This is a genomic window from Desulfoplanes sp. (genome assembly GCF_054921335.1).
This window is the reverse complement of the sequence record NZ_JBUDSQ010000006.1, coordinates 1-57,671: the sequence shown is the minus strand read 5'-3', so window position 1 is coordinate 57,671 and position 57,671 is coordinate 1. Positions and strand designations below refer to the sequence as shown.

51 protein-coding genes and 2 pseudogenes (1 of these 53 running past the window's edge) are annotated in these 57,671 nt (G+C 57.5%); 32 read left to right on the top strand and 21 right to left on the bottom strand.

Features of this window, described 5'->3' with window-relative positions:
* From ACY692_RS02675 to ACY692_RS02655, 5 genes are all read right to left on the bottom strand, one after another.
* Window positions 1-1,408 carry the 5' portion of a VWA domain-containing protein gene (locus ACY692_RS02675; protein WP_462323786.1) on the bottom strand. It extends 491 nt beyond the left edge of the window, so the window shows 1,408 of its 1,899 coding nt (coding positions 1-1,408); it begins with the start codon at window positions 1,406-1,408; its stop codon lies beyond the left edge, outside the window.
* Window positions 1,405-2,403 carry a VWA domain-containing protein gene (locus ACY692_RS02670; protein WP_462323785.1) on the bottom strand — a complete coding sequence of 333 codons (999 nt, stop codon included), beginning with the start codon at window positions 2,401-2,403 and terminating at the stop codon, window positions 1,405-1,407. The genes ACY692_RS02675 and ACY692_RS02670 overlap by 4 nt, the downstream gene beginning before the upstream one ends.
* 77 nt (window positions 2,404-2,480) lie before the next feature.
* A complete protein-coding gene (locus ACY692_RS02665) occupies window positions 2,481-3,047 on the bottom strand; it encodes a hypothetical protein (protein WP_462323784.1) in 567 nt (188 codons plus the stop codon).
* Window positions 3,044-3,925, bottom strand: coding sequence for a DUF58 domain-containing protein (locus ACY692_RS02660; protein WP_462323783.1), 882 nt, complete (start codon window positions 3,923-3,925; stop codon window positions 3,044-3,046). Before ACY692_RS02660 ends, ACY692_RS02665 begins: the two co-directional genes overlap by 4 nt.
* 74 nt (window positions 3,926-3,999) lie before the next feature.
* Complete coding sequence (locus ACY692_RS02655) at window positions 4,000-4,980, bottom strand: AAA family ATPase (protein WP_462323782.1); 981 nt, start codon at window positions 4,978-4,980, stop codon at window positions 4,000-4,002.
* A gap of 247 nt (window positions 4,981-5,227) precedes the next feature.
* Between ACY692_RS02655 and pyk the strand changes: the two genes are divergently transcribed.
* From pyk to ACY692_RS02635, 4 genes are all read left to right on the top strand, one after another.
* The gene (pyk, locus tag ACY692_RS02650; protein WP_462323781.1) at window positions 5,228-6,649 is read left to right on the top strand and encodes a pyruvate kinase; all 1,422 of its coding nucleotides are present in this window, start codon (window positions 5,228-5,230) and stop codon (window positions 6,647-6,649) included.
* 230 nt (window positions 6,650-6,879) lie between these two features.
* Window positions 6,880-8,118, top strand: a complete 1,239-nt coding sequence (locus ACY692_RS02645) for an HDOD domain-containing protein (protein ID WP_462323780.1) — start codon at window positions 6,880-6,882, stop codon at window positions 8,116-8,118.
* A 10-nt stretch (window positions 8,119-8,128) separates the two neighbouring features.
* The gene (locus tag ACY692_RS02640) at window positions 8,129-9,403 is read left to right on the top strand and encodes an HD-GYP domain-containing protein (RefSeq protein WP_462323779.1); all 1,275 of its coding nucleotides are present in this window, start codon (window positions 8,129-8,131) and stop codon (window positions 9,401-9,403) included.
* 308 nt (window positions 9,404-9,711) lie between these two features.
* Window positions 9,712-10,236: a TrmO family methyltransferase domain-containing protein gene (locus ACY692_RS02635; protein ID WP_462323778.1), complete on the top strand. Its 525-nt coding sequence runs from the start codon at window positions 9,712-9,714 to the stop codon at window positions 10,234-10,236.
* 40 nt (window positions 10,237-10,276) lie between these two features.
* Here ACY692_RS02635 and ACY692_RS02630 read toward each other — a convergent pair whose 3' ends face one another.
* From ACY692_RS02630 to ACY692_RS02615, 4 genes and pseudogenes are all read right to left on the bottom strand, one after another.
* A complete protein-coding gene (locus ACY692_RS02630; protein ID WP_462323777.1) occupies window positions 10,277-12,253 on the bottom strand; it encodes an ATP-binding protein in 1,977 nt (658 codons plus the stop codon).
* Window positions 12,250-12,729: a YfiR family protein gene (locus tag ACY692_RS02625; protein ID WP_462323776.1), complete on the bottom strand. Its 480-nt coding sequence runs from the start codon at window positions 12,727-12,729 to the stop codon at window positions 12,250-12,252. The genes ACY692_RS02630 and ACY692_RS02625 overlap by 4 nt, the downstream gene beginning before the upstream one ends.
* A 171-nt stretch (window positions 12,730-12,900) precedes the next feature.
* Window positions 12,901-14,723: pseudogene (locus tag ACY692_RS02620) on the bottom strand (TonB-dependent receptor plug domain-containing protein).
* A 356-nt stretch (window positions 14,724-15,079) separates the two neighbouring features.
* Window positions 15,080-15,259, bottom strand: coding sequence for a hypothetical protein (locus tag ACY692_RS02615; protein ID WP_462323775.1), 180 nt, complete (start codon window positions 15,257-15,259; stop codon window positions 15,080-15,082).
* Between the two features lie 82 nt (window positions 15,260-15,341).
* Here ACY692_RS02615 and ACY692_RS02610 point away from each other — a divergent pair, with 82 nt between their 5' ends.
* Complete coding sequence (locus ACY692_RS02610) at window positions 15,342-16,517, top strand: MFS transporter (protein ID WP_462323774.1); 1,176 nt, start codon at window positions 15,342-15,344, stop codon at window positions 16,515-16,517.
* Between the two features lie 88 nt (window positions 16,518-16,605).
* Here ACY692_RS02610 and aroL read toward each other — a convergent pair whose 3' ends face one another.
* Window positions 16,606-17,223 (bottom strand): shikimate kinase AroL, encoded by a 618-nt coding sequence (gene aroL, locus ACY692_RS02605; RefSeq protein ID WP_462323773.1) that lies wholly within the window; start codon window positions 17,221-17,223, stop codon window positions 16,606-16,608.
* A 401-nt stretch (window positions 17,224-17,624) separates the two neighbouring features.
* On the opposite strand from aroL, the gene cfa reads away from it, so the two are divergent.
* Window positions 17,625-18,737 (top strand): cyclopropane fatty acyl phospholipid synthase, encoded by a 1,113-nt coding sequence (cfa, locus tag ACY692_RS02600; RefSeq protein ID WP_462323772.1) that lies wholly within the window; start codon window positions 17,625-17,627, stop codon window positions 18,735-18,737.
* Between the two features lie 112 nt (window positions 18,738-18,849).
* On the opposite strand, the gene ACY692_RS02595 is transcribed toward cfa, so the two are convergent.
* From ACY692_RS02595 to ACY692_RS02570, 6 genes are all read right to left on the bottom strand, one after another.
* Complete coding sequence (locus tag ACY692_RS02595) at window positions 18,850-19,782, bottom strand: MBL fold metallo-hydrolase (RefSeq protein WP_462323771.1); 933 nt, start codon at window positions 19,780-19,782, stop codon at window positions 18,850-18,852.
* Entirely contained in the window at window positions 19,779-21,728 is a 1,950-nt protein-coding gene (locus ACY692_RS02590) for an AsmA family protein (RefSeq protein ID WP_462323770.1), read from the bottom strand. The genes ACY692_RS02595 and ACY692_RS02590 overlap by 4 nt, the downstream gene beginning before the upstream one ends.
* A gap of 180 nt (window positions 21,729-21,908) precedes the next feature.
* Window positions 21,909-23,237, bottom strand: coding sequence for a putative hydroxymethylpyrimidine transporter CytX (gene cytX, locus ACY692_RS02585; protein WP_462323769.1), 1,329 nt, complete (start codon window positions 23,235-23,237; stop codon window positions 21,909-21,911).
* A gap of 28 nt (window positions 23,238-23,265) precedes the next feature.
* Window positions 23,266-23,415, bottom strand: coding sequence for a hypothetical protein (locus ACY692_RS02580; protein WP_462323768.1), 150 nt, complete (start codon window positions 23,413-23,415; stop codon window positions 23,266-23,268).
* A 177-nt stretch (window positions 23,416-23,592) separates the two neighbouring features.
* Entirely contained in the window at window positions 23,593-23,802 is a 210-nt protein-coding gene (locus ACY692_RS02575; RefSeq protein ID WP_462323767.1) for a hypothetical protein, read from the bottom strand.
* A gap of 137 nt (window positions 23,803-23,939) precedes the next feature.
* On the bottom strand, window positions 23,940-24,257 hold the full coding sequence (locus ACY692_RS02570; protein WP_462323766.1) for a hypothetical protein: 318 nt from the start codon (window positions 24,255-24,257) through the stop codon (window positions 23,940-23,942).
* Window positions 24,258-24,521: 264 nt separating this feature from the next.
* On the opposite strand from ACY692_RS02570, the gene der reads away from it, so the two are divergent.
* From der to ACY692_RS02470, 20 genes and pseudogenes are all read left to right on the top strand, one after another.
* Entirely contained in the window at window positions 24,522-25,847 is a 1,326-nt protein-coding gene (gene der, locus ACY692_RS02565) for a ribosome biogenesis GTPase Der (protein WP_462323765.1), read from the top strand.
* A 230-nt stretch (window positions 25,848-26,077) separates the two neighbouring features.
* Window positions 26,078-26,995 carry a branched-chain amino acid transaminase gene (locus tag ACY692_RS02560; protein ID WP_462323802.1) on the top strand — a complete coding sequence of 306 codons (918 nt, stop codon included), beginning with the start codon at window positions 26,078-26,080 and terminating at the stop codon, window positions 26,993-26,995.
* Between the two features lie 111 nt (window positions 26,996-27,106).
* Window positions 27,107-28,843 carry a DNA polymerase III subunit gamma/tau gene (dnaX, locus tag ACY692_RS02555; protein WP_462323764.1) on the top strand — a complete coding sequence of 579 codons (1,737 nt, stop codon included), beginning with the start codon at window positions 27,107-27,109 and terminating at the stop codon, window positions 28,841-28,843.
* Window positions 28,844-29,065: 222 nt separating this feature from the next.
* Window positions 29,066-29,368: a YbaB/EbfC family nucleoid-associated protein gene (locus tag ACY692_RS02550; RefSeq protein ID WP_462323801.1), complete on the top strand. Its 303-nt coding sequence runs from the start codon at window positions 29,066-29,068 to the stop codon at window positions 29,366-29,368.
* A 381-nt stretch (window positions 29,369-29,749) separates the two neighbouring features.
* Window positions 29,750-30,355, top strand: coding sequence for a recombination mediator RecR (recR, locus tag ACY692_RS02545; protein ID WP_462323763.1), 606 nt, complete (start codon window positions 29,750-29,752; stop codon window positions 30,353-30,355).
* A 15-nt stretch (window positions 30,356-30,370) separates the two neighbouring features.
* Window positions 30,371-32,563 carry an SF1B family DNA helicase RecD2 gene (recD2, locus tag ACY692_RS02540; protein WP_462323762.1) on the top strand — a complete coding sequence of 731 codons (2,193 nt, stop codon included), beginning with the start codon at window positions 30,371-30,373 and terminating at the stop codon, window positions 32,561-32,563.
* Between the two features lie 138 nt (window positions 32,564-32,701).
* Window positions 32,702-35,497 carry an ABC transporter substrate-binding protein gene (locus ACY692_RS02535; RefSeq protein ID WP_462323761.1) on the top strand — a complete coding sequence of 932 codons (2,796 nt, stop codon included), beginning with the start codon at window positions 32,702-32,704 and terminating at the stop codon, window positions 35,495-35,497.
* The gene (locus ACY692_RS02530) at window positions 35,497-36,726 is read left to right on the top strand and encodes an STAS domain-containing protein (protein WP_462323760.1); all 1,230 of its coding nucleotides are present in this window, start codon (window positions 35,497-35,499) and stop codon (window positions 36,724-36,726) included. Before ACY692_RS02535 ends, ACY692_RS02530 begins: the two co-directional genes overlap by 1 nt.
* Window positions 36,723-37,664, top strand: a complete 942-nt coding sequence (locus tag ACY692_RS02525) for an ABC transporter permease (RefSeq protein ID WP_462323759.1) — start codon at window positions 36,723-36,725, stop codon at window positions 37,662-37,664. The genes ACY692_RS02530 and ACY692_RS02525 overlap by 4 nt, the downstream gene beginning before the upstream one ends.
* Entirely contained in the window at window positions 37,657-38,469 is an 813-nt protein-coding gene (locus ACY692_RS02520; protein ID WP_462323758.1) for an ABC transporter ATP-binding protein, read from the top strand. Before ACY692_RS02525 ends, ACY692_RS02520 begins: the two co-directional genes overlap by 8 nt.
* A 72-nt stretch (window positions 38,470-38,541) precedes the next feature.
* The gene (locus tag ACY692_RS02515) at window positions 38,542-39,141 is read left to right on the top strand and encodes a class I SAM-dependent methyltransferase (protein WP_462323757.1); all 600 of its coding nucleotides are present in this window, start codon (window positions 38,542-38,544) and stop codon (window positions 39,139-39,141) included.
* Between the two features lie 179 nt (window positions 39,142-39,320).
* Window positions 39,321-39,992 (top strand): PEGA domain-containing protein, encoded by a 672-nt coding sequence (locus ACY692_RS02510; RefSeq protein WP_462323756.1) that lies wholly within the window; start codon window positions 39,321-39,323, stop codon window positions 39,990-39,992.
* Window positions 39,917-40,186: pseudogene (locus ACY692_RS02505) on the top strand (hypothetical protein); the annotation flags it as partial. The gene ACY692_RS02510 and the pseudogene ACY692_RS02505, both read left to right, overlap by 76 nt.
* 333 nt (window positions 40,187-40,519) lie before the next feature.
* Window positions 40,520-41,476: an Rpn family recombination-promoting nuclease/putative transposase gene (locus tag ACY692_RS02500; RefSeq protein ID WP_462323755.1), complete on the top strand. Its 957-nt coding sequence runs from the start codon at window positions 40,520-40,522 to the stop codon at window positions 41,474-41,476.
* A 304-nt stretch (window positions 41,477-41,780) separates the two neighbouring features.
* Window positions 41,781-42,686, top strand: coding sequence for a transporter substrate-binding domain-containing protein (locus ACY692_RS02495; protein ID WP_462323754.1), 906 nt, complete (start codon window positions 41,781-41,783; stop codon window positions 42,684-42,686).
* An 86-nt stretch (window positions 42,687-42,772) separates the two neighbouring features.
* The gene (locus ACY692_RS02490) at window positions 42,773-43,495 is read left to right on the top strand and encodes an amino acid ABC transporter permease (protein WP_462323753.1); all 723 of its coding nucleotides are present in this window, start codon (window positions 42,773-42,775) and stop codon (window positions 43,493-43,495) included.
* A gap of 1 nt (window position 43,496) precedes the next feature.
* Window positions 43,497-44,159, top strand: a complete 663-nt coding sequence (locus ACY692_RS02485) for an amino acid ABC transporter permease (protein WP_462323752.1) — start codon at window positions 43,497-43,499, stop codon at window positions 44,157-44,159.
* The gene (locus ACY692_RS02480; protein WP_462323751.1) at window positions 44,156-44,902 is read left to right on the top strand and encodes an amino acid ABC transporter ATP-binding protein; all 747 of its coding nucleotides are present in this window, start codon (window positions 44,156-44,158) and stop codon (window positions 44,900-44,902) included. The genes ACY692_RS02485 and ACY692_RS02480 overlap by 4 nt, the downstream gene beginning before the upstream one ends.
* A gap of 4 nt (window positions 44,903-44,906) precedes the next feature.
* Window positions 44,907-45,728 (top strand): MBL fold metallo-hydrolase, encoded by an 822-nt coding sequence (locus tag ACY692_RS02475; RefSeq protein ID WP_462323750.1) that lies wholly within the window; start codon window positions 44,907-44,909, stop codon window positions 45,726-45,728.
* Window positions 45,729-46,082: 354 nt separating this feature from the next.
* Window positions 46,083-47,051 carry an Rpn family recombination-promoting nuclease/putative transposase gene (locus tag ACY692_RS02470; protein ID WP_462323749.1) on the top strand — a complete coding sequence of 323 codons (969 nt, stop codon included), beginning with the start codon at window positions 46,083-46,085 and terminating at the stop codon, window positions 47,049-47,051.
* A gap of 273 nt (window positions 47,052-47,324) precedes the next feature.
* Here ACY692_RS02470 and ACY692_RS02465 read toward each other — a convergent pair whose 3' ends face one another.
* A complete protein-coding gene (locus ACY692_RS02465; protein WP_462323748.1) occupies window positions 47,325-47,675 on the bottom strand; it encodes an AEC family transporter in 351 nt (116 codons plus the stop codon).
* 46 nt (window positions 47,676-47,721) lie between these two features.
* Window positions 47,722-47,886, bottom strand: coding sequence for a hypothetical protein (locus ACY692_RS02460; RefSeq protein ID WP_462323747.1), 165 nt, complete (start codon window positions 47,884-47,886; stop codon window positions 47,722-47,724).
* Between the two features lie 474 nt (window positions 47,887-48,360).
* Between ACY692_RS02460 and ACY692_RS02455 the strand changes: the two genes are divergently transcribed.
* Complete coding sequence (locus ACY692_RS02455) at window positions 48,361-48,744, top strand: helicase-related protein (protein WP_462323746.1); 384 nt, start codon at window positions 48,361-48,363, stop codon at window positions 48,742-48,744.
* A gap of 378 nt (window positions 48,745-49,122) precedes the next feature.
* Here the strand turns inward: ACY692_RS02455 and ACY692_RS02450 are convergent, their stop codons facing one another.
* On the bottom strand, window positions 49,123-50,931 hold the full coding sequence (locus ACY692_RS02450; protein ID WP_462323745.1) for an oxygen-binding di-iron domain-containing protein: 1,809 nt from the start codon (window positions 50,929-50,931) through the stop codon (window positions 49,123-49,125).
* Window positions 50,932-51,523: 592 nt separating this feature from the next.
* Here ACY692_RS02450 and ACY692_RS02445 point away from each other — a divergent pair.
* The 5 genes from ACY692_RS02445 to ACY692_RS02425 all read left to right on the top strand — a co-directional run bounded on the left by ACY692_RS02445 (window position 51,524) and on the right by ACY692_RS02425 (window position 55,589).
* The gene (locus tag ACY692_RS02445; RefSeq protein ID WP_462323744.1) at window positions 51,524-51,655 is read left to right on the top strand and encodes a hypothetical protein; all 132 of its coding nucleotides are present in this window, start codon (window positions 51,524-51,526) and stop codon (window positions 51,653-51,655) included.
* 76 nt (window positions 51,656-51,731) lie between these two features.
* Window positions 51,732-53,036: a sodium-dependent transporter gene (locus tag ACY692_RS02440; RefSeq protein WP_462323743.1), complete on the top strand. Its 1,305-nt coding sequence runs from the start codon at window positions 51,732-51,734 to the stop codon at window positions 53,034-53,036.
* Window positions 53,037-53,903: a pantoate--beta-alanine ligase gene (panC, locus tag ACY692_RS02435; RefSeq protein ID WP_462323742.1), complete on the top strand. Its 867-nt coding sequence runs from the start codon at window positions 53,037-53,039 to the stop codon at window positions 53,901-53,903.
* Window positions 53,904-53,928: 25 nt separating this feature from the next.
* The gene (panB, locus tag ACY692_RS02430; RefSeq protein ID WP_462323741.1) at window positions 53,929-54,774 is read left to right on the top strand and encodes a 3-methyl-2-oxobutanoate hydroxymethyltransferase; all 846 of its coding nucleotides are present in this window, start codon (window positions 53,929-53,931) and stop codon (window positions 54,772-54,774) included.
* A gap of 5 nt (window positions 54,775-54,779) precedes the next feature.
* Window positions 54,780-55,589 (top strand): nitrilase-related carbon-nitrogen hydrolase, encoded by an 810-nt coding sequence (locus tag ACY692_RS02425; RefSeq protein ID WP_462323740.1) that lies wholly within the window; start codon window positions 54,780-54,782, stop codon window positions 55,587-55,589.
* 198 nt (window positions 55,590-55,787) lie between these two features.
* On the opposite strand, the gene ACY692_RS02420 is transcribed toward ACY692_RS02425, so the two are convergent.
* Both ACY692_RS02420 and ACY692_RS02415 read right to left on the bottom strand, forming a co-directional pair.
* Window positions 55,788-56,375 carry a cysteine hydrolase family protein gene (locus tag ACY692_RS02420; RefSeq protein ID WP_462323739.1) on the bottom strand — a complete coding sequence of 196 codons (588 nt, stop codon included), beginning with the start codon at window positions 56,373-56,375 and terminating at the stop codon, window positions 55,788-55,790.
* Window positions 56,376-56,395: 20 nt separating this feature from the next.
* Window positions 56,396-57,247 carry a damage-control phosphatase ARMT1 family protein gene (locus ACY692_RS02415; RefSeq protein ID WP_462323738.1) on the bottom strand — a complete coding sequence of 284 codons (852 nt, stop codon included), beginning with the start codon at window positions 57,245-57,247 and terminating at the stop codon, window positions 56,396-56,398.
* Between the last annotated feature and the right edge of the window lie 424 nt (window positions 57,248-57,671).

The window sequence follows — 57,671 nt, the reverse complement described above, 5'->3', positions numbered from 1 at the left end:
GAAGTTTTTTTACGAACGCGATATTCTCCCGAGTGTCCTGATCGTCGGGCGCGAGTTTGGCGGCCTGTCCGTAGGATGTAAGGGCCTCTTTGTGCTTGTTCAAGCGGAACAGGGCGTTGCCCCGGTTGTAGAGGGCCTTGTGGCGCAGATCCGGATCATCGGTTCCGGCTGCTGTGGCATAGAACGAGGCCGCGTCTTCGTATTGTTCGGCCCGGAAGGCGGTGTTGCCCAGGTTGTAGGCCAGGGAAGGGTCTGCGGGGGTGTCCACCTGGGCCCCGAGGAAATGGGTGCGGGCCTGTTCATAGTTTTCATTGTCATAGGCGGTCATCCCCCTGCCCTCCTGGGTGACAAAGGGATTGTCCATGGCAAGAGCCGGTCGGACCGGGGTCAGGCCCAGGAGCAGACAGAGGCCGAAGAGCGCGTTTTTGGGACTCAGGATGAGGAGTTCCGTGAGCAGGGCTATGAGTCCCAGGCCGACGAGCCAGGGGTATCTGTCGATGGATGTCTTTTTTTTGCCGCCGGTCAGGGTGGAGGCCTCCATGCTGCCCAGGATCTCTTGGTTGTAGATGGTGTCCAGATCCATGTCCCCGGTGGTGGAACGCACATAGATTCCCCCGGTGAGGGAGGCTATGGATTGCAGGGTTGTTTCGTCCAGTCTGGACAGAAGAATCTGTCCCTGTTCGTCCTTGACGAATCCCTGGTCTTTGCCCGGGATGGGCGCGCCCTCGGGCCGGCCGATGCCGATACAGAAGATCTTGATGTTCTGGTCGGCGGCCTGCTGGGCCATCTCCAGGGGATCGCCCGTGGTTTTTTCCCCGTCCGTGATGAGGATGATCGCCTTTTCGGATGCTTCCTGGGGATCAAAGGCGTCCATGGCCGTCTTGATGGCCGCGCCCAGATCGGTGCCCCCCACGGGCATGGCCCCCGGGGTCAGGGCCTGGAGAAAGAGTTCGAATCCGGAATAGTCCAGGGTGACCGGGCATTGGACAAAGGCGGTCCCGGCAAAGGCGACCAGGCCGACCTTGTCCCCGTGGAGCATACCCAGAAGGTCCCGGATTTCCCATTTGGCCCGCTGGAGCCGGTCCGGCCTGGTGTCCCCGGCGAGCATGCTTCTGGAACAGTCCAGGGCCAGGACCAGGCTGACCCCCTTGCGCTCGATCCGTTCCCAGGTGTGGCCGCGCTGCAGACCCGCCAGTCCGATGGTCATGCAGACCATGGATGTGATGATCAGACCATGTTTGGCCCATGCAGCAAGGGGCCCCGGACGTCTGCTGATGGGGGTGAGGGTTCGGCCCCGGCCGAACCCGTCCATGTTCCGCGTGCGCCGTTTCCGGCCGTACACAAAGAGCAGGACAAGTCCGGGAATCAGCCAGAGAAGATAGAGAAGGTCGGGATGGGTAAAGGTCATGGCAGTCGGATGAGACGGGTTTGGGAAAGCAGGATCCACAGGGCCAGGAGGGTGAGAGCCGGGCCCACGAACCATGGATAGAGGTTTTTGTACCGGCCAAAGGTTTTGGTCTTGACCTTGTTTTTTTCCAGTTTGTCGATGGTCGCATAGATATTGGCCAGGGAATCCGTATCGTTGGCCCGGAAATACCTGCCGCTTGTGTCTTTGGCGATGGTTTGGAGCATGGGTTCGTCAATGTCCACCCGCTGATAGACCACCCGCTGCCCGAACAGGGGATCGCCGACAATGAACGGTGCCGGTTCGGTCCCGCCCACGCCGATGGTGTACACCTTGACCCCTTCCTGGGATGCTATGCGTGTGGCGTCCTCGGGCGACAGGGCTCCTGCATTGGAGCGCCCATCGGTGAGCAGGATGACGATGCCGGTCTTTCCCGGGATATCCTGGAGCCGTTTCAGGGAGATACCCAGTGCGTCACCCACTGCGGTCTGCTGCCCGGCCGATCCGATTTCCACACGTTCGAGGACCTTGGTGATGGTCGGGTAATCCGTGGTCAGGGGCACCTGGGTATAGGCCTCGCTGCCAAAGACCACCAGGCCGATGCGGTCCCCGTCCCGTTCCTGGATGAAGTCCCCGACGACATTCTTCACCGCCCGAAGCCGGTTGACCCGCTCGTCCCGTTCCGTGAAATCCAGGGCCGCCATGGACCCGCTCAGGTCCACGGCCAACACGATATTGATCCCCTCGGAGGTGCGCGTGGTCACGGTGTTCCCCCATTGGGGCCCGGCCAGGGCCAGGATGAGCAGGCCGGCCACCAGATAGCGGATGGCTGCGAACAAAGGGTACAGGCGGATGGTCCAGGGTTTGGGCAGGGCTGAAAAACTCGGTGCGTCGGCCACCCCCAGAACCGGCTCACGGCCCGCACGGGAGCGGTAGACAATGACCGCGGCCAGAAGAAGAAAGGTGAGGAGAAAAAGGGGGTGTTCGAAACGAAACATGGGGCGCAGGGGGTTGGTGTTTTTTCCTCTGCGCGATAAAAAAGAAAAAAGATTTGGACCGCGCAGCGCAAGACGTGTCAGGAATCTGGTCGGGGGGCGGGTTCTTCGGGCACCCGCTCACGTGTGGTGTCGACCAGTTCGCGTACCATGGTCAGGTCGTTGTGCCGTTTGTTCTCGTCCTGGCGGGAATCGGCGTATTTTACCAGGTCGCCCGTGGCACAAAAATTCTTCACACTCCGGATACCTTTCTGCTCCATGCCGGTCTTTTCCAACGCCGGGAGGAGTTCCTCGGTAGTCATTTCCAGGGCCCTGATTCCGAAGCGGGATTCAAGGTAGGTCCGCAAAATATGGCTCAGCCGGAAGTAATAGGGCTTGTCCCCGAGATCATCCATGGACGCCAGAAGATCCAGGTCCCTGCAGGCCTGCTCGTGGGCGGGCAGGGGAGGCGTGACAATTTCCTGGGTTGTTCGCTTCTTCCACCGCCTCCAGCACAGCCAGGCCAGGACGATGACGAGTACCACGGTTCCAGCCGTCATGCCCACCATACGCCAGTCGATGGAGGGCATGGACTGCAGCGGCTTGATATCCCGAATGTCGGTCATGGGGTGGGACAGGTGGGTGGCGTTGGTCAATGTCTGGTTCATGCCCGGGCCCTTTTTTCGCGTATCCTGAAGAACCGGTACAGGGCATCGGTGGGGGGCTTGTCCGTGCTGATCTCCATGCTGTCGATGCCTGCTCGCTTGAGGGCGGCCAGAACCGTTGCATAGGCTTTTTGTTGCATTTGGGTGAACCGAGACCGTGTCAGCCGGTCCGAGCAGTCCACATGGCCCATGGTCCCGGTTTCCAGATCCCGGATCCCCAGGATGCCCGCCTTGGGCAGGATGAAGTCCCCGGGATCGGTCACGGGCACGGCAATGATGTCGTGGCGTTTGCCCAACCGCTTCAGCGATGGGATCGGATCACTGCCCAGAAAATCCGAGATGAGAAAGGTGATTGTCTTTTTCCGACAGACCCGGCCCATGAAGTCCAGGGCCCGGGTCATGTCCGTGCCCCGGTAGTTCGGGGTGAAGGTCAGGATTTCCCGAATGACCCGCCAGACATGGGCGGCCCCGCGTTTGGGCGGGATATGGCGTTCAACGTCCCGGGTGAACAGGACCACCCCGACCCTGTCCTGGTTCTTGACCGCGTGGAAGGCCAGGATGGAGGCCAGCTCGGTGATGGTCTCCCGCTTGTTTTTCTCCTGCGTGCCAAAGAGCCCGGACCGGCTCATGTCCACCACGAGCATGATCACCTGCTCGCGTTCTTCACGGAACCGTTTGATGTACGGCCGTCCCATGCGGGCGGTGACCTTCCAGTCGATCGTCCGGATCTCGTCCCCGGGAACGTACTCCCGCACCTCCTCGAATTCCATGCCCGACCCCCTGAAGGCCGACCGGTAATGCCCGGCCATCATGGAGTCGACCACCTTGGACGAGGTGATGTGGATGCGGCGGATTTTTTTGAGCAGTTCGGGTGAGAGCATAGTGCGTTTTCGCGCTGGGACGCGGGATTTTTTTTGTTTTTTTTCGCGCAGGGGCGCAGAGCCCCGGAGAAAGACTATGGCACTTCGATGGAATCGAAGATGCGTCCTATTACCTGATCGGTGGTCATGTCTTCGGCCTCGGCCTCGTAGGTCAGGATGATCCGGTGGCGGAGTATGTCCGGGCCGATGGTTTTGATGTCCTGGGGGGTGACGAAGGCCCTCCCCTGGAGGAAGGCATGGGCCCGGGCCGCCATGGTCAGGTAGATGGTCGCCCTGGGCGAGGCCCCGAAGGCGATGAGATCCTGTACATCGCTCAGTCCGAATTTTTGCGGTTCCCGGGTGGCGAAGATCAGGGTGATGATGTATTCAAAGAGCTTGTCGTCCAGGAGCACGTCCTGGATCAGGGTTCTAATGTCTTCGAGATCTGCCGGGGTCATGACCGGTTCGGGGCCGGTGTCGTAGTCCCGGCCGAACCGTCTGGCGATCTCCCGCTCGTCCTCCCGGGTGGGATAGCCGATGTGCAGCTTGAGCATGAACCGGTCCACCTGGGCCTCGGGCAGGGGGTAGGTGCCTTCCTGCTCGATGGGGTTCTGGGTGGCCATGACCAGAAAGGGGTCCGGCAGGGAAAAGGTTTCGTCCCCGATGGTGATCTGGCGTTCCTGCATGGCCTCGAGCAGGGCGGACTGGACCTTGGACGGGGCCCGGTTGATCTCGTCGGCCAGGATGATGTTTTCGAAAAGCGGGCCCTTTTTGATGGAAAAGGTCCCGGTCCCCGGCTCGAAGATCTCCGTGCCCAGGATGTCTGCGGGGAGCAGGTCCGGGGTAAACTGGATCCGCTTGAATCCGGCACGGAGCGTTGCCGCCAGGGTCTTGACCAGGGTGGTCTTGGCCAGACCGGGGACGCCCTCGATGAGCACGTGGCCCTTGGTGAACAGCCCGATGAGCAGCCGGTCCACGAGATCCTGCTGGCCGACCACGACCTTGCCGATCTCCCGACGCAGCCCGTCCACGGCAGGAATGGTCGCATGGATGCGTTCTTGGATGTCTTGGATCATGATGATGGTTGGCAAAAAGTTGGTAGTATGCAAACGGTATGGAAACGTCATACGCTTGTGATTTTTCGTGGTGGAAAATCTAGAAATTTTAGTGGTATTGTCAAGGCTTGTTTACCTGGGCGACGAGAATGACGGGCAACCGGTGCCATGAATTTTTTCATCCCGGAGTGTGTATATTCCATGGACCATTGAAGGGTTATGCGATAACAGCCGGACAAAACGGAATTTTTTCTCCAAGGAGTTGGTCATGAAAACCAAGATAGTCGCCACATTAGGTCCTGCTTCTTCCGATCACAAAACCATGAAGGCCATGGTTCATGGCGGGGTCAGGATTTTTCGGCTCAATTTTTCCCATGCCGATGCCGCGTCTTTCGCGTCCACGGTGAAGATGATCCGAGAGGTCGAGAACGAGCTGGGCATTCCTCTCACCGCCATGGGGGATTTGTGCGGGCCCAAGATCCGTATCGGCGAGGTGGAAGGATCCCCCCTGGAGATAGAAAAGGGATGGTTCGTCTGCCTGGGGCTTCCCGAGCACAGGGACGAGGCCGGAAGGTATCCGTTTCTGCCCCTTGATTTTCCCGAACTTCTCAAGGGGCTCGGAGTGGGGATGCCGGTTTCCTTGAGCGACGGGCTGCTCACCTTTTCCATCACCCGAGTCGCCAAAAAAGATGGGTGTTTTTTTCTTCGGGCCCACAATGGGGGGCTGTTGACCTCGAACAAGGGAATCTGTTTTCCGGGCAAGGAGCACGCCATCTCGGCCATAACACCCAAGGATTGCAAGGACCTGGATGAGGGGTTGGGGATCGGCCTGGACGCCGTGGCCATCTCCTTTGTCCAGAGCGAGAACGATATTGCCGAAGCCCGGTCCATTATCGCCCGGCACGGGACGTGGATCCCGGTGGTCGCCAAGCTGGAACGCAAGAATGCCATGGACAACCTGGAGGCCATCGTGGATTCGGCCGATGCGATCATGGTTGCCAGGGGGGACCTGGGCCTCGAATGCCCCCTGGAATCGTTGCCCGTTCTCCAGAACAAGATCATTCGGGCCTGCCGTCATGCCCAGAAGGGGGTCATCGTGGCCACGCAGATGCTGTTGTCCATGGTCAAGAATCCTATCCCCACACGGGCCGAGGCCACCGATGTGGGCAACGCTATCATGGACGGGGCCGATTGCGTCATGCTTTCAGAGGAAACGGCCATTGGTGCCTATCCTGTGGAAGCGGTGAATATCATTCGGGATATTGCGGCCCAGTGCGAACCCTATTATCTGGAGCGGATCGAGGGCCCCTACGCGCCCAAGCCGGAGAAGAACCCGCCCAAGTATTTGGCCTATGCCGCGTGCCTGCTGGCGGACAACACCGATGCCGCGGCCATTGTCAGCCATTCCACCACCGGATCTACGGCCAGGTACCTTTCCAGCCGCAGGCCGGTCCAGGACATCGACGCCCTGACCTCTGACCCGGGGGTCATGCGGGCCATGAATTTTTTTTGGGGGGTCCACCCCCATCTCGTGGACAGCGCCATCAAGGCGCATGTGGAGCGGGCCGAGGGCTTTATCCAGAACTCGGATCTGTTCGCATCCGGGGACGATGTGGTCATCACTTCGGGCGAGGCCACACCTGGTCAGACAAAGATCCGGACCAATGAGATCAAGGTCTATGTGAAATGAAATCCGTCCGGCCCCTTATTACGATGGGGCCGGCCCGATTGACCCCGGAAGGGATAGGGGGCAAAAAAATGCGTTGTAGCGGGAAGATCGGCTGTGCGTGGAAAAGAGGTCCCTTGCGACCGGAATCTTTGGTCCGGAAACCAGCATGTGCGGCCTGCTGCCGATGGGATGGATGACACGCGTGGACTGCCCGGTGTAGGGGAAAGACACAGGAACATTTGGGAGAAAAAATGGCTGGGGCACAAAAATTTCGTATACTCTTTGTCGATGACGAACAAAAGGTCCTGGACGGACTCAAACGCCCCCTGCGCTCGATGCGTAGGGAGTGGGAGATGCATTTTGCCACCAGTGGCCGCCAGGGACTGGATATCCTCGCCGAAAGGGAGGTGGATCTGGTCGTCTCGGACATGTATATGCCTGGGATGGATGGTGCCGAGTTCTTGCGTCTGGTCAGGAAGCAATACCCCCAGACTATCAGGACCATCCTTTCCGGCCACTCGGATACCTCGCTCATTCTAAAGACCCTCAAGCCGGCCCACAAGTTTCTGCACAAGCCCTGCCACCCCGATACACTCGTGTCGTGGGTCAACAGCATTCTCTTTTTCCGCAGGATCCTTCCGAAACAGGAATTACAAAGACATCTCAACGGGATAGGGGCCCTGCCCAGCCAGCCCCTCTTTTTTGCCCTGCTCTTCGAGGCCATTGCCCATGCCAATCCGCAAGAGGTCGGCGAGATCATTCCCTATGACGTGAATATGGCCGCCAACCTGCTCAAGGTTACCCTGAACGCGTTTTTTTCCCAGGCACAAGGGCTGCCGACCCTGAGCGACGCGGCAAAGATGATCGGTATGGATCTCCTCTACAAGATCATCTCGTCAAAGGATATCTTTGCCGAGTACAATGATATCATTTTCAACAATTTCTCAACGGATGGCTTATGGCGGCATTGTCTCCGCACTGCAGGGTACGCCGCCCTGATCGGATCCCAGGAATGTTCCGATCCCGGTTTTATCAATAGTTGTTATTTGGCGGGCCTTCTCCATGATCTGGGAAAATTTTTGCTCATCAACATCTACCCGGACGCCTATCTAAAGATCCTGGAAGGTTTTCCCGGGAAGAACGAATCCCTTAGAAAACAGGAAATAGCCACGCTGGGGTGCTGCCATGGAATGGCCGGCGCCTATCTTTTGGGCATCTGGGGGGTTCCGCTGGAGATCATCGAGGCCGTCGCCTTCCACGAGCATCCGTCGGCCATGAAAAAATATGAGATCTCACCGTTGTGTATCGTCCATGTGGCCAATGTATTCGACCACATGTTCCTCCGGTTTACCAAAAATGACCCCACCCGCGAGTTGGATCTCGCGTTCTTGCACAAGACGATTTCCAAGGAGAAACTGCAGAGCTGGCAAGTGGTGTGCAAAAAATCTTTCAACAAGACCATGGACGGATTGTCCATGCTTGCGTGGTAGGCCCCCCATAATGGATACCAGAAACGACGAACATACCCTGTCCGTGGACCAGCTCCAGACCGGCATATTCATCTGTTTGGAGGAGCATTGGCTCAAGCATCCGTTCTTGTTAAATAATTTTAAGATAAAGAATGGAAAGCAGCTGGAGATTCTCAGGCAATTGGGGATCGACGAGTTCCGCTACGACCCGGACAAGAGCGATCGTCCGCCCTTGCCGGTTCAGGAGGAAAGCGAGGTCCCGCCCACCTCCCCCAAAAAGCAGCCCGTGTTGGACGGTGAGTTCGTCCATAAACAGCAACGGAAGCAAGAGCTCCAAAATATCAGGAAAAGGATCGTCAAGACCGCAAAAAAATTCAACCAGACCGCGGAAAAGGTTCCCAACCTGATGAGTAACCTCATGTCCGGTTCCGAGGGAAGCCTGGCGGAGGTGCACGAGGTAGTCCGGGAGATGGTCGAAACCTTTGTCTCGGTGTCCGATACGGTCATGCATCTCATGGATGCCGAGGACAAGGACCAGGAGCTGACCTACCATTTTTTGAATGTCTCGGTCCTTGCCATGATGCTTGGCAGCGCCCTGGAGCTGGACGCCGAACAGCTCCAGACACTGGGCATGGGGGCGTTGATGCATGATCTGGGCAAGATGCGTATCGAGAAAAAGCATTGGCGCAAGCCCCGGGAAGCGATGAACAAGCACGAACAAGAACTCCTCCGGCTCCATCCTAGATATGGGGTGGAGATGGCGGCCAAGGCCGGGGTATCAGACAAGAATGTCCTGGCCACCATCATGCACCATCATGAACGTAGTGATGGTTTTGGGTATCCGAACGGGCTCAAGGGCAGAGAGATAGCCCTGCCGGGCAAGATCACGACCATCGCCAATATCTTTGATACCCTGTGCAACCATTACGATCCCTCCCAGCGTCTTTCCCCCTATGCGACCCTGCAGCTCATGTTCAAGAGGTACGACACGATCATCGACATGTCCCTGTTCGCTTTTTTCGTCAAACGTCTCGGTGTCTATCCGCCGGGGACCATTGTCACCCTGACCTCCGGTGCCAAGGCCAAGGTTATGGCCGTGAATCCCAGTCATCCACTCAAGCCGATGGTCATGCCCTATGTGAGCGGTATCTCCTCCAAGGATGCCCTGGTCCTGGATCTGACGGAAGAGGACCAGAACATCACGAAGGCGGTCGACATGGACGACCTTTCGTCTTCCGAGCTCAGATATCTCAAGCCCCAGGCGCGGATTTCTTATTTTATGGAGGAACTGGATGCCGAATCCTAGACCAGACGACGGCACCGCTGGGCAGGGATGGAAAAGGGGGGCCGAGGGGATTTTTCGGATCCGGCCCTGGAGATCCCGCCGTCCTATTTGGCCGCAGCCAGTGCGTAGGAAGTTACTAAACCAGAACCATGTTGAAACACGGAGTTTTTACCATGGATTTTGGATGTACTTTCAAGGCAACCCAATCCAGGCAATGTTTCAGATGTGGGTTCACTCACCAAAGGGGCACCCGTAAGGGGTGCCCCTACGGATCGTCGCTTGGACCAGAGGTTCGATAAAAACCCAACATTCCAAAATGGTCTTGGTTTATGAAGAAAAATGGAGCGATCTGTTCGCAGTGTGGGCGATCATGCCCGGCTGGGGAGTGCTCGGAAGTCGATGGAGAGTGTGTCTGTCGGGAATGTTTGTTCGGAGAGACCGTTCCCCTGTGTTTCCATCCCATCGGTGCGGTCCTCAACGACCAGCACATGGAGGGGCTTTTCGGGGTGGATAAAAAAGGGGTGTCCCAGCTCGTACTCCATCCCGGCATGGCGAGGTTCATGAGCGGAGTGGAAGAGGAGTCCCATCTGACCGTTGTCTGGTATGTGCACCGACCAGGTCCCCTGGTGACCGGATTCCAAAGACGGTGGGACGGCAAGCGTGTGGGCCCCTTTGCCGCAAGGACTCCCAACCGGCCCAACGGTATCGCCATCACCGAGGTGGAGGTCCTCGGACGGAAGGACAATGTTCTTTTTGTCCAGGGATTGGACGCCATCGACGGTACGCCGATTTTGGACATCAAGGCGAGTATGGAAAGTCTGCGCAGGACTCCGAAGAAACCGCTCCGGGATTGAAGAATGCGGGATAGGAGATAGAGGATGTGTCCTTTCCATTTCATCCCGTCTCCTGCAACCGCCCGGTCCACTTTCCGATACACGCCTCTAACGTATCCAGGGAAAAGGGTTTGCTCTGGTAGTCGTCCATCCCTGCATCGAAGCAGGCCTGTCTGTCTTTGTTCTGGGTCAGTGCCGTCATGGCCACGATGGGGACGTTGGCAAGGTCCGGGTCGTCAAGGGCTCGAATGCGTCGTGTGGCTTCGAATCCGTCCATGACCGGCATCTGGCAGTCCATGAGGATCATGTCGAACCGTTGTCTGGATGCCAGGTAGACGGCTTTTTTTCCATCCATGGCCAGGGTCACGGAGCAGTCCATGAATTCCAGAACGTCAACCAGAACCTCCTGGTTGACTTCGTTGTCCTCGGCGATGAGGAGCTTGACCGCATCCTCTGTATGATTCCTAGCTGATTGCACAGAATGACGAGCCGGTTCCAGAGCGGGAGCCGGTCGGGAAAAGGTAACCGGAAATCCCGGGGTGCCTTTTTTTATGCCAAGAGGAAGGGAAAGCCGGAAGATCGATCCCCTGTTCGGTTTGCTGGACAGTTGGATATCCCCGTGCATCATGGACACCAGTTGTTTGGTCACGGCCAGGCCCAACCCCGTGCCTCCGAAGTTTCGGGTTGCCGAACTGTCGGCCTGGACAAAGCTTTCGAAGATACTCCCCTGCAGTTCTTCCGGGATGCCGATGCCCGTATCCCGTATCTCGATTCCCAGTCTGATTCCGTAATCCGAGGATTCTTCTGGCACGACATTGATCATGACATGCCCGGTATTGGTGAATTTGATGGCGTTGCCCACCAGATTGACGACTATCTGGCGGATGCGGTCGGTATCTCCCTCAAACGTAATGGGAATATCCGTGCACATGATGGTGGACAGAACCAGATTTTTGTCTTTAGCCTGCACGCTCATCATTTCGTGGAGTTCCCTGAAAAGGGTATATGGGTCGAAATCCTTGAGGACCAAATCCATTTTGCCGGCCTCGATTTTGGAAAAATCGAGCAGATCGTTGATCAGGGAAAGCAGATTCTCTCCTGAAATACGGATCAGTTCCGAACACTTGTACTGTTGGTCCGTGAGTTCCGTCTTTTGCAATACCTGGATCATGCCCAGAACTCCGTTCATGGGGGTGCGGATCTCGTGACTCATGTTGGCCAGGAAACGGGATTTGGATTCGTTGGCCTCTTGGGCCTGTTGCTTTGCCCCGGTTGCAGCTTTGAGGGCCTTGTTCAGCGTACTATTATGCTGTTCGATAATCCCGAGCATGCTGTTGAAGCCATCCATGACCTTGCCCAGATCGTCGGTTGATCGCAGAGGCACTCGTAATCCGTAGTTCTTGGTTTGGGAAACGGTCTTGACGACTTGGGCCAATTCTCTGATGGGGCGTAAAATTTTTTTTAGTATTTTTTTGTTCAAATAAAAGGCAATCAAAGAAACCAGGGCGGCGACTGCTAGGGTGATGACGACGAATGTGCGAACGTTCGAGAAGATTCCCTGCATACTCGCAATAACGAACAAACTACCCAATTTTCTGCCTCCCATAAGGATGGGTTTGGCGAACCGCACTGTTCTGTCCATGAATAGGTACGTTCCTCCCTGCGTAGGAATCCCCTTGGCCCCGAGGAATGCAATCTGTGTTTTTATCTCAGGGGATTTTGCGTTCGGCTTGGTATAGCTAGCAAAAATCTTGCCATTTGTATCCAAGATGTGGGCTTGTTCGACAATATCGAAAGCGTTGAAACTGTCGAGGATCTCTTCGGCCGTGTTGTGGTCGTTGAACAATAATGCCGCAGAGACATTGTTGGAAACCATTTCCAAACCCATTCCTACCGTGTTCAGGAGGTCCTTTTTGTACTCCATGATTCGTTGGGTGCAGAAGAAGACGCTTATCACGAAAAGAACGAACACGCATACACAACCGGCGAAAAGGTTGAGCTTGGCCTGCAGAGGAAGTTTTTCAAAAAAGTGTTTCACTGACGTACCTCCGGGAGGGGTGCGATGTGGGTCGCGATCTTGAGAAGTTTGGCGCTGAGTCTGATATGCGCTCGCTCAATGGCCTGAAGGTTGACGTATATTTTGAGGGTGGACTCTATGCGGACGAAGGCGACCATGCCCCCCTGGCGGAGACATTCCATGTCGTTGCCGGTAATCAGGGTCTGGCTGTCCTTGGTCTGGGCCAGAATATCTCCTATTCTGGAGTCGAAGTCCCGAGGAATATGGATGATTCTGTAGTCGGCAAGGGAAAGCACCGGCGTATCCGTCACAACAAGGGGATGGTCCAGAAAGGATTCTCCCCGGGTCAGTTTTTTGATGTCTGAAGCCATGGGAGCATCTCCCATGACCAGGATGTTGAAGGGGGATTGAGAAGGACCAAGGTCGTGTTGGTCCCAGTCGACAAACCAGATCAGGTTGTACAGATAGGTAGCCCTGACCTTGTTCGCATCGGCCATGGATGGCTGGGCAAGGGCTTGGGATGGGTGTCCCGAAAATATGAGGAATAAAGCCGTGAGTGCAAGAATGAGCGGGTATGCCCTCGAAAGACACCACCGTTCTGTCGGGAGTGGCAATGAGGTGTCGTAAAGACGGGAACAGAGGTTTATGCGCTGTATGTTCATGGTCGGTTAGAACGTAAACGTCATGGTTGCATGGACGCTGCGTTGGACTGTTGTCGGAACCACCTGCAGGGCCTGGGGAAAGAATTCCTGGTGTTCATCCTCAAGGAGGTCCCGGCCGACCAGGGAGAACTCCACTCCCGGACGGGGACGCCAGGCCAGCCGGATGTCAAGGCCTACATAAGAGGGGATGCGTTCCTCTGAGGAAATGTGCAGGCTGTCCACATATCTGGTAGCCATATCCAATTGGACCTCTTTGCTCAGATCCAGCAGGGATCTGATAACGATTTGATTTTTGGGCGAATCCCCCTCGTTATCCATGGCAGGCCTGTCTGTGGGTTGGCCGTCTATTTCAAGCTCCATCACGAGCAGCGCGTAGGAGGCCTGCATCCTCCACTGTTCGAACGGGTGCCAGTCGAGCACCGCTTCTCCTCCATAGGCATGGCCGGTCATCTTGTTGGTCAAGCCGACGTCCAGTACCCCCGATGCCATGGTGGAGATGTCCACGGAGGCCGTGCGTAAGTCGTCGTACCGATTGTCAAAATATGCGATATCAAACGAGATCTCATGGCATGGGGAAATTCTGTATCCCAACTCAAAGGCTGTGAGACGTTCCTTGCCGAACTCCTTGCCCCCACTGAAGGAGATCGCACGGCATGTGAGACCGATCCCCAGAGTGTATGCATCTCGTTGGGACTGAAGACGAGACGGATTGTCGGTTCTAGAGCATCACCCCAGTCTTCGTCATATTCGTATCGGGTTCCCAGCGTGCAGTGCAGGATCTGTTCGTACAGATCGATTTTGTCCTGGATGAAACCCGAGTACAGCGTCCTCGTCGATGTGGGATCCGAGAAGGTGACAATGTCGGTGTTTTCGAATCCGGTCCGGGTCATCTTGATGGCCATGCCCATGACAAGTTCGTGTCCCTGTAAAGGATTGCAGGCGTGCTGGAGGTAGCCTTTGACCACACCGCTGGTATATCGGGTGACGGTTTCGTCGTGGAGAAGTCGGTCGTAGTACAATTGGAATCGGGTCGTTGATGAATGGGAATGGTGTCGAGCGTAGCGGAAATTGAGATTGCCCCCATTTTTTCGAATCGATTCCTCCTTGTTATCCCAGGAGGATGGAACGGCTGTTTCCGGCAGGGCAATGGTCTGGTCAAAGGAACCCGCGTAGACGTCTCCCTGGAATGAGGCCTCGTTTCTGCCCAGCGGCTCCCAGTCCATGCGGAAACCGCCCCGAGCATCCTTCGAGCCGTCATGAGAGGCGACGGATGTATTTCCACCCGAATCGCCATTGCGCCCCTTGACATGAACGCGGTAGAAGGTATTCGGTCCTGTCCTGCCTCCGATACGGCCCTCCAAGCTTTGCTCTTCATTCCCTACAAGTGAGGATATATGTCCCCCTTGGGTCCCGGAGGCCTTTTTGGTGATGATGTTGATCACCCCGTTGACCGCATTGGTCCCCCAGAGTGATGCCCCCGGTCCCCGAACGATTTCGATCCTTTCGATATCTTTGAGGATGATACCGTGCCTGCTCCACAGAACTCCGGAAAATCCGCTGGTGTAGAGTTCCCTGCCATCCATGAGCACCTTGAGTTTGTTGGAGAATCTGCCGTTGAATCCGCGGCAGGAAATGGCCCATTTGTTGGCGTCGAGTCGGGCCACCTGGATGCCCGGAACCAGGCGGAGCAGGTCCGGAAGATTCGTCGCCCCTGAACGTCGGATGGATCCGCTGGTCATGACATACACGGCCGCGCCTGCCTGGAACTGTGATTCCGGACATTTGGAGACCGAGGTCACGGGGTGGGTGAGGAGATCTTCCAGCTCCATGCGTTTGAGTTTGTTGAGTTCTTGGTCCTCATAGGCACAACAGTATGGTGGATACAAATACCCAAATGGAATGTAGAGCAGTGTAGCAAAGACAATTGAATGTAAGACAAAATACGATTTCATTATAATACCCAAGATCTTTTTTTCGAAGATGATGCCATTTTAGCGACTAGGGCAATGGTAAGGCAAAACCGATAGACAGTATCGGTATCTTTTTGTGCCGTTACAATAATGAAATTGATTATGCAATACAAAATCCTTTTTTTGCATGATTGACAGCAATTCTTGGCGACAATAGTCAAAAATACAATTATTTTGGAAAGATCTGTAACGTTCCGTTCACGGGCAGATGTTTTTCAGTCCAGAAACGAATTTGTCACCCAGGAAGACGAATTGCCGTTGACGACCGTCATCCCGGCGGAGGACGGGCTCTTGGGGTTCATGCAACGCTCCAGGAACAAAGGGAATGCAAGAACAAGGAGATCCCGGATCAGGTCCAGGGTGATTTTTTTGCGTGCTCCCGTGGAGCGCAGCATGGATCGGAATGTCCCGGTATTGCGCAGGATCGTGACCTGTCGTCATATGATCTCCCACACCTTTTGAACGAGGAATAACTCCATGGCCCTGTATCCGGAACCCCCTTCTTCCAAACGTGTCATGACCGTAGCCGGCGGGCATTTTGTCCATGACGTGTATTCGAGTTTTCTGGCCCCGTTTCTGCCGTTGATCATTGAGCGTTCCGCCATTTCCATGACCCTGGCCGGACTTCTGACCGTATTTTTCAGGTCCAGTTCATTGGCCAATCCCTTTTTGGGGATCCTGGCGGACAGGCATGACTTGAGGGTCGTATTTGCTGCAGCCCCCGCAGTCACGGCCATGCTCATGTCCTGTCTCGGGTTGGCCACGAGTTATCCGGTTCTCTGCCTCATGCTGCTTATGGCAGGGGTGAGCGCGTCCATGTACCACGTGCTCGGCCCCGTGTTCATCGCCCGTTTTTCCGGAGAACGGGTCGGTCGGGGGATGAGCGTATGGATGGTGGCCGGTGAGCTCGGCAGGAGTGTGGGGCCGGTGGTGGCGACCGGAGCCGTGGGGGTATTCGGGTTCGAAGGGGTCTGGGGGCTCATGGTTTTTGGAATGGGAGCCTCGCTGATCCTCTACGCACAGATCCGCGATGTTCCCCCCGTTCTGCATGAGCACGCCAAGGGGGTTTCAGTTGCAAGCGCCTGGAAGGAATTGCGGTTCGTCATGGCCCCCATGGCCGGACTCCTGGCGGCCCGAGCCTTTCTGACCGGAACCCTGGCCGGATTTTTGCCCACGTACATGGTCATGGGCAAGGGGCATACCATTATCATGGGGGGGATGGCCTTGGCCCTGTTCGAGCTGGTGGGAACAGGCGGATCCCTCCTGGGGGGATCGATCAGCGATATGATCGGCCGCAAGAAGGTCCTCTACGCAGGGATGGTCCTCGGTCCCGCCTCGCTTCTCCTGTTTGTGCGGGCCAGCGGGTGGGCGGTCCTTCCCTGTTTGGTGTGTATCGGGATCTTTGTGTTCGCCTGCTCACCGGTACTACTGGCCACGGTCCAGGACCATGCCGGAAAAAACCGGGGCGCGGCCAATGGATTGTATATGGGGCTGAACTTCGGGATTACGTCGCTGGTGTTGCTGCTGGTGGGCTGGGGCGTGGACCGGTTCGGATTTGCCGCCACCCTGAGCGGGTGCGCGGTGGTCTCGCTGGCAAGTCTGCCCTGCATATGGGCCTTGCCGGAGAGGAAGAGAGAACGGGGACGGGAGTAACGCAGACTCGGCCGGTCCGGAATCCGAGGCCCGTGCATGTCCGTGTGTGTCCGTGTCCGTCCACACCCCGCCTCCCGTCTCCGTTTTTTCATCGTCCTTCCGGCCATAACGCCGCGATCACATCCCCGACCAAACCGTCCACGTTCTTTTCCGCCTGCAAGGTGTGGGCGGCGACCATCATGTATAGGGGTTCGCGTTCCCAGAGGAGCTCGCTCATCTCTTCCCTGAGGGGGCTGTCGCTCAAAACCGGGCGCTGTGTTCCGGTTGTCCCGTCCTGCTCGATACGGTTTGCCAGCAGGGGGGGATTGCCCATGAGGTAGAAACTGGTTCCGCTGTGCTGGAGGAGCTCGCGGTTTTTGGCGGAGAGCACTATCCCTCCTCCCGTGGCCACGATCTGTCCCCTGTCTGAACATACCCTTGCTAGAACCGCCGACTCCAGGCTTCTGAATTCCTCCCATCCCTTTTCGGCCACGATTTCCTTGATGGATTTTCCGGCTCCGTCTTCAACCATCCTGTCCGTGTCCACGAACGGGACGTTGAGTTTTTTGGCGACCTGTTGGGCTATGGTGGTCTTGCCGCTCCCCCGGAGGCCGACAAAAAAGACATTGGAAACGGCCAGGTCAAAGACCACGTGCTCGGTCTTGCCGAAAACCATGGTTTCGTCGGGATTGTCGACCTCAAATTTTTCGCAGATGAAATCTTTCATAGGTTCTCCATTGTGTCGGATTCGATGTTGGCGGGACAGGGGGGCTGTTAGGCGATGCCAAAAAGGCTCTCCCCCTACTTTACAATATCTTTTTTCAGGCTTACGCTACACCCATTTTAGGCCGCTGCGAAAGCCCGACCCTTGTATAATCCGGATCGGGCATGAGGCAAGGACCATTCTATCTTAAACCAGCTTGGAACCGTGAGTGCTGGTGAGGGATCGGTACAAGGATCTTTTGCTTACAGCCCATGGGCTGATGATCCCGTAAGCTGCTAACATTCAGGAATCCTGACCACATATCGGTTACGCAGAAATTACGGGTTCCAAAGCCCGTGTGGTTGAATCCACGATCCGGGGGAGGAACGGCGTCGGCGCAAAGGAGTGCGCCAAGGGGGTGTAGCATGCGGAAATCGTCGAGAAATTTTGTGGAGACCATGTTCGAACAGGCCGGGATCACCCCTGGGGGGAACGCGCCCTGGGACATCCGTATCAATGACGACCGGCTCTACGACCGGGTCCTGTGCGACCACAATCTGGGGCTTGGCGAGGCCTATATGGAGGGATGGTGGGATTGTCCGCGGGTGGACGCCTTTATTTCTCGGGTCCTTGCGGCCAGACTGGCTAACCGACTCTCCACCAACCTGAAGCTCTTGTGTAAAACCTTGCCCGCCTATATCCTGAACAAACAGACCAAACGCAGGGCGGGCAAGGTGGCCCGGGTCCATTACAATCTGGGCAATGATCTGTTCGTTACCTTTCTCGACCCCTATCTCCAATACAGCTGCGCCTATTTCGGAGAGACGGACGAGCTGGACACGGCCCAGAGGGCCAAGATGGATCTCATCTGTCGCAAACTCGAACTCAAACCCGGGGACCATGTTCTGGATATCGGGTGCGGGTGGGGCGGTCTGGCCAAGTACATGGCTGAAAACTACGGCTGCCGGGTCACCGGGGTGAACATCTCGAACAAGCAGATAGACCATGCGCGGGGATTCTGCCGGTCACTCCCCGTGACCATCGAGAAGAAGGACTACCGGGATGTCCAGGGCACCTTTGACAAGATCGTCTCCGTGGGCATGTTTGAGCACGTTGGTGCGAAAAACTACCAAACCTTCATGCGCAAGGCCGTTTCCCTGCTCGCTGACAAGGGCATCTTTCTTTTGCACACCATCGGGGGGAATGTGCCCAATCTGCGCTGCGACCCCTGGATCACCACGTATATCTTTCCCAACGGCATGCTCCCTTCCATCGGCCAGATCGCTCAGGCCTGTGAGGGGCTTTTCGTGGTCGAGGACTGGCACAACATCGGGCCCCACTACGATCCAACGCTCATGGCCTGGCATAAACGGTTCACGGCCCACTGGGACGGCCTGCGCCAGACGTATGGCCAGGCCTTCAAGCGGATGTGGGAATACTATCTCCTCTCCTGCGCCGGTGCCTTCCGGGCCAGGGACATCCAGGTCTGGCAGGTTCTCATGACCCGGCAGGGGCGCAGTCAGCCGGCGTGCAGATAGGGGGGGGCTCAAGGGGTATCTGGAAGGGTAGGTCGGAAGAAAAGAAAGGTGCCTTGCAAGAGAAAACGGCCCGTACATGTGTGTTGGCATGTGCGGGCCATTTTTGTCTCCCCTACGCGGAAAAATTTTTCCATGTTGTGAAATCTTGGGTGGTAACATCGCCGGCTGCGTATCCCGCATGCCATCCATCGGGGATGGGCATCTCCCGGTATAGTGTTCCCCGCCAGGCCTCCAGGAAACATGGGCGGGCATGCATGAATGTGGCCGCGCATACAACCTTGCCCCCGGTAGTATGGGCGAGACGTTCCAGCCACGTAATTCCCCTGTCGCATCTGAGGAGGTGGTGGTCCAGAATCAGGATGTCCGCGTTTTCGGCCAGACGAACAGCATTGTTCCATGCCTCGCTCTCCTGGTCCGGGGTGGAGCGGTTCAAATACAGGGGCGGACCCGAGGCCATGACGATGGTCGGGCGCCAGGAGCGGATGATGTCAATGGGTTCGCGGTCCAGGAGCTGGATGTCCGAGGCGTGGACAAAGGTGGTCGACCCTTCCTGGATCCGGGTCATCATCACGGTTCCCTGTTTGCTCGCCCGCATGCCGTGGGGGACCATGGTGGAAAAACGCAACGGGCCGTCTCCCAGGCCTGGAGCATCCGGGATTTCGTGATGGATGGCCTCCTCCAGGTCCAGGCGGCGCTGGAGCATGGTTCCGGGGAGGCCGTTTCTGCCCGGGGCGTGGATTCTGACCCTGGCCAGATCATCGGCTACGGGGGCAATGGAGAGTTGGAAAGGGTTGGCCCGGCGTAAGGGAATATGGTCGCCGTGGAAGTGGGAGACGACCACGTCCGTGGCGGTTTTGAGGTGGTGGATTATCGTTTTTTTGATCCCGGCCCCTACGGCCACCTGGAAGGGGTGGGGAAGAAGGCCGTGGCGCATGTATCCCAGCGCGATTCCGGGGTCGATGAGGATGCGCCGGGGCCCGGTATCGACCAGGCAGGAGAGCCCCCGTACTCCCAGGGATTCGGTGCCCAGGATGGTGATGTTCATGGTTCGGGCTCCGGTGCGCGCTGGGTGTCAGTGGCCGGGGGAGAAGGGTTCGGCTCGGGAGACGCCGGTGGAAGCTGTTCCGCCGGAAAGAAACGGGCCGTTGGCTGGTTCAGGGTTCCGCCTACCTCCATGGTTCGTGTCACTGGTGAAGTATCCGTCACGGAGAGGAATCCCCGGAGTTCATTTTCCACAAGATCATAGGTTCCCGTGCCCGAAATCGTGGTTGATCCGGAGGTGAGATGCAGGCTGCGACCGTCCATGACCCCGTTATGGAGATGAAACCGGGCTGACAGAGTGGAAAAGGGGATGATATCCGTTGGGAGAGGTGTCCGTTCGGTCAAGCAGGACGATGGAGCCTCGCAAGGCAGTTCCAGCCCGACCAGTGATCCGTTGGATGCTTCAATGGTTGCCTGGCCGTCCAATGTGGCGGGATCGGGCAGCCAGGGAACACCCTGCCAGGCCAGATCCATGAAGATGTCCATGGAACCGATCAGGCCGGAGGAAGGTGGTTGCGTTTCTGTGAGTTCCCGGACCTTGGTGTTCGTGAGATCGGCCCTGAATGTGGTTGCGGGCGTCCGGGGATTCAGGTCGACCCGAATGTTGGCCTCCATGTTGCCTTCGGCGATGCGTCCTCTGAGAGGATAGATGCGCAGGATGCCCTTGTTGGCACGGATCAGCGTGGAGACATTTTCGGCGGCGAGCCCGGCCCATGCGATCCGATTGGCAGAGAAACTCCCGCGTATCCGGGATGATTTGAACCAGAAAATGAGCGGGTTCGGTGGATCCGAAGGAGGGCTCTCGGACAGATAATCGGTCAGATCCAGCCGATCCCCAAAGGCCTTGAAGGTGATTTTGGGGTGGGTGAATCCGGTGATCTTGCCTCTGCCGTGCAGGGCCTGGCCATCGATGAGCGTGTGGAGATCCTTGATCACGAGGGTGTCCGGATGCAGGGAACAATGTGTGTTTAGATCGATTTGCCGCGGATGATGGCCGCGTGCCTTGTTGCCCAGTCCCAGGGAATGCAAGGTTTCGGGAAGGCGGGCATTGACGATGAGGCCGCCTTCCCAGGAAGGTTGGTTCCAGGTGATGGTGGACGAGGTCAGGATGTCGATCCCCGGCAGCTCGGCTCGAACGGCCCTGAGCACAACCCGGTCGCAGTGCGGCTCGAGAAGAAGGGTGCCGGACAGGGAGGTGGTGACGGGTTGGGGAAGAAAGGGGAGGTCAACGGCAACCAACCGGGCATGGAGGTCTTCCACCAGCAGGGCCCGGAGATCTCTGGACAGGGTCAGGGTCCCGTTCATGTTCACGTCAAGGTTGTCGCGGGTAAGGCTGCAGTGCAATGTTCCCGGAATGTTTTGTCCCAGACCGTCGATGGACAGGTGGTCCACTGTGAGCGGAGGAGGGGCGGAGGGGGTGTCGAATAGGGCCGGAAATCCGGTGAGGGTCGCGTTGGTCACGCGGAGTGTATGGATATGGAGGATATCCAGGGGAAGGTGCACGGTATCGGTGCACGGCAGGGGGGGGAAGACGGCAGGAAGTGGGGTCTCTTGGGAATTTTTAAGGCCATTGCCAAGGGCGCGGAATGTCCGGGCCAGGGAAGAAAAATCCATGTGAACGTCTTGGACAGACACATCGCCGAGGTCATAACCGTCCGCACCCAAAGGCCAGGATGACAGACCCACTCCGACGTACCCGGCTTCAAGCAGGGGTGGGTTTTCCGGCTGGCCGGGATCGCTGATCCGGACACGGTTGAGGATTATTTCGGGGCGGGGCAGGAAGGAGATCTCCAGGGGTCCCTCGATGTTCAGGTCCAACCCGGTGTGTTCACGGACAACGGTGTACAGGGGCGGCTTGAGATCGTCAGGGTCGATGAGAACCGCCAGAATAGCCGCGAACAGGACAAATCCGGTGAGGATACCCAGAGAAAGTTTCAGGAACCAGCGCATGGGAGAACCTATGGCCAAGCCGGGAAAAACGCAAACAGGGTTCGGGATTCGGGGTGGGCAGAGAAAAAAACACTATTCCAGACGTAGCGGAATAATGCCCACCGGGTTCGAGATTTGGGATGCATCCGGGGATACCACGTGGAGACAAGAGATGTTTTGTCGTCACTGTTGCGCAGGCAGCTACTCTCCTGATGCGCCGATTTTTTTAGGATCCGATACCGGCTCGCGGGGCATGAACAGATAATAGACGATCCCGGCCGCCAGGATGGACGGGATGGAAGATCCCAGGGGGGATTCCATGGCGGCCAGTCCCTGGAATACCGCGAATCCGGCGACCCAGGCCAGGATGGCGGCCCTGTTGATCCCCTTGAAGTACCAGTAGGGACCCTTGGGGCGGTCGAGCTCTTTGGTCCGCATGGCCCGTTTTCTGAGCAGGAAATAATCGGTCATGACGATGCCAAGCACGGGCACGAACATGGCCCCGATGAACAGAAGGAAGGATTCGTACTGGGCCATGGGAAAGACCAGGGCGACCAGTATGGACAGGATACCCGCCCCCCAAATGACACCCTTGGGGTTGATCCGGTCGGAGATGTTCAGGGCCGAGCAGGTGGATGAGTACAGGTTGGCAAAATCCGAGGTGATGGTGGAAAAGACGACCAGGACCAGGGCGGGAACGGCAAGACCCAGGGACCCCATGGTCCGCAGGATGAGCATGCCCGGATCGGTCTCCCCGGTGATCAGTGTGGCCGTGAGACCCAGGACGTACATCCAGGATGAGACCAGGAAGTAGCCCCACCATGTGCTCCAAAAGGAGGTTTTCGTCCCCTTGGCGAACCGGGCGTAGTCGGCCACCAGGGGCATGAACGAGATGGGCATGGCAATGACCAGATCAAGGCCGGTCATGAAGTTCATGGTCACGGGCCTGTCCACTGCAGCGGCCACCCCGATCTCCTTGAAAGAGACCACGGTCATCAAGCAGACCACGATGAGCAGCCCGATGACGGCCGTGTTCTGCAGGGTCCTCCACAGGGGTTTTTCCGTGAACAATGCCCAGAACAGGGTGCCCAGGCCGATGAGCACGATCCAGAACCGTTCCGAGGACGGGACCGGGGCGAATCTGGCGAGCATGGCCCCTGCATGGCCGCTGATGATGAGCATGATCGCGGCCCAGCCCACGAGCTGGATGATGTTCAGGATGGCCGGAAGGATGGATCCGCGGATGCCGAAAGACGGGCGCAGTGAGGTCATGGCCATGACCCCGTGGTCGGAACCGAGAATGCCGCAACCGGCCATGAGGGTGTTGCCGATGAGGTGTCCGATGATGATGGCGGCCAATCCGGGCCATAGTCCCATGGGGGCCAGGAATCCTCCGGCCCAGATCTCGGCCAGGGAAACGGCCACGCCGGCCCAGAGCAGAAAATAATCCATGCCGCCGAGGGTACGGCGGGTGACGGGCAATGTATTTATGTCCATGATATTCGTGGCTTGCTGGGCGGTCAGGCCCATGGGGGTGACCGTAGGTGTGGAGCCGTGGCTAGGTTTTGTGCCGTGAACGTTTGGAATAGGCCCCTTTGGTCCGGGGGGGTGTCTTCATCCGGACGTTGCGGGGGCGGCCTATGCCCAAAAAAAAGAACGCACCGATCACGACGAGAACGGCCAAGACAATGATGATAAGGGCATCCATTCCAGGGTCCTCCCTTTTGGTTACAGAGAATATGACGTCAGCCCCGGATTCCAGGATCCGGGACCGGAGACGGCATCTTGGTCCGGTATCCTGGAATCCGGGGAGAAAGGATTCTTTAGCGGAACCATATAACCATAAATCCGGCGAGTCAAAGAATGGATGGGTGCAGGAGGTCGATTACTCCCGTTCTCCGGATGGAACGGTCCGTCTGGGGGAGGCCATGTGGATGGGTTCTGGAAGGTTGATGAAATCTTCGATGAGGGCGGGATTTATGCGTACGGCTACCTCAAAGGCCTTCATTCGCATGTCCAGCTCTTCGGCATCCTTGGTTGAAAGGTTCTTGGGGTGGGTGCCGGGTTCGATAGTAATCTCGACTGTTTTTTGCATGCCTCTCCCTTGTTGGGGGTGTAGTGATTGTATGTGTGGGTCCTTGGAATACTGTCCTGCAATCTGTATGCCCCGAAAGCGTGGCAGGAACGGAGCAAAAATCTATAGGGATGGAAAAGCGGGTTGTCAAAGGGGGGTCAGGACGGATCCGCGTCCGGGTCCTTGCCATGGCCCCAAACCAGTATGGTCCCATGGGCCGGAAGGGAGCCCGTGGTGGAGACGACGAGACGGCGTCCAGCCATTCCGCAGGTGTCAAAACTATGAACGGTGTGCAGCGTATGGATTTCGGAGAGCCGGGAGTCGTCGACCCCGTCCGTCAATCCGACGCGGATGGGTCCCCCTTGGGCAAGAACGATGTCGAGCCTGACCGCCTTGGGGTTGACCCCTATTTTTCTTTGGGGGGATGTTGCGTTCAGGCTGAATTGGGATTCTCTGATTATATAATTTGTGTGCATGGTCGGGTATGGTGGGGTTTTGATCACAATAATGTCATTGGAGTGTACAAAAACGGAAGTGGGGTAACGATGGCGGCAATACAGGATTTATATCAATGCATTGTCCAAAAAAGACATAGCGCAATGGGCCGGGGATGTCATCCCGGTCCGGTTGACGGTTCCATGCCCCCCCTGTAGATGCAGGCGCATTGTGTTTTGGTCCGATAAACGGGTCCATTTTCCTGGGGCCGAAATCCCCTCTGTAAGCAAAAAAGGATACCAGCCATGAATGTTTCCCTCCCCCTTGTCGCCATTGTCGGGCGGCCCAATGTGGGGAAATCATCCCTGTTCAATCGGATTTTACGACAGAAAAAGGCCATTACCCATGATCGGTCCGGAGTGACCCGGGATTCCCTTTTCGGCGATGTGACCCACCTGGAAAAACCTTTTACCCTGGTCGACACCGGGGGGATCGTTCTGGAGACGCCCCGGGAAATGGAGGAGGAGATCCTTGAGCAGGCACGGGAGGCTATCCATGCTGCGGATATCATCCTTTTCGTGGTCGACGGCAGGGAGGGGGTCACGGGAACGGATGAGGACGTTTGCGCCTATCTGCGCCAAAGCGGCAAGGAGATCCTGTTGCTGGTGAACAAGGTCGACGGCCCAGAGCACGATGAACGTCTGACAGCCGAATTCTATACATTGGGATACCCCTTGGCCGGTGTGTCCGCGGCCCATGGCTACGGCATGTCCACCCTCGTGGAGTGGCTGGAGAACCATGTCCCCGTGATTGAGCACGGGGAGGAGGATCCCCGCCCCCGTCTTTCCATGGCCATGCTTGGCCGCCCCAATGCGGGCAAGTCCTCGTTGATCAATGCGCTGGTGGGCAAGAACCGGCTTATTGTCAGTCCGGTCGCTGGAACCACCCGGGACAGTGTTGACGTCTCCTTTGTCAAGGAGGGGACCAGATACGTGTTTGTGGATACCGCCGGGATCAGGAGGCGGACCAGGATCGATGACGATCTGGAGCACTATAGTGTGCTCAGGGCCCTGCAGGCCGCCAGGCGGGCCGGGGTTGTCGTTTTTGTCCTGGACGGTTCACAGGTGCTTTCCGCCCAGGACAAACGGCTCATCGCCTACCTGGACCGGGAGAAGATTCCCTTTCTCATTGTGGTCAACAAGACCGATCTGATCCCGAAGGACGGCTTCCGTAAACGCCAGCAGGATCTTCGGGATGCCTTGGCCTTTTGCGGCCATGCCCCCCAGATCTTTGTCTCCGCCCTCAAGGGGCGGGGGGTGGGCAAGATCTTTTCCCTGGCCCAGAGATTGGTCAAGCAATGTTCCGCCCGGATTGGGACCGGAGAATTGAACCGGTTCATCCAATTGGTTACCGAACGGCACCAGCCCCCCATGGTCAAGGGCCGGCGTCTTAAAATGTACTATATGACCCAGGCCAAGGCCCAACCCCCGACCTTTGTTTTTTTCGTCAATGATCCCGATCTGGTCAAACCGAGTTACGGCAAATATTTGGAGAACCAGCTCCGTAAGTTTTTTCGGTTGGACATGGTTCCCTTGAAGATCGTTTTCCGGGGGAGCCACAAGAAGAAATAGGAGGGGGGCACAATGCCCGGTTTTCGTGGCAGGAACCCGGACAGCCCGGGGCTATTTTGGGGCCGGTCCAATCCCTTTGTGCACTGTGTGGCGTGTATCCCGTCCTTCCAGAACAATTGTTCTGTACGTTCTTTTTTTTCTATCTTGACCCGGGAATGCCGATTCCCTACATTATGACGGTTCATTTTCTATCTCGACACTCCCAAACTTAAGCAAAGGAAGGCATGACAATGATAGATGCGGGCAAGATCTGGTTCGATGGGAAACTGGTCCCTCAGGCCGAGGCGAACGTGAATGTGCTCTGCCACACGCTGCATTACGGGACCGCCGTGTTTGAAGGGATCCGGTGCTATGCATGTCCGAAGGACTCCGCGGTGTTCCGCCTTGAGGACCATGTCCGTCGGCTTTTTGAGTCGGCCAAGATTCTGCAGTTCGACATCGATTTTTCCCAGGAAGACATCTGTCGGGCCATCATCGAGACCCTGAAGGCCAACGATCTTTCCGAGGGATACATCCGGCCCCTGGTCTTTCTGGGTGCCGGCGGTATGGGGGTCAATCCCGGTGAGAATCCGGTCCAGGTGATCGTCGCGACCTGGGCCTGGGGTGCCTATCTGGGACAGGAGGCCCTGGAAAAGGGAATCCGTGTCCGGACCTCCAGCTTCACCCGCCAGCACGTCAATTCCATGATGACCAAGAGTAAGGCCGCGGGTAATTACGTCAACTCGGTCCTGGCCAAACGCGAGGCCCTCCAGGACGGGTATGACGAGGCCCTGCTCCTGGACGCCCAGGGGTACGTCTCCGAGGCCACGGGAGAGAATCTGTTCGTCGTCAGGGACGGGATCATCCGTACCCCCCCCCTGGGTTCCATTCTCGCCGGGCTGACCCGTAATTCTCTGATCCGGATAGCCGAGGATCTGGGCTACGAGGTCCGGGAACAGCGTTTTAGCAGGGACGAGGTATACACTGCCGACGAGGCATTTTTCTGTGGAACCGCCGCCGAAGTCACTCCCATCTGCGAGTTGGACCGTCGTCAGATCGGGGCCGGTCATGCCGGACCGGTGACCAAGGCCCTGCAAAAGGCCTTTTTTGCCATCGTCAAGGGCGAAAACCCCGAGTACGACCAGTGGTTGACCCACTATTCTCTGTAAGTAGGGGCGGACCTGGGTGTCCGCCCCTATTTTTGCATCGACCGGAGTGACCGCGTTGACCCGGTCGACCGTGTTGATCATTGAAGGATCATCCTTTAGCACCCCACTTTCATGAGCAAGGAAGTCCTTACCGCAAAATACAGGCCGCAAACCTTCGCCCAGGTCGCCGGGCAGAAGGCCATCAAGGCGATCCTTTCCCGGGCCGCTGCCGAGGATCGCATCGCCCCGGCCTATCTCTTCAGCGGCACCCGGGGGGTGGGCAAGACGACCATTGCCAGGATTTTTGCCAAGGCCATCAACTGCCAGGACGCCCCCGGTCCGGAGCCGTGCAATGCATGCCGGTTCTGCGACCAGATCACCAAGGGGGCCAGTGTCGACGTCATGGAGATCGACGGTGCCTCCAACACCGGGGTGGACAACGTGCGCAAGCTCCAGGAGAACGTGGCCTACGCACCCCTTGATTGTCGGTACAAGGTGGTCATCATCGACGAGGCGCACATGCTCTCCAAGCAGGCCTTCAACGCCCTGCTCAAGACCCTTGAAGAACCGCCCGGGCACGTCGTCTTCATCATGGCCACCACGGAGCCGGAAAAATTTCCCCAGACCATCGTCAGCCGTTGCCAGCATTATGTGTTCAAACGGCTTCCCCAAAAAGAGCTCGTGGACCATCTTTCGTTCATTCTCGAACGGGAAGCCATCCCGTTCGAGTCCCCGGCCGTGAATCTCGTGGCCCGCAGGGGGGCGGGGAGTGTACGCGATTCCATGTCTCTTCTGGCCCAGGTACTCGCCCTGGGCCGGGACGGGCTCCGGCTGGGCGATGTACGCGGTGTGCTCGGGCTGGCCGACCAGGAATTGTACCTCGATCTGGTCAAGGCCATTGCCGCACAGGATCTCGGTGCCATCAGCCGTGTCCAGAACGAGATCCTGGACAGGGGGCTCGATCTCATCTTTTTTTTGCGCGAATTGGTCCTGTGCTGGCGTAATCTCTTTTTGTTTATCCAGATGGGGGACGTGGCCCGTGGACTCATCGATCTCCCAGAAGAGGAGATCGATGTTTGGAAGACATGTGTTCCCCTGTTTTCTTTGGCCCATGTCCATGCATGCTGGCAGATGACCCTCGAAGGCCAGCGCAAGGTCCAGACGAGTCTTGAGCCGGGACTTGATCTGGAGATGCTCCTGGTCAATCTGAGCTATCTTCCGAGTTTGCTGCCTCTGGGCAGGGTGACGCCCACCCCCCGGACGGGCGGGATGGCCCCGGAAGGGAACCCTGCAGCGGCTCCTGCTGCTTCCCCGACATCCGCTGTTCCTGCGGCAGAACCCATGGCACGGTTCGGAACGGGTGCGGAACCTGTGCCGGAGGCCGGTGATGGGGGGGGGCTCGGTCGGGACGATCCAAGGCGGGACTCCATGCGAGACAACCCGGTGCCTGCATCGGCCCAAGGATCCCCGGCAACCATGACCGACCCCGCTCCGGTCCCTCCAGCACCCCCCCCCCGAGAACTCGATTGGCCCGGCTTTGTGGGGTTCTGTCAGTCCATGAAGGGGGATGCCGGCCAGGGATTCATGTTCCTCAAGCAGGTACGGGGGGTCATCGAGGATGCCCGCATCCGGATCCCTTGCACCAAGGAGTTTGTCTACCAGCAGTGTTCCCGCCGGGAGACCGTTGCCCGGCTCAGTGAACTTGCCGCCAAGTGGGCGGGCAGACCCATGGATATCCAGGTCGAACCGCCCCGGGAGCAGACCCATGTCTCCCCCAGTGAGGTCCGCACAAAGGCCCTCGCCGATCCCCTGGTCAAGGAGGTCATGGATACCTTCGGGGCACAGGTTGTCGATATCAGGCAGCATTAACCATCAAAGGGCCCCATCAGAGCCCATACGTCCGGAGGGGCACGGCGCGCCGTGCCCTTTTCTCGATCCCGGATAATTTTTAGCGGGGCACCCGGGGAGATCCCGGATCAGGCCCGGGATGACGCTTTGGGGGCCGTTTCTTATCGGCCCCCAGGTTCCAGTCCGCTCTCATCCAAATTATACCCAGACCAACCAATCCCAAGGAGGAAACCCGTCATGGGAATGAATGATATGTTGCGCCAGGCGCAGATGATGCAGAAAAAAATGGCCCAGATGCAGGATGAGCTCAAGACCAAGACCGTCGAGGCCTCGTCCGGCGGGGGGATGGTCTCTGTCAAGGCCTCCGGGGCCAAGGAAATTCTGTCCCTATCCATCGATCCGGCCGTGGTCGACCCACAGGATGTGGATATGCTCCAGGATCTGGTCCTTGCGGCCGTGAATGAGGCCCTGAAAAAGGCCACGGACATGGTCGAGGGGGAAATGGGACAGATAACCGGGGGGATGAAGATTCCCGGGTTGTTTTAGGAACGCCCCTTCGAGAACCTGGCCTGCAGGGATGGATCGGTACGCCTGTCCCGTACCCACAGCCCATAAAAAACAAAAGATTGTGGGAGTAAATAAATTGAGGTCCTGCATGGTAGACCGGAACCACGTTGGAACACGAAGTTTTCAAAATGGATTTTGGATGTACCTTCAAGGCAACCCAATCGTAGGGGCACCCCTTGGATCAGAGGTTCGACAACAACCCCATATTCCAAAGTGGTTTTGGTTTAACTGCCTGTAGTTTCTAGAATTCACTACCTTTAGAAGGGTAAATATCCCCGGATCGGAATGATGGTTCCGATCCCTATCCATGTCCCGTCCGGTTTTCGGGCGGGCATGCCACTTTTCGAGAGGACGGACGTATTGGCAAATCTTCCTAAACCCTTGCAAGACGTTGTCGACCGACTTTCTTCTCTCCCCGGAGTCGGTCCCAAGAGCGCGCTGCGCATGGCCATGACCCTACTCAAATGGCCCGGGTCCCAGGCCCGTGGACTCGGGCAGAGCATCCTTTCCCTGCGCGAGAACCTGTCCATCTGTTCCGTATGCGGAAGCTTGTCGGACACGGACCCCTGTCCCATCTGCGCCGATCCGAGGCGGGAGACCGGTGAACTCTGCGTGGTCGGGGAGTGGGATGCCCTTCTGGTCATGGAAGAGGCCGGGGGATACCGGGGGCGGTACTACATCCTCGGGGGGCTGCTTTCCCCGCTTGACGGGATCAATACCAAGGATCTGGATCTGGACGGCCTCAGGGGGCTGCTGGCCGGAGGAAGTGTTCGGGAAACGATCCTGGCCCTTGGGACCACGGGGGATGCCGAGGCCACGGGATCATACCTCAAGAACATGATTGAAAAAAACTTTCCCCATATCGGGATCACCCGGCTGGCCCAGGGCATTCCGTTGGGAGCTGAGGTCAAGTACATGGACAGGAATACCCTGCGCCAATCCCTCGAGTACCGGCAGAAAATTTGACGCGTTGGAGCATAGGTGACCCAGGACAACGGACAGACCAGAACCCTCAAGGGTGAGGTGGTGAGCATCGTTTTTGCCAGCAGCGAAAACGGGTTTGTCATTGCGCGGTTGAGGGCCCGTGGTGAGCCGGGGCAGGTCACGGCCGTCGGGACCATGGGCGAGGTCGTGCCCGGGGAGATGCTCGAGCTGACCGGGACCTGGAAGGACCACCCCAAGTTTGGAAGACAGTTCCAGGCGGCGACCTGCGTGCAGGTGCTTCCGGCCACGATCAACGGGATCAAACGGTATTTGGGGTCGGGATGCATCAAGGGGATCGGACCGACCATGGCCGGAAAGCTGGTCGAAAAATTCGGCGCCGATGTCCTGGATATTCTCGACGAGGATCCCCAACAACTGCTCCAGGTTTCCGGTTTGGGCAAGAAGACCCTCGGCAAGATCACCGCGTCCTGGGAGAAGCAGCGGGAGATCCGCTCCCTCATGCTTTTTTTGCAGACCTACGGGATCGCCCCGACCTTTGCGGGGAAGATCTTCAAGCATTACGGCATCCAGGCGGTGGAGCGGCTCAAGCAGGACCCCTACCAGTTGGTCTATGAGATCCGGGGGGTCGGGTTTGCAACGGCCGACGCCATGGCCCTGAAACTTGGGTTTGCCGAGGATTCGCCCGAACGCATACAGGCCGGGATCATGTATCTGCTCTATCAGCAGGGGGAACGGGGCCATCTCTTCTATCCGGGTGACGGTCTGTTGGAAAAGGCGGCCCATGCCCTGGGCGATATCCATGCGGATCTGCTCCGGGACGGGTTGGACAGGCTGCAGGAGTCCAAACGCATCGTCATCGAGGATCTGGATGAGCAGGATGTGCACCAGGCCGTGTACCCCCATTTTTTTTACCGTATGGAGCGGGAGATCGTTTCCAGGCTCCAGGCCGTTGTGTCCCACTCTGTCCGTGTGGACGGGGAAAAGCTCCAGGGGGTCATCGCGGAGCAGGAACAACGTTCTCGGGTGGATCTGTCCGAAGAGCAGCGCGATGCCGTGCTCGGGGCCTGTCGGAACAAGGTGTACATCATTACCGGGGGTCCCGGAACGGGCAAGACGACCATCACCCGGATGGTGGCCTGGTCCCTGAATGCATTGGGGCTCGAGGTCAAGCTGGCCGCGCCCACGGGCCGGGCGGCCAAAAGGCTTGCCGAGGCCACGGGCCGATCCGCCTCGACCATCCACCGTCTTCTCAAGTACGATCCCATGGGCGATGGCGGATTCGTGTTCAACGAAGACAAGAAACTCAACGTGGATGCGATCATCGTGGACGAGGTGTCCATGCTCGATTGCGTCCTCTGCCTGCACCTGCTTCGGGCCCTGCCCCTGACCTGCAGGATCGTGTTCGTGGGCGACGTGAACCAGCTTCCTCCGGTCGGGCCGGGCAATCTGCTCCGGGATTGCCTGGAAAGCGGGGTTCTGCCCCATAAGCGGCTGACAAAGATTTTTCGTCAGGCCAAGGAGAGCATGATCGTGGTCAACGCCCATCGGATCAACGAGGGCGAGTTCCCTCTGGGCGCGACCAAGCCGGTTCCCCATGCGGATTTTTTCTGGGTCGAAAACGACGATCCCCTGCGCATCCAGCAGCTCATCCTGAAGATGGCCTGCGAGCGGATTCCCGAGGTCTACGGTCTCGATCCGTTGCGAGATGTCCAGGTGCTCACCCCCATGCACAAGGGGGATGTGGGCACCATCGCCCTGAACACCCTGCTCCAGGAGCGGCTCAACCCCCACGGCCAGGAGGTCAAAAAGGGACAGCGCAGATACCGGGTCGGTGACCGGGTCCTGCAGATGCGCAACAACTATGACAAGGACGTGTTCAACGGCGACCTCGGCTGGATCGTTTCCATGGACCGCGAGGACGAGACGCTGGAGATCGATTTCGAGGGCAGGGAGGTGGAATACGGGTTCGACGAATTGGACGAGCTCTCCCTTGCCTATGCCGTGAGCGTGCACAAGTCCCAGGGCAGCGAGTACCCGGCCGTGATCATGCCCGTTGTCACCCAGCATTTCATGCTCCTGCAGCGAAACCTCATCTACACGGGCCTCACCCGGGCCAGGAAACTGGCCGTGATGCTCGGCTCCCACCGGGCCCTGTCCATCGGGCTCAAGAACAAGGAAAGCTCCAAGCGGTTCACCCATCTGGTCTACCGGTTGCGGGATGCGTTCTGATTTTAAGACTGGCCAAGCTAGTTGAAAAACCATATGAAATTCCGATGATTTTGTATGCCGGAGACCTTGTTCGATGATTGTGGTCATCCGGTGTCCCTCTCTCATTGTATTGGTGGATCATTTTTCCCGGGACTCTTCATGTCTGCCTATCTGAAACGCCTCTTTCCCGCTCTCTTGCTCATCGCCCTGGCCTCGGCCGTTCTGCTGGTTTCGGACCTCGGTCACAGGCAATCCTCGCGTCTTCAAAGGACCTCGCTGCCGGAAATCGCCATCATGCAGATCACGTCCACCCCGCTTATCGACCTGCATGTCTCCGGAATCATCGAACGGCTCCGGGACAACGGGTTCGTGGCGCCGGACCAGGGCAATCTGCACCTGTACAATCCCCAGGGAGATATACCAACGGCCAACGCCATCGGGCGGGAAATCGTCAGCCGGGGATATGACATGGTCATTACCTCGAGTACCGTTGCCCTGCAGGTGGTGGCCAATGCCAATAAGGGGGTGGGGATGACCCATGTGTTCGGGGCGGTCACCGATCCTCTGGGCGCGGGCGTTGGGATCACCGGCAGGAATCCTGAAGACCATCCCCCGTATCTGGCCGGGATCGGAACCTTCCAGCCGGTAACCCGGGTCTTTGAGATCGCCCATGGACTGAATCCGTCTCTCAAACGGGTCGGGGTGGTCTGGAATCCGGGAGAGCAATGTTCCGAGGCCTGTGTGCGCAAGGCCCGGTCCGTGTGTGAACGGCTGGGCATGGACCTGGTCGAGGTTACGGTCGGGAATACCTCCGGGGTCAGCGAATCCCTGCGTTCCCTGCTGGCCAGAGACATCCAGGCCTTGTGGATCGGGGGGGACAGTGTGGTCCAGGCGGCGGCGGACATGGTCTTCAAACTGACCGGCCAGTCCGGAGTGCCCGTGTTCACCAACGATCCCGAAGACGTTCACAAGGGGGCCATCCTCGGACTGGGCGCAGACTACAAGACCGTGGGCCGGTACACCGGGGATATGGCCGTGGCCATTCTCAAGGGGCGTGCCCCCTCTTCGTTTCCCATCGACAATACCGTGCCCGAGCGGCTCAAGGTGGACCAAAAGGTCCTGGCCCGCTTTGCCCCTTCCTGGACCATGACCGATGGGGTCCGTGCACTGGCCCAAAAGGGAAAAAAGGGGATTGTCCGTTCGCGCTACAACGGTCCTGCCCGGGTGGCCATGATCAATCTGACCAATGCCGAGGTTCTGGAACAGGCCGAGAAGGGGGTGGAAAAGGGGCTGACGGATCGCGGGCTCGTTCCGGGCGAGGATTATGTGCTCACCACATACAATGCCCAGGGCGACATGGCCCTGGTCCCCCAGATGATCGACACGGCCGTGACCAAGGGGGCGGATCTCCTGGTGACCGTGACCACCCCGGTGCTCATGGCTGCGGCCAAACAGGTCGAAGAACTTCCGGTCGTTTTTACCGTGGCCAGTGATCCCGAGGAACTGGGGATTTTTCCCCACGGCAGGCCCGCGAATTTCTGCGGGGTGCACGATGATCCCCAACTGGGGGCCCTGGTGGATATGGTCCTCGACTATGATCCCGATATCCATACGGTGGGGACCATCTATAGTCCGGCCCAGCGCAATGCGGTCATTTCCGTGGAGCGGCTGCGCAAGGCAGGAAAGACGCACGGGCTGACCATTCTGGAAACCACCGCGTCCAATACCCCGGAACTCTCCATGGGGGTCCAGTCGCTGATCGGCCGCGGCATGCAGGCCCTGGTGGTCTCTGCGGACAATGTGGCCTGCGCGGGTTTTCCCGTGATCCACAAACAGGCTGCGGGGGCCGGTATTCCCATCTTCACCACCGATGCCTCCCTCATCAATCAGGGGGCCACCGGGTGCGTGGGGGACGATTATTTCAGCTGGGGGCGGCAGTCCGGGCATCTGGCAGCCGATGTGCTGGCCGGAACGAACCCCATGGATCTGCCCGTTGAAGGGACCAGGAGCCAGGTGGTCATCCATCCCCGTGATGCGGCCGGGAAACGGGATGGATCGCCGTTGGACCTGCGCATGGTCCTGTACAATGAAACGGCATTTTCCGAGAGCTGCCGGGACGGTCTGCTCGAAGGACTGCGCCGGGGCGGGCTGGTGGAGGATGAGGATTACACCCTGCGCATCTACACGGCCCAGGGTGACATGACCACGCTTTCCAGCATCATGACCACGGTCAAGTCGGACCATGTGGATCTGCTCATGGTGATTTCCACGCCCTGCCTGCAGGCAGCGATCCGTTTGGCAGGCAAGGATACCCCTATCGTGTTCACCGGAGTGGCCGACGGTGTCCTGGCCGGGGCCGGAAAGAGCGAGACCGACCATCTGTCCAATATTTCCGGGGTGACAACGAGGTCACCCTTTGGGGGGCTGGCCAAACTTCTGCCCGAACTCATGCCCGGCATCACGAAGGTGGGCACCCTGTTCACCCCGGCCGAAGTGAACAGCGTCCTGTACAAGGATCGGTGGGCCGAGATCCTGGCAACGCGCGGCATCGAGCTGGTGGCGGTGCCCGTGACCGGGAGCGCGGAAACCGCCCAGGCCGCAGACGTGCTGTGTCGGGCCGATATCCAGGCCGTGACACAGATCATGGACAACACCACCCGGCCCGGGTTCGTCCATCTGGCCCGGAAGGCGAGTGACAATGGTCTGCCGGTGTTCGGGTTCGATTCCAGCCAGGTCAAGGCCGGGGCCGTGCTCACTCTGTCCAGGGATTTTTTCGACGCCGGTCTCGAGGCCGGGGAAAAGGCCATCCGCGTCCTGCAGGGTGAAGATCCGGCCGACATCCCGTTCACCAACACCCAGGCCGAAAAACTCATCCTCAACGAGGGGTTGGCCCGGTCATACGGCATGCACCTGGGTCCCGAATTGCTCCAGAAAGCCACGATGAGGAATCCTTGATGCAACTGACACGGGAAAAGGCAGGGAACTACCTGCTCATAAAGGCCGAAGGGCGCTTGGACGCCTCCTGGGCCGACTATTTTCTGGAAGAATTGCGCGAGTCCGTGCGTCAGGGCGAGCACCACATGGTGATTGATGCGGCCGGGCTGGTCTTTCTCAGCTCGGCGGGCATCCGGTCCCTGCTCATTCTGCACAAGGAGCTGCGGGCCGTTGCAGGAGGCTTTTCCCTGGTCAACGCCTACGGCATCGTTCGCGAGACTCTGACCTGCTCGGGATTTGCCCAGTGGCTGGCAGCAGATATGCCCGAAGATCCGGGGACCGGAGAGAGGGGTCCGGACGATGCGGACCAGGGCGTGCCCGGATGCGAGGTCCATCTTCTCGATGCGCAGGCTTCCCTGGAACTGACAACCGTATCCGCCTGGACCCCGTGGAATCCCGTGGACCGGAACATGTGCCGGCTGATGCGCTGCGCATCGGATGGGTTTGCATTGGGGATAGGATGCGTTGGACGGGATTACGATCTGGCCCGGGAGCATATGGGTGAATTTTTGGCCGTTGCCGGGCATGTGGTCCATCAGCCGCCCAGCGACCGGTCCCGCCCCGACTACATGCTCGCGGAAAAGGATTTCGTGCCCACCCTGTTCTGTGCCCAGGCCCTGCTTGCCAGGGGGGGCATGTCCCATCTCCTGCGTTTCGAATCTTCGCAGGAAGAGCCGGTATGGGAACTCTCGCGGCTCATGGACCGGGTGCTCGCACTGACCGGGAATAAAGCGTCCGGGTTCGCGATCATGGGCGAGATCGAGGGGGTGGTCGGGGGGTCCCTGACCCGGTCGCCCGGTGCCATCATGCCCGGCCAGGACATTGTTTTTCCCGAGATCCGCGACTGGCTGAGCTTCTGCGGGGAACGCATCTTTGCCCACGAACAGGCACTCATAACCGGTGTGGTTGCACCGGGGGCACGGGTCCCGACCTCTGCATCTCTGCCCGCCTTGCCGTCCCGTTCTGATCTTTTGCTGCACGCCCATGGAGCCGTGTTTCCCTATCAGCCCCTGCCCAACGGCATCATCGAGCTTGGAAGGAGCGTGGAGAAATGGCTGGACGGTCCGCCACCCAGGGCCGTGATGCATCTTGTGGACGACAACCGGCCTGCCGTTGGACTCGGGGAAACCGGGCTCATCCGGGGGGCCCTGTGGTGTTCACCTCTTGCAAATCCGGAGGTGCTCGCATGAGTCTGCTCATCGGTTCCTTCACCATGGGGCTCATCCTGGCCCTGCTGTCCCTGGGGACGCTCATCAGCTTCCGGATGATCCGGTTCACCGATATCACGGTGGACGGCTCCATCACCCTGGGCGCGTCCATCACTGCGGTACTCATCTCCCAGGGCGTCAATCCCTGGCTGGCAACGGGGGCGGCCGTGCTCGCCGGTGGATGCGCCGGTATGGTCACCGGGCTTCTGCATACCCGGTTCAAGATCCAGGAACTCCTGTCCGGTATTCTGGTCATGACGGCGCTCTATTCCATCAATCTGCGCGTCATGGGCAGGAGCAACATCCCCCTGCTTGACGTGTCCACCCTGTCGTCGCCCATGGAACGGCTGCTCTCGCACCTGGCCGCCCAGGGGGATAAGATGGATTTTTTCGGCTGGCTCGTGCCTGTCTCCGATGTGGCTACCTTTATCTGCAGCGGGCTTATCTGTGTTTTGACGGGATACGCACTCCACTATTTCCTGCACACCCATTTCGGCACCGGTCTTCGGGCCGCCGGGGGCAACGCCCAGATGGCCCGGGCCCAGGGGCTGAACAACAACACCATGATCGTCTTCAGCCTGGCCCTTGCCAACGGCCTGGTGGCCCTGTCCGGGGCCCTGCTCGCCCAGTACCAGGGGTTTGCCGATGTGCAGATGGGGATCGGCATGATGGTCTGGGGGCTGGCGTCCATCATCATCGGCGAGGCCCTGGTGGGGAAGGCGGGCATCGGTCTGACCATTGCCGGGACCGTTCTGGGGACCATCCTGTTCCGCCTGCTCATCGCCATTGCCCTGCGCTGGGGGCTCAATCCCAACGATCTCAAGCTGGTGACCGCCCTGTTCGTGTTCGCCGCCCTGGTGGCCCCCCATGCTGTGGCCGCCGTCAGAAAGCGTATGTTCCAGGGGGTGGGCCATGCTTAAGGTGACGGGCCTCCAGAAAACGTTTTTTCCGGGAACCGCGAACGAGGTCCGGGCCCTGCGCGGGGTGGACCTGCACCTGGATGGAGGGTGTTTTTCCGCCATCATCGGGACCAACGGCTCGGGCAAGAGTACGCTTTTGAACGCTGTTGCCGGAACCTTTCTGACCGATGGCGGGACCATCGAACTGAACGGCAGAAACATCACCCGCCTGCCCGAATACAAACGCGCTGCCCATATCGGCAGGGTGTTCCAGGATCCCTTTGCCGGGACCGTGGCGGAAATGAGCATTGCCGAGAACATCGTCATGGCCATGCGCAGGGGATGCCGGCGGGGGCTCACCATGGCCCTTGGTCGCAAGATGCGCACCGAGATCGGCGACAAGGTCCTGACCCTGAAGATGGGGCTGGAGGACCGGCTGGAAAATCCCATGGGCACCCTGTCCGGGGGGCAGCGACAGGCGTTGACGCTGCTCATGGCCACGTGGAGGAAGCCTGATCTTCTGCTTCTGGACGAGCACACCGCGGCCCTCGATCCCAAGAGTGCGGCCAAGGTGGCCGAGCTCACCCGGGAGATCATCGAGCGCGACAACCTGACCGCCCTCATGGTCACCCATTCCATGCAGCAGGCCGTGGACATGCCGGATCGGATCATCATGATGCACAAGGGGCGGATTGTGGATGATTATGCGGATGCGGAAAAGAAACGGGTACGCATCCCGGATCTCATGGAAACCTTTGATCGCGTTGCCAAGCGGGAGTTGTTCGATGAGACCGTGGCCGATATGCTTGCAGCCCAGTATGGTTGAGGAGGGCTGGGCCGGAGGCGATGTCGTTTGCGTAGGTTTTTTCCTGTAACCCGGCGACCATTTTGTCCTATCATGACCATCTACGAAACTGATCCCGAGACGTATTTCCGAGCCACCAGGAATATCGACCCCTCGTCCTTCCTCGCCCCTCTGGAGGAAAGGCTTCCGCCGGTTTCCCGCATTCTGGATATAGGCTGCGGCAGCGGGCGGGACCTGAAATGGCTGAGCGAACGGGGTCATCAGCCAGTGGGCATCGAACGATCCCAAGGCCTTGCCCGCCTGGCTCGCAATCATTCCGGTTGCCCGGTGATCCGGGCCGATTTTAGCGACTTCGATTTTTCCCGCATCCGGGCCCAGGGGGTCGTTCTTGTGGGGGCTTTGGTCCATGTAGAACCGGAAACCCTCCCCGGAATTCTGGCCCGAATATTCACCTCCCTCCTCCCCGGCGGCCATGGGCTGCTCACCCTCAAGCAAGGCCATGGAACCCGCACCCACAGCGACGGGCGAACTTTTGTCCTTTGGCAGGACGATGACCTCAGAAAGATATTTCGTGATCTCGGCCTCATCGTCGTGGATGCCCGAACCCAGGTTTCCCGCCTGCGTCCCGAAGACCTCTGGCTGGGATATGTGCTCCAGAAAGACAGCTATCCCCTCACAACGGGAGATTCCTGAATCGAGCCGGTGTAGAGGACGGGTAATAGAGGACATGACACGTTCTCCCGTCCTTTATCCTAAAACGTAAAGCTTAAAACCGCCTTCCTCCCTTGAGATGGGACGAAAAATCCTGTACCCATACCCGATGTCATCGGACAACCGATGACATCGGGTATTTTTGTACGCAAATACGGATCATGAATATCGGCCCTGCCTATTCGAGGGGGATGGAACTGGATGCCGGGACCTACGATGTTCTGGTGAGCAAGTCCGGGTATCAGACCCTGCGGCGGACTGTGGCGGTGGAGCAGGGAGAGGATGTGTATGTTGATTTCGAGCTGGAGGCTGAAGCTGCTGCGGTTGGTGCCGGAGCACCGGGCAGGGAATGGCGTGATCCCGTGACGGGCATGCCGGACAGCATGGAAAAACTCCGTCAGCTCAAGGGATTCGGGAAGAAGCGTGTGGGCAAATATGGCAGGGATATCCTCAATATCACCAAACTTTTTAGGAAAAATCATCCTGTGGAGACAGCGAATCAGTTTTCTCGGCATGCGGGTTTTCCGGGGCATGATCAGGGTACGCCCGGCAAACAGGGCCAGAAGTCTGCGTCGTATGCAGCGCCAGATAGCACGCTGGGAAAAAGGGGCGATCTCGGAAACCCGGATGGCGGATTCTCTGACCAGCACCATGGCACATCTGACTTGTTTTTCACCCGGGCAGAAAATTTGGGAGCCATGACCGTAAAGGCGGGTCCAACCGAGTCAATCGCGGTGGCAGCTGGAACAACAACCCGAGGAATGTGCGGGCGGCCAATCGCAACAGGAATTCTCCGGGCAACGCGAACAGCAATCTGGGCTTCCGCCTTCTGAGCACGGGGAATCAGCAGAATCCGTTTTGCCACGGCAAAACGGGCCGTCTTGTTCCCTGTCCAGGCATGGTATCCCGTACGGCAGCGATGCCGTCGAATCGTGCAGACAGGGCAGAGCTGGTAGGGATATCCGAAGGCTCTGCCCTGTTTCCTGTTTTTTGTGGAAGGGGGGCACCCTCACCTGGCTATGTTTGACCGCCTTTTGGTGCCTGTACGTGTCCTTTTTCAGCGTAGGGGCGATTCACGAATCGCCCATGTAACGAATTGGGCAATGATAACCGCATTGAAGATATCCTACCGTTTCGGATGCCGATGTTGATTGTATATTTATTTTGTTGATACCGGGGCGTTTGTTTTTCCTCGCCTCCCGGGGCTCGATCAAAACGGGCGGATATTGAATCCGCCCCTACGGGATGTGTAGATGTGATGGGTTTTTGGTGGGGATGCGTTGGTTTTGGGGGAGGAGATTCTGTGCGGGCGTTTTGCATCCCCTTGCCCGATCATCCTGAATGCATTATCCGTTAAGCCATGTCCAAGATCAACAACATCCATGATACCCTGTTCAAGGAAACCCTGAGCCGGAAGGAGCTGGCAGCGGATTTTTTGGGTAATTACCTGCCGAAAGAAATTACCGAGCATATCCGGATGGATACCCTGTCCATCAGCAAGGACAGTTTTGTGGATCGGGATCAGATCGAGCGCTTTTCGGATCTGCTGTACGAGGTGTCCTTTTCCAACGATCGGACCGGGTTCGTGTATTTTCTGTTCGAGCACAAGAGCTATGATGACCGTTTCGCTGTGCTGCAGGTGCTCCGGTATCTGATCGAGATCTGGGAATTGTATCTCAAGCAGCATTCGGATGCGGTTGACCTTCCCCTGATCATCCCCATCATTGTCTATCATGGTTCGACCGTGAGGTCTTCGGTCCGTCTTTCCGAGCTGATCGAACTGCCCGACCCGGGTTTTGAAGCCTATGTGCCGGATTTCGACACGATCTTTCTGGATTTTTCCCCGGATTCCGAGCAGGAGATCAAGGGGATCATCTTTTTGAAGTTGGTACTTCTCTGCTTCCGGGCCAAGAACAGGCCAAGAACGCTGAAGTATGTCATGGAGATTTTCAGGGAACTTGGTAAACTCGACGAGAGCGAGTCGTCTATGCGGTGGCTGGAGGTCATCTTCCGTTACCTGGTACAGACCATGGACATCCCCAGGGAAGATATGCATGATATGATTTGCAAGACGCTCTCTGCGAGCAAGGAGGATATGATCATGACAGTGGCTGAACAACTACGAACCGAAGGACGGATGGAGGGGGCAGTACTGGGGCGCAACGCCATTCTGAATCGTCTTTTTCGCAAGCGTTTCGGAAGCTATCTCGACCCGCGCATTCAGGAAAAATTGCGCAATGCCACCCCGGAACAGCTCGACCTCTGGGCCGAGCGTATCCTGGATGCCGCGACTATCGAGGACGTCATCAAGGACTAAATCGGGATCATAGAGAAGCAGACACGCAAAACGCCCGCCGGGAGGAAATCCCGTGCGGGCGTTTTTGCGTTTCAAGCAGCAAAGACTTTTATCGGCCAATGCGGATGCTGCCGGAATCTGCTTTGAGTAAAGTGGAATTGGTTGGATAGATGTTGCAATGACATAGATAAATCAGATCGATATCGAGTTCAGCTATCTTGAAAAACGATTTGTCTTACATTCATGACAGCATGTACTTTGACTGGTTGTTTTGGCGATGTGGTTTGGCCGTTATCCCTGTTGTACTCTCAACCAAGGAGAAGTCATGAAAAGAACGCTGCAGGCATTGAGCATGGGCACCATGTGTATGGTCGCCATGGTCATGGTGATGGGAAATTTTTGTCCGCAGGCTCATGCGGGAACAACGAACCTGCTCGAGAGTATCGGGGAGACCGGCGAAGTGCACATGGGATTCCGGGAGGGGTCAGTGCCTTTCGGGTTCATCGATGCGCAGGGGAAGTGGGTCGGTTTCGGCCTGGATCTGGGCGCGGAAGTCGTCAAGGACCTTGAAAAGAAATTCGGCAAAAAGATCAAGCTGATCAAGCACCCCATGAATCCCAAAACCAGGATCACCATGGTTGCCAACGGCATGGTCGCCATGGGTATCGGTTCGACCACCATCACCCTGGCCCGTGAGGACGTGGTCGATTTCAGCCTGCCCTATTTTCTGACCGGGACGCGGCTGCTCGTTCCCAAAGACAGTCCCATCCAGGGCTTTCGTGATATCGGCGGGAAGCGTGTGGGCATGGGCAGCGGCTCCACCGCCAACATCAAGGGGATGGATCGGGCCATTGCCGACGGTCTGGTCAAGCCTGCCTGCAAAAAGGTCCTGTTCGAAGAACACAACAAGGGATTTCTGGCCCTGCAGCAGGGTAAGATCGATGCCTATTTCACCGATGCCAGCCAGCTGGCCGGCATGCGGGCCAAGGCAAAAAATCCTCAGGACTGGAAGATCGTGGGTCGTTATCTGACCTATGAGCCCTACGGTTTCATTCTTCCGAAGCACCAGGGTGACTGGAGGGATTTCGTGAACAAGTCCCTGATCCACATGATCAAGGATGGTCGCTTTGTGAGCCTGTACAATAAATGGTTTGGTCCCAAGGGTGTTGTCCCCCTGCCCATGACCGAAGAATACAAGGTTCTTCTGAAGGCCTTGAGCTATCCTGAATAACGCATGATCCGCAATCTCCCGGGGCCGGGCACCCGGCTCCGGGAGATGAACCCTCAAGGGTGTCCTTATAGATCACGGATTCAACTATGCTGAATTATACGTTTGACTGGAGCGTTCTGTGGCGTCAGCCATACGGTGAGATGATGCTCCAGGGCATCCGTACCACGATCACCCTGTCCCTGGCCGGCTGGTGCCTGGCCGTGCTGGTGGGTGTGATCATCGCGGGACTGCGAAGTTCCGGAAACAGATGGATGCGGGGCTTCGGATTGGCCTATGTTCTGGTGTTCAGGAATATTCCCTTTCTGGTGCAACTCTTTTTCTGGTATTTCGCCGCTCCGCTTATTCTTCCGGCGGATGCGCGGACCTGGCTGTACGATACCGTTCCCGAGTATGGCTATTGGTGCGGGATTGTCGGTCTCGGGCTGTACACGGCATCCAGGGTGGCCGAGCAATTCCGGTCGGGACTGCGCTCCATTCCTCCGGACCAGTACCGGGCCGCCTATGCCACAGGGCTTCGGCCGAGTCAGGTGTATCGGTACGTCATTCTCCCCTATGCCTTCAGGATCATCATTCCTTCCTTTACCACCGAATTTCTGACCTGCTTCAAGAACTCCGCCCTGACCATGACCATCGGGGTCATGGAGATCACGCATACGGCCTATTACATCGATTCCTTCACCTGGCACGGACTGGAAACGACCACTGCGGCCAGTCTGTGTTATCTGCTCATTGCCCAGATCATCGCTCTGATCATGTGGCAGGTGGAGACCCGTACGCATATTGCCGGTATGATAACGAGGGGACATTGATATGGATCTGCATGTCATCATCGACAACATGGGCTATCTCATCGGCGGTCTGGCGCTGACCTTTGAGATCGCCGCTCTGGCCATAGGGGGCGGACTGTGCTGGGGCATTCTTCTCGGCATGGGACGGCTTTCAAAGAACAGGCTCATCTACTACCCGGCCAGCGTGTATGTTCATTTTTTCCGGGGCATTCCCCTCATTCTGGTCATTTTCTGGATCTACTTTCTGCTCCCCCTCATCACGGGAAATTCTCTGGGGGAATTCGTGGCCGTGGTGGTCTCCTTCATTCTGTACGAGGCCTCATATTTTGCCGAGATCATCCGCTCGGGCATCCAGTCGGTACCGGCCGGCCAGGTCAATGCCGGACTGGCAACGGGCCTTCGGCCCCATCAGCTGGCACTTCATGTTATTCTGCCCCAGGCCCTGCGGAACATGGTTCCTTCTCTGGTCAACCATGCCGTGGTCATTTTTCAGGATACCTCCCTGGCCTATGTCATCGGCCTGCGGGAGTTCCTGCGCCGGGTCAATCTGGTCGACGCCAGGGAGGCTAGGTCCGTGGAGCTCTATCTCTTTGCCGGGCTCGTGTATTTTGTCATCTGCTCGCTGGGGACCCTGGCGAGTCATAAACTGGAACACCGTCCCCGGACATGCGGGAGTAATCTGTGATCGAAATCAGCAATGTGAGCCTGTGGTACGCAGCGTACAAGGCCCTGGACAATATATCCGTTTCCATGGCCAAGGGACAGACCATGGTCATCTGCGGGCCCAGCGGTTCCGGAAAGAGCACCCTGCTCCGGTGCACCAACGGGCTGGAAAGTTTCCAGCAGGGCAGCATCTCCGTGGACGGAGTCGGGGTCCAGGATCCGGCAACAGACATCTATGCTCTGCGATCCCGTATAGGTATGGTTTTTCAGCATTTTGAACTCTATCCCCACAAGACCATCCTGGAAAATGTGGTGCTCGCGCCAGTGAAGGTCAAAGGGGCTCCGCGCAAGGACGCCGAACGTCAGGGGCTTGCCCTGCTCGATCGTGTGGGCGTGGTTGATCAGGCCGGCAAATATCCGGCGGAACTTTCAGGGGGACAGCAGCAGCGGGTATCCATTGCCCGGGCTCTGGCCATGGAACCGTCGGTGATGCTTTTTGACGAACCCACCTCGGCCCTTGATCCCGAGATGATCAAGGAGGTTCTGGACGTGATGGCCGACTTGGCCCGGGAGGGCATGACCATGGTGGTTGTCACCCATGAGATGGGATTTGCCCGCCGGGTGGCCGATGACATTTTGTTCATGGATCAGGGACGCATCGTGGAGAGAAACACGGCCGAGGATTTCTTTCTCCACCCCTCAAACGAGCGGACCAGGCAGTTTCTGGAACGCGTCATGGATTACGACATCAACGTGGGAGGATGACGGCATGATAGACAGCGCAAAAATATGCATCCTTTGCGAGGACCAGGCCCGCATGGGATTTCGTGACAAAATTTTCATGGGTCAGCACGGATTGTCCCTGTTTGTTCGGGCGGAAAAGGACGTGCTTTTCGATACCGGGCCATCGGATGTTTTCATGCACAATGCTGCGCTTATGGGGGTCGATCCCAACCAGGTCGATTGCGTCGTTTTGAGTCATGGTCATTGGGACCATACCGACGGTATTCTGCATCTCGGACGGGATGGCGGTCCCACGAAGCTGGTCGCCCATCCCGAAATTTTTGCAAACAGGCACAAGCAAAGCGGAGAGTACAACGGCATTGGGGCATCCCGTGAGGAACTGGAAACCAGGTTCGATCTCCAGCTGGTGCGTGACCCCCTTGCCCTGACCGAGTCCCTTTATTTTTTGGGTGAGATCCCGAGGGCCAATGATTTCGAATCCGTGAACACGACGTTTTTTCTTGAGGACAACGGGGAGAATCGCCCGGATTTTCTCCTGGACGACAGCGCCCTGGCTCTTGCAACCAGCAAGGGATGTGTGGTCATTCCAGGATGCGCCCATGCCGGGATCTGCAATAGCTGTGAATACGCCAAAAAGGTCACCGGGCAATCCCATGTGCACATGGTCCTGGGCGGGTTCCATCTTCTGGAGGAGGGGGAACAGCTGGAGAAAACGGTGGGCTATTTCAAGGAGAATCCGGTTGACCGCCTTTTTCCCCTGCACTGCACGGCATTGCCGGCACTGAGCAGGTTTTACCAGGAGTTCGGTGCCCCCAAATTGTGTTGTGGGGATGTCGTTCGGATATAGTCGGGACGGTTTTGAAAGGTGTTGGATTGGTTGGAACATTGAAACGTCCAGGTAATGCCAAATCGGGGGAGATCCCGGATCAAGTCCGGGATGACGTGTTTGTTTTTCCGTCTCCCGTCTCCTGTTGCAAATAACAGCCGAAAATTGACCAGGTGTGATCACTGATACATGTATTTGCGATACGATACCGTTTCGGATGGTAATTCTGATCCCGTATGGATGTTTGTTTTCCCGCACCTCCCGGGGCGCGGGAAAACGGGCGGATATTGAATCCGCCCGTACGGGTGCTGGTGGGGGGGCGTAGGATTTTTATCCCTTCTTGGCTGATCAATTTGAATGCATTACCCGTATTTTATGGCCAAGATCAATAACATCCACGATACCCTGTTCAAGGAAACCCTGAGCCGGAAGGAGCTGGCAGCGGATTTTTTGGGTAATTACCTGCCGAAAGAAATTACCGAGCATATCCGGATGGATACCCTGTCCATCAGCAAGGACAGTTTTGTGGATCGGGATCAGATCGAGCGCTTTTCGGATCTGCTGTACGAGGTGTCCTTTTCCAACGATCGGACCGGGTTCGTGTATTTTCTGTTCGAGCACAAGAGCTATGATGACCGTTTCGCTGTGCTGCAGGTGCTCCGGTATCTGATCGAGATCTGGGAATTGTATCTCAAGCAGCATTCGGATGCGGTTGACCTTCCCCTGATCATCCCCATCATTGTCTATCATGGTTCGACCGTGAGGTCTTCGGTCCGTCTTTCCGAGCTGATCGAACTGCCCGACCCGGGTTTTGAAGCCTATGTGCCGGATTTCGACACGATCTTTCTGGATTTTTCCCCGGATTCCGAACAGGAGATCAAGGGCGTTATCTTTATGAAGCTGGTACTTCTCTGCTTCCGGGCCAAGAACAAGCCCAAGGCCTTGCATCATGTCATGGAAATCTTCATGGAGTTGGCCAAACTCGACGAGAGCGAGTCGTCCATGCGCTGGCTGGAGGTCGTCTTCCGCTATATGGTTCAGACTATGGACATCAGCGAGAAAGATATGCAAGATATCGCTCATCGGACATTGTCCGCGAGCAAGGAGGATACGGTCATGACATTGGCACAACGATTGGAATCAAAGGGACGGATGGAAGGCGTGCAACTGGGCGAACTGTCGGGGCGTAATGCAATTCTGAATCGCCAAATGAGGAAACGTTTCGGCAGCTATCTTGATTCACGCGTTCAGGAGAAATTACGCAATGCCACACCTGAACAGCTCGATCTCTGGGCCGAGCGTATCCTGGATGCCGCGACTATCGAGGACGTCATCAAGGACTGAATCGGCATTCTCATAGATCAAACGCACAAAACGCCCGCCGGGAGGAAATCCCGTGCGGGCGTTTTTGGTGTCAGGTCCTGACGAGGAATTGTCATTTTACGAGCTGGATTTCGTACTTTGCCGTCATCCCGGCGAAGGCCGGGATCTTGAACGGTTGGGGCGAGTCCGAAGCGTAAACCCAACGGCAAGTCCGGGATGACGAGTTTTTTTGATTGGCTCCATTTTTCGTTGCTTGTGCGCGTATATTTGGAGTGGGCAGGGTAAGAGCCCGCATCAACCCGCCAGCCAGAATACGCATAGGATGGTCACGCAACTCAACGCAGTCGCTACCAGCAGGAGGGCCGAGGCAAGGGATGCGTCGCCGCCGTACCGGCGGAGGAATACGGCGCCCAGCACGGCCGGGGGCATGGCTCCCAGAAGGATCAGGATATCCTTCCAGAGTTTTTCAAATCCTGCCGGATCCGCAGCCCATGCCAGTCCCAGGGGCTTGAGAAAGAGTTTGATGGCGATGACAATGGCCAGTGGGGGCAGGATGGTTTTCAGCTCCGGGATCTTGAACACCAGGCCCACCGAGAGGATGGCCAGGGGGGTGAAGGTCTGTGCGAGGTTGAGGAAGAGATGCATGGGGCTCCCGGGGCAGGGGGGTGATGCTCAAGGATTACGGCCGGCTTCAGCCCTGCAGCACGGGCAGGATGCATCCCATGGCTTCCAGGGCCCTGGTGAATTCGGTTTTCTTGCCCGGCAGGACCACGATGTGCTGCCTGCCTGCGGCAAGGCACAGGGAGTCGGTATCCTGAGAGCGCCCATTGTTCGATTTTGGAAAGACGTTTGACAATGGAGGGCAGCTTGACAGTCATATGGTTGTATATGGCTTTGATGAGGTCGGCCTTGCGAGTCGGGGGATCGGTCAAGCGCAGGCCGGAGGCCAGCATTTTCAGGTCTCGCACGGTGCAATGTGCAAACAGGGCCGTTTCCAATGCGTTGAACTCTTCTGGGGAGTGTGACACGAACTCTCCTGCTTGATGGGGGGTACGGTCGTGGGCCGAATCGCCCTCTGTGTTTTTACGCCGCAATCATTTCGAATTATCGGGTTTCCATCGAACCTTTGCTTTGAGCCGGTCCGTAGGGGCACCCCTTGCGGGTACCCAATTCCGGCATTTTCTCTGGGGTGAGGTTCGTCGCCAAAAGGGCACCCGCAAGGGGTGCCCCTACGAATTGATTGTTTTGAAATGGAACCGAAATCTATCAAAGGTACCGACCCGGTCGCGTTTTGGTGCGCAGTCGGTCGCAGATGTATGAGGTATGCTGCATGTCAACTACAGATGAACAGGAATCTCCCCTGATCGAATCCTACCGCGCCCTGTCGGGGGTGCCGCAACTTTTGTTGCACATTCTGGCCGTGAATGTCGCTGCCTGTTTCAACCTGACGGCAGCGGATTATGTCATCCACATGGCCCCCTGGTGGAACCCGGCCGTGGAAGACCAGGCTTCGGACAGGGCCCACCGCATCGGCCAGCAACGGCCCGTGACCGTGTATCGGCTGGTGGTGGGCGATTCCATCGAGGAACAGATCGTTGCTCTGCATAAGGAAAAGCGCGACCTCGCCACCTCCATCCTGGCCGGCACCGATGCCTCGGGCAAGGTGTCTGCCGACAAGCTGCTCGGATTGTTGCGCGGCGGTAGTGATGGGTGAATCTGGGGGAATCCCGGGGAGGTGCCGTATGTCGGAATTCACGAAAAAGCCGCATAGTGATGGTTGGACACCCTCTTTCCGGTCACTCTTGGAATGATTGTTTTTTTCTCCTCCCTGGTTTCGCAAAAACAGGCACATTCGTGCACGGCCCCGGGCAGATGTGCCTGCAAAAAAGAGATTTTTGCAGGCAGTGTTAAGGTTTAAGGTGAAAGTTTTAAATAAAATCAGATTGTTACAAAATATTGTTTTGAGCTTGAACCCCGTCTTTCAACTTTTTGCAGGAGCATCCGGGCATGGCGGTCATGGTTTATTCTGAAGGGGGAGCCGGGACATGTGTCGGGGTCTGTTCCCAGAAGATCCCGACGGCTATGTCCCGGCTCATGAGCTCTGCTCCCCGTCCTGTTTTTCTGCAATACATACTTTGTTCCTTCCTGTTTCTTTGGCCCTGTACAGGGCATGGTCTCCCCTTGCCACGAAATCGGTCAGTTTTTCCTGCTGCTGTCGGTAGGCCACGCCGCAGCTGACGGTCATCTGTACCGTGTCCATGGGGGCGCTGAAGGTGAGTGCCGCTATACCGGTGCGGATCCGTTCTGCCAGAATCGCGGCCTCACCACTGTCTTGTCCGCTGACGAAAACCGCAAACTCCTCTCCCCCGAGGCGGATCGGAATATCGCCCCCGCGTAGCGTGTTCTTTATGGCGGCAGCCGCCGTCCGAAGAACTTCATCGCCGCCATTGTGTCCGTAGGTATCATTGATGCGTTTGAAATGATCCAGATCCAGCATGACCAGGGCTATGCCGGCCGTGGCGTCACGGTCATGCAGTGCCATGAGCCTCTGCAATGTCTCCGTCATATATTCTCGGGTATAGAGTCCCGTGAGGGGATCGCGGATGGAGCGCTGGTAATAGCTCTGGCGTTCGATCTCCATCTTGCGGTACATCAGTTCCCGTTCCACAGCCACGCTGAGCGGCATGCTCATTTGCAGGAGGGTGTCCCTGGTTTCCTTGTCCAGGATGACCGGGCTTGTCAGGTGGAGGAGCGCCAGGCCCGTGGTCTTCCCCAGTGCCGGTGAAAAAAGCGGCATGGGAACAGGAAGGTTCTTGGATCCGACCGGATCGGGCCGGGGAATCGCTGTATTTCCCCCCTCCTCTTCATCCATATATATTTCCAGACATTTTTTTTCGTCCAGGTTGACGAAATGGCCGTAGTCGGCAGGAATCGTGCGGGTGGTGCCGTGATACCGTGTTTCCGGCGCGAGATGGAGGTTGGTCTCTTCGTCCCATGCATAAAATTCAAGGCGGTCGGCTGGGAGTACGTGTCGGATTTCATCGAGCATTGCCGAGGCAACATCACCGAATTCCCGATAGCTGACAATGGATCGCATGAACCGTTGCAGCATCCGGTTGAGTTCCGAGAGCCGGATCACATCCGTGCTGGTGTGGGTGAGAAGATATATGCCGCATTGCAGTTTTTTGAGCTCGCTGAAAATATACGGGACCAGTTTTTGGGGGATGATGGAACCGTGCTGGGGAGCGATGGCCTGCAGGGGGAATTGTTCCAGCTTGAGAAGGCTGTGATACAGGATGTCATGGGAAGGCATGTAGTGTTCGTGGAAGGGACGCATGGACTCGAAATAGCTTTCGTCTTCGGCCACAAGTTTCCAGCCGTCGGTGAATCCCCCGAACAGGTCGCTTGAAAAAAGTATCCGGCTTTGGGGATCAAAGGTGCAGAAGGCCCCGGGAAAATGCAGATAGGGGGTGAATACAAAGTCCAGCTCCCGGTCCCCCAGGTCCAGTTTCCATTCGTGTTCTTCCACGCAGAGGAAGGGGAGAGTGAGACCGTAGTGGCGCAGCAGGGCGATGGCCCGCCAGTGGCTGACGATAACGGCGTCCTCGCGGCAGACAAGCTGGTCGATAAGAGGCAGGGCCGCTGCAATGTCCGGGTCCTGGTGATGGCAGACGAAATAACGGATGTGGCTGAAAGGGATGACCTGTTCGATTTTCCGCAGGGTATGGGCAAAGGTCAGCTTGGAGCCCGGATCGATGAGCACGGAGTTTTCTCCGTTGACGATGAGGTACACATGGCACTGGAATTTGTCCTCGGGCATATAGTGGCCGACCCACCAGATGTTGTTGCCGAGGCAGACGGCGTCCTGGGCCTGGGATTGGTCGACAGGGGACAAGGTCATGGAGAGACTCCTGTAGTAGTGTGGGCTTATGCGGATGATGCGGGCACATGCCCGCTGTTTTGTACCTGATCAGCGTAGATGAGTTTTTGTTGGCAAAGAGTGCACGTGGGGACACTATTTTCAGTAGCTCGGCGGCCAGCTATTCTCCAGCAATTCCCGGCATGAATTGTCATAAATGCAATCATTCCGGATAGATCTGTAGTGGCGATTCACGATTCGCCCGTTTTTGCACCTCCCCGGGAGGAGCTGCAAAAACATTCTTTGGCATTCTGGATTTGTAAGCTCTCTTGCTGGGGCTGGGTTTATCCAGACCTTGTTGTGGCATCCTGCAATGTGTTGAATTCCATCGGGTAGTATGCCAAGTGCTGGTCTGCCATTGGTACGGTTGTCGTTGTCCGATAGCGGTGCGCAGAGTAGTACATTCCATATGGGTTCGGGCATATCCGGATCCGTATCGGCCGACAACCTCTTCTTCCGCGTATCTTCGGGTGGTGGAACGGATTGGTCGGTAATTTTTTTTGTTCATTTCCTTCTCGGCCGGGATGTCCGGGTATGGTATCAATAGTATTGCGGAGCAAAAGGCATAAAACGTATGTTTGAAGAGATTTTCAAGAATATCGACGATGTCCTCTGGAAGGAAGCCGGATGTTCCTCCGAGCTGGACTATACCGAGCAGTCCTCATGGATGCTTTTTTTGAAGGATCCTAAAACGGGCGATTTTTAATCGTCCCTTGTAAGAGATTTTGGCTAATGTTGGTATAGATGGTTTTGCACGTATGCTTAGCAGGGAGAATCGATCGATGGAACGTGAAAGCTGGAGCGGCAAACTGGGTTTTATATTGGCATGTATGGGGGCGGCTATCGGGCTGGGGAATATTTGGTTGTTTCCGTGGCGGCTTGCTTCTTACGGTGGGGCCGCCTTCCTCGTTCCCTATTTTTTGTTCGTGTTCGGGATGGTTGTGTTCGGGCTCATTGCCGAGCTGGCCTTTGGGCGGAGTCAGAAGGCCGGTCCCATGGGCGCGTTGGTCAAGACTTTTTCGCCCCAGCGGCCCGTGGTCGGGGGGCTGCTGGGAGCCATTCCCGTGGTCGCCTTGTTCGGGATTCTGGTTTTTTACGTCATCGTGCTGGGCTGGATTCTCAAGTATTTCTTTTTCGCCCTGCTCAGCGGGTTCGGGGGGGTGGATCCGGGCGGGCTGTTCGGCGGACTGGCCGGGACATCGTCGTCCATTCCGTGGCATTTGGCGGCCATGCTTCTGACCATGATCTTCGTGGCTGCCGGTATCGAAAAGGGGTTGGAAAAGTGCAATAAGGTGGCCATGCCCCTGTTTTTCGGACTGCTGTTGATCCTGCTCATCCGGAGTCTGACCCTGCCCGGCTCCCTCAAAGGGGTGGAGTATCTGATCCAGCCCGACTGGTCCAAACTGGGGGAAATCACCACATGGGTCATGGCCCTGGGCCAGAGTTTCTTCACCGTGAGCCTCGGTGGCATGCTCATCTACGGGAGTTATCTGACCAGGGATGTGGACATACCCGATTCTGCCTTCAAGACGGTGATCATGAACACCAGCGCCTCGCTGCTGGCCGCGTTCGTGATCATCCCCTCGGTTTTCGCTTTTGGTCTGGATCTCCAGTCCGGGCCGGGACTGCTGTTCGTGACCATGCCCCGGATTTTCGAAAGCATGCCCCAGGGCCATCTTTTCGGGGCTCTGTTCTTTCTGAGCATTGTTTTGGCCGGGCTTTCCTCGGCCCTGAATCTCCTGGAGGTGCCTGTGGAGGCGGCCATCGAACGGCTTGGGCTGGAGCGTCCCGTGGCCGTGCTTCTGGTCGGTGCCCTGGCCTTTGTGGTCGGTCTGCCCCTGGACCTGAACATGGGGCTCTTCGGCAAGTGGGCGGATATTATCACTATCTATCTTTTTCCCTTTGGCGCGTTGGTCATCCAGGTGGCTTTTTTCTGGGCCTACGGGGCCGACCGGGCCATGGCGGAGATCAATACCGGAGCCGGGCGGGTGTATGGCGGGCGGCTGCGGTTTTTTCTGCAGTATGTATTCCCGCTGGTGGCCATGCTCGTGCTGGTGCTGGGGATCGTCTACGGGGGGATCGGGTAGATGGAGATAATCACTTCCTCCGACAGATTGCAGCAGGTCTGTCTGGAATATAGGAAAACCACAAAGATCGGCCTGGTCCCGACCATGGGATTTTTTCATGAAGGCCATCTCTCCCTGATGGATTGGGTCCGCAGGCAGTGTGATATCCTGGTCGTGTCCCTGTTCGTCAATCCATCCCAGTTCGGACCGGGTGAGGACCTGGACGCCTATCCCAGAGACGAAGAGCGGGACGCGAGGCTGGCCCAAGAGCACGGTGCTGATATCTTGTTCATCCCCCCGCCCGGAACCATGTATGAGGATGATCACGCTAGCTGGGTCGAGGTGCCGGAGCTGGCAAAGGGACTGTGCGGTACGACCCGGCCCGTTCACTTCCGGGGAGTGGCAACAGTGGTGACCAAGCTGTTCAATCTGGTCCAGCCCCATGTGGCTGCGTTCGGGGAAAAGGACCGCCAGCAATTGGCCATCATCAAGCGGATGGTCAGGGATCTGAATATGCCGGTGGAAGTTGTGGGGCGTCCCATTGTCCGCGAAAAAGACGGGCTGGCCATGAGTTCGCGCAACGCCTATCTCACCTCCGAGGAACGCGGGCAGGCTCCGGCATTGTACAGGGGACTGCAGGCCGCAAGGGATTGGATCAGGGGCGGAGAGAGACAGACCGCTGCATTGCTGGATACGATTACGGCATTTTACGGGGAACATATCCCCGGCGGCCGGTTGGACTATTTCGAGGTCGTGGACCCGGATTCCATGCAGTCGGTTTCCGTTATTTTTGGGCCGGTGGTTCTTGCCGTGGCCATGTATCTAGGTAATGCTCGGTTGATCGACAATGTTCTGATTGATCCGGAGGCACTTGCTGGCCCCAATTGATTTCAACGTCATGAGGAGGAACATCATGGCAACTAAAATGAGCATTCCTCAACTCGCTTCCCGCAAGACAGCGGGACAAAAGATAACCATGGTCACCGCCTATGACTATCCCACGGCCCGCATGGTGGACAAGGCCGGGCTGGACATGATCCTGGTGGGTGATTCCCTGGGCATGGTCGTGCTGGGGTATGACTCCACGGTGCCCGTGACCATGGAGGAGATGCTCCATCATATCAAGGCGGTCATGCGTGGGACTGAAAAGGCCTTCGTCCTCGGAGACATGCCCTTCATGTCCTACCAGGTTTCCGTGGAGCAGGCGGTTCGAAACGGAGGACGGCTGATCAAGGAAGGAAGATGCGACGGGGTCAAGCTGGAAGGTGGCCGGGAGGTCGTGCCCCAGGTGGAAGGGTTGTGTCGGGCCGGAATTCCCGTGTGCGCCCATATCGGGTTGACCCCCCAGACCGCGACCAATCTGGGCGGGTTCAAGGTTCAGGGCAAGGATGCGGCTTCGGCGCGTGCCCTGGTGGAGGACGCCATTGCGTTGGAGAAAGCCGGGGCGTTCATGATCGTGCTCGAATGTGTGCCCGATGTTCTGGCCCGGGAGATCAGCCTTGCATTGACCATCCCGACCATCGGCATCGGGGCGGGCAGGGAGTGCGATGGGCAGGTGCTCGTGTATCATGACCTGGTCGGGCTTTTCGACCGGTTCACGCCCAAATTCGTCAAACAGTACGCAACGCTCGGAGGCGAGATTGTCCAGGCCCTGCGTCAGTACGGGGACGATGTTGCCGGCGGGACGTTTCCCGGACCTGAGCACAGCTTCGGCATGAAGGAAGATGAAGCCGACCGTTTTTTGCAGACCAGGGAGTAATGGACGTGGCGGATACTCTTGAACTCGCCCTGATTCAGATGCAGGCCGTACCTGACAGGGCTACCAATATCCGGAGCATCGACCGGTTGCTCGGGGAGTGCTCGGGCTGTGACCTGGCTGTTCTGCCGGAAACCGCACTCTGTCTGGGCAATGGTGCAACCGTGCGGTCCAGTGCGCGAACCTTGGCCGTGCTGAACACGGAGCTTGGCGGGCTTGCCGCACGTCATGGAATGCATGTGCTTTGTGGAGGGGTTCCCGTGATCCATGGGGACGGCATCCGCAATGCGGCCCTTGCCTATGGGCCCACTGGAGCCCTGGTCGCACGGTACGACAAGATGCATCTTTTCCAGCTCGAGCCGGATCGGCCCGGTGGTGTTGATGAGACGAGACTTTATTCCCACGGCTCCGGACCGGTTGTATGGGGGTTCAACGGATGGCGGATCTGCCTGTCCATCTGCTATGACATCCGATTTCCCGAGCTGTTCAGGGCGTGCGCGCCTATGGATCTCATCCTCTGCCCCATGGCCTTCACCGCCCGAACGGGTAAGGCACACGGCCATCTGCTCCTTCGGGCCCGGGCTGTGGAGAATCAATGCTATGCGGCATCAGCCTCCTTGTGCGGGAAAAATCAGGAAACCGGCATGGACCTTTTTGGCCATAGCATGATTGTCGATCCCTGGGGAGAGGTGCTCGCGGACGGGGGCGAAAAGGCAGCCGGCGTTGTACGTGTTCGGTGCGACAAAGAAAGGATTCGCGAGGTTCGGCAGACATTGCCGGCTTTGCGGAATATGAGGAAGGGCGGTTTCAGGTTTTAGGATTTAGGTTTTAGGCGGGAAACCAATAGGATGGGCCACAGGGGGCAGGAGACAAGAGACGGGATGAGCCAGCTTTTTGCCTGAAACCTAAAACCTAAAGCGGCCAAGCCGCAGTTTTACGTTTTAGGTTTTAAGTTTTAAGTTCAGGCGGTTATAGAATTTTCTTGTTTTTTATAACAGAACCTTTTGAGTAAGGTACTACAACGTAACCCCCTCAACCCCTTTCAGAAATTGCTCCGATCCCATACACCGCACCCCCACATTGGCCATGTCCGTAATATTTGCTTTGGCGATTTCGGATGTCTGTGCCGAGCAACCGTCTGTGATCAGCGTCACGTCATAGTCCAGACACAGAGCATCGAACACCGTGGCCCGGACGCAGTTGGGGAGCTGGGTGCCGGTGACCACCACATGGGAGATGTTCAGCCGTCTGAGCATGAGATCGAGTTCCGTGAACATGAACGCGCTGAACCGGTTCTTGATCACCCGGTATTCTCCCGGAATGGGAGAGAGCTGTTTGACGATTGCGCTCCCTTGGGTGCCGGAGAGCACGAATGGCCGGTTTTCCAGGAAGTCCTTCTGGCGCAATTTCTCCACATCCGAGCCGTCAGGACGATATTCGCGGGTGATGTGGAAAACCGGATGTTCATTCGTTCTGAATGTTTCAAGCATGCTTTTGATGGCCGGAATGGTCGAAGCCGCTCCGGCCACATGGACCGGTCCTCCGGGGAGGACGAAATCGTTCTGCATGTCGATGATCAGAAGGGCCATGTCGTTGGAACGCATTGCAGGAGTGCCTCCTTCCATTATATATACTCGAACATGGATGTTTTTTCCGGCCGTCCGGTCATGGCTGCGACCACCGGGCATTTGACCTTGAAGGCGAAATAGATCCCGGTCCTCTCGTTTTTGAGGGCTTCAAAATTTCCCTGGCCCTTGCTGATGATGATTTCGGCCTTGTCCATGCGATCCAGGAAGTCCTCAGTGCATCGTTCGAGTACAGTGCCCGGAGTGTCCACGCCCGATGTGATGACCTCGCACCGGTCGGTCATGCCCACCCGTTTTGCGTCGTCCATGGTTGCATCATTCAGGATCGGAGTTCCGCGAACGGCATAGGTCACCTCATGGCCGAGACGGACGAGTTCGTCCACGAGCAGGGTGTCCAGGACGATCTCTCCGGCGTTGTCACCGAGGATGAGGACGGATCGGGGAGAAGACAGCCGTTCCCTGAATCCCGGATAATGGGTGGTTGCCCATGAAGCGTCCCTTTCTTCTTTCATAGCCTGTTCCCAACCATGCTGGGTAGGGGTGCCCGCGTCCATATAGTTGCCGATGATGGCAAGGCGGAGTGCGTCGAAGAGCGGATCAGGACTTACGGCAAGCGTTTGTCGGAAGCCGGGCAGGAGGCGCTGCACGTCGGTATTGGCCTGGTTCTTGATGTCGGCAAAGATGTCTTCTGTTTTAAAGAGAGTGGCCAGGTGTTTGTACATGATGCCTGCCAGGGCGGGGGGTGAGACGGTCAGGTCGAGGGATGGCAGCATGGATGCCCATTCCAGGAGTACCTTTTTGTGCAGATCAAAATCGTCAGGGGCGATGATCCTGGCCGCCTTGAGGGCCTGGTTCATGAAGCAGGGTATGCAGTCGAGGGTGGTTTGCATGGTAGATCCTTATTGATGTGGTCGTACAACGGCTGATTGGCGTTGGTGTAAGGTGGGCATTCGGGAAAGTCAAAAGGGGTGGGCGTAGGCAACAGGCGGACAGGAACTGATGGGAATTCAAAAATGCTAACACCAATTCTCCCCTGGGAACGCCGAGCGTCTGCTCGGCCCGGTATGGGGAGGAGGGAGGGGATAGGGGGTGGGACCCCCGGTGATTGATGGATGGGCAACCGCCTTTGTTCTTGCACCAAATGCCGAGCAGACGCTCGGCGTTCCCAGAAAGGGCAAGGGGCCGTGGGAGCGGGGAAGTATGGTTCCGGACGATCAATTTGAGTTTTTTCGAAAAAGTGTTTGACAACCGGGGCGAGTCCACATAGATACCGCATCTCTTGACCGCGAGGGGTGTGCAAAGCCGCACCCGGTA

Bases quoted from the DNA above. Each gene is read 5' to 3' on its own strand.
- ACY692_RS02670 (WP_462323785.1), bottom strand. From the start codon at position 2,403: ATGTTTCGTTTCGAACACCCCCTTTTTCTCCTCACCTTTCTTCTTCTG.
- ACY692_RS02665 (WP_462323784.1), bottom strand. From the start codon at position 3,047: ATGAACCAGACATTGACCAACGCCACCCACCTGTCCCACCCCATGACC.
- ACY692_RS02660 (WP_462323783.1), bottom strand. From the start codon at position 3,925: ATGCTCTCACCCGAACTGCTCAAAAAAATCCGCCGCATCCACATCACC.
- ACY692_RS02655 (WP_462323782.1), bottom strand. From the start codon at position 4,980: ATGATCCAAGACATCCAAGAACGCATCCATGCGACCATTCCTGCCGTG.
- pyk (WP_462323781.1), top strand. From the start codon at position 5,228: ATGAAAACCAAGATAGTCGCCACATTAGGTCCTGCTTCTTCCGATCAC.
- ACY692_RS02645 (WP_462323780.1), top strand. From the start codon at position 6,880: ATGGCTGGGGCACAAAAATTTCGTATACTCTTTGTCGATGACGAACAA.
- ACY692_RS02640 (WP_462323779.1), top strand. From the start codon at position 8,129: ATGGATACCAGAAACGACGAACATACCCTGTCCGTGGACCAGCTCCAG.
- ACY692_RS02635 (WP_462323778.1), top strand. From the start codon at position 9,712: ATGAAGAAAAATGGAGCGATCTGTTCGCAGTGTGGGCGATCATGCCCG.
- ACY692_RS02625 (WP_462323776.1), bottom strand. From the start codon at position 12,729: ATGGCCGATGCGAACAAGGTCAGGGCTACCTATCTGTACAACCTGATC.
- ACY692_RS02615 (WP_462323775.1), bottom strand. From the start codon at position 15,259: ATGCTGCGCTCCACGGGAGCACGCAAAAAAATCACCCTGGACCTGATC.
- ACY692_RS02610 (WP_462323774.1), top strand. From the start codon at position 15,342: ATGGCCCTGTATCCGGAACCCCCTTCTTCCAAACGTGTCATGACCGTA.
- aroL (WP_462323773.1), bottom strand. From the start codon at position 17,223: ATGAAAGATTTCATCTGCGAAAAATTTGAGGTCGACAATCCCGACGAA.
- cfa (WP_462323772.1), top strand. From the start codon at position 17,625: ATGCGGAAATCGTCGAGAAATTTTGTGGAGACCATGTTCGAACAGGCC.
- ACY692_RS02595 (WP_462323771.1), bottom strand. From the start codon at position 19,782: ATGAACATCACCATCCTGGGCACCGAATCCCTGGGAGTACGGGGGCTC.
- ACY692_RS02590 (WP_462323770.1), bottom strand. From the start codon at position 21,728: ATGCGCTGGTTCCTGAAACTTTCTCTGGGTATCCTCACCGGATTTGTC.
- cytX (WP_462323769.1), bottom strand. From the start codon at position 23,237: ATGGGCCTGACCGCCCAGCAAGCCACGAATATCATGGACATAAATACA.
- ACY692_RS02580 (WP_462323768.1), bottom strand. From the start codon at position 23,415: ATGGATGCCCTTATCATCATTGTCTTGGCCGTTCTCGTCGTGATCGGT.
- ACY692_RS02575 (WP_462323767.1), bottom strand. From the start codon at position 23,802: ATGCAAAAAACAGTCGAGATTACTATCGAACCCGGCACCCACCCCAAG.
- ACY692_RS02570 (WP_462323766.1), bottom strand. From the start codon at position 24,257: ATGCACACAAATTATATAATCAGAGAATCCCAATTCAGCCTGAACGCA.
- der (WP_462323765.1), top strand. From the start codon at position 24,522: ATGAATGTTTCCCTCCCCCTTGTCGCCATTGTCGGGCGGCCCAATGTG.
- ACY692_RS02560 (WP_462323802.1), top strand. From the start codon at position 26,078: ATGATAGATGCGGGCAAGATCTGGTTCGATGGGAAACTGGTCCCTCAG.
- dnaX (WP_462323764.1), top strand. From the start codon at position 27,107: ATGAGCAAGGAAGTCCTTACCGCAAAATACAGGCCGCAAACCTTCGCC.
- ACY692_RS02550 (WP_462323801.1), top strand. From the start codon at position 29,066: ATGAATGATATGTTGCGCCAGGCGCAGATGATGCAGAAAAAAATGGCC.
- ACY692_RS02535 (WP_462323761.1), top strand. From the start codon at position 32,702: ATGTCTGCCTATCTGAAACGCCTCTTTCCCGCTCTCTTGCTCATCGCC.
- ACY692_RS02530 (WP_462323760.1), top strand. From the start codon at position 35,497: ATGCAACTGACACGGGAAAAGGCAGGGAACTACCTGCTCATAAAGGCC.
- ACY692_RS02525 (WP_462323759.1), top strand. From the start codon at position 36,723: ATGAGTCTGCTCATCGGTTCCTTCACCATGGGGCTCATCCTGGCCCTG.
- ACY692_RS02520 (WP_462323758.1), top strand. From the start codon at position 37,657: ATGCTTAAGGTGACGGGCCTCCAGAAAACGTTTTTTCCGGGAACCGCG.
- ACY692_RS02515 (WP_462323757.1), top strand. From the start codon at position 38,542: ATGACCATCTACGAAACTGATCCCGAGACGTATTTCCGAGCCACCAGG.
- ACY692_RS02510 (WP_462323756.1), top strand. From the start codon at position 39,321: ATGAATATCGGCCCTGCCTATTCGAGGGGGATGGAACTGGATGCCGGG.
- ACY692_RS02500 (WP_462323755.1), top strand. From the start codon at position 40,520: ATGTCCAAGATCAACAACATCCATGATACCCTGTTCAAGGAAACCCTG.
- ACY692_RS02495 (WP_462323754.1), top strand. From the start codon at position 41,781: ATGAAAAGAACGCTGCAGGCATTGAGCATGGGCACCATGTGTATGGTC.
- ACY692_RS02490 (WP_462323753.1), top strand. From the start codon at position 42,773: ATGCTGAATTATACGTTTGACTGGAGCGTTCTGTGGCGTCAGCCATAC.
- ACY692_RS02485 (WP_462323752.1), top strand. From the start codon at position 43,497: ATGGATCTGCATGTCATCATCGACAACATGGGCTATCTCATCGGCGGT.
- ACY692_RS02475 (WP_462323750.1), top strand. From the start codon at position 44,907: ATGATAGACAGCGCAAAAATATGCATCCTTTGCGAGGACCAGGCCCGC.
- ACY692_RS02470 (WP_462323749.1), top strand. From the start codon at position 46,083: ATGGCCAAGATCAATAACATCCACGATACCCTGTTCAAGGAAACCCTG.
- ACY692_RS02465 (WP_462323748.1), bottom strand. From the start codon at position 47,675: ATGCATCTCTTCCTCAACCTCGCACAGACCTTCACCCCCCTGGCCATC.
- ACY692_RS02455 (WP_462323746.1), top strand. From the start codon at position 48,361: ATGTCAACTACAGATGAACAGGAATCTCCCCTGATCGAATCCTACCGC.
- ACY692_RS02450 (WP_462323745.1), bottom strand. From the start codon at position 50,931: ATGACCTTGTCCCCTGTCGACCAATCCCAGGCCCAGGACGCCGTCTGC.
- ACY692_RS02445 (WP_462323744.1), top strand. From the start codon at position 51,524: ATGTTTGAAGAGATTTTCAAGAATATCGACGATGTCCTCTGGAAGGAA.
- ACY692_RS02440 (WP_462323743.1), top strand. From the start codon at position 51,732: ATGGAACGTGAAAGCTGGAGCGGCAAACTGGGTTTTATATTGGCATGT.
- panC (WP_462323742.1), top strand. From the start codon at position 53,037: ATGGAGATAATCACTTCCTCCGACAGATTGCAGCAGGTCTGTCTGGAA.
- panB (WP_462323741.1), top strand. From the start codon at position 53,929: ATGGCAACTAAAATGAGCATTCCTCAACTCGCTTCCCGCAAGACAGCG.
- ACY692_RS02420 (WP_462323739.1), bottom strand. From the start codon at position 56,375: ATGCGTTCCAACGACATGGCCCTTCTGATCATCGACATGCAGAACGAT.
- ACY692_RS02415 (WP_462323738.1), bottom strand. From the start codon at position 57,247: ATGCAAACCACCCTCGACTGCATACCCTGCTTCATGAACCAGGCCCTC.